The 57,671-nt window shown below is 48.6% G+C and carries 55 protein-coding genes and 1 CRISPR repeat array (1 of these 56 running past the window's edge); of the genes, 22 read left to right on the top strand and 33 right to left on the bottom strand.

Features of this window, described 5'->3' with window-relative positions; genetic code table 11:
* Positions 1-430 (top strand): DUF2721 domain-containing protein (locus V7051_RS13045; protein WP_333875579.1); only part of this gene is annotated, 430 nt, incomplete at its 5' end.
* 148 nt (positions 431-578) lie between these two features.
* Here the strand turns inward: V7051_RS13045 and V7051_RS13050 are convergent.
* Positions 579-803 carry a hypothetical protein gene (locus tag V7051_RS13050; RefSeq protein WP_333875577.1) on the bottom strand — a complete coding sequence of 75 codons (225 nt, stop codon included), beginning with the start codon at positions 801-803 and terminating at the stop codon, positions 579-581.
* 320 nt (positions 804-1,123) lie between these two features.
* On the opposite strand from V7051_RS13050, the gene V7051_RS13055 reads away from it, so the two are divergent.
* Positions 1,124-1,306, top strand: coding sequence for a PLDc N-terminal domain-containing protein (locus V7051_RS13055; RefSeq protein ID WP_333875576.1), 183 nt, complete (start codon positions 1,124-1,126; stop codon positions 1,304-1,306).
* Between the two features lie 336 nt (positions 1,307-1,642).
* Here the strand turns inward: V7051_RS13055 and V7051_RS13060 are convergent, their stop codons facing one another.
* The 11 genes from V7051_RS13060 to rsxA all read right to left on the bottom strand — a co-directional run bounded on the left by V7051_RS13060 (position 1,643) and on the right by rsxA (position 9,030).
* Positions 1,643-2,083, bottom strand: a complete 441-nt coding sequence (locus V7051_RS13060) for a DUF1772 domain-containing protein (RefSeq protein WP_333875574.1) — start codon at positions 2,081-2,083, stop codon at positions 1,643-1,645.
* Between the two features lie 338 nt (positions 2,084-2,421).
* Positions 2,422-2,688 (bottom strand): hypothetical protein, encoded by a 267-nt coding sequence (locus tag V7051_RS13065; protein WP_333875572.1) that lies wholly within the window; start codon positions 2,686-2,688, stop codon positions 2,422-2,424.
* 120 nt (positions 2,689-2,808) lie between these two features.
* A complete protein-coding gene (gene bfr, locus V7051_RS13070; RefSeq protein ID WP_333875570.1) occupies positions 2,809-3,273 on the bottom strand; it encodes a bacterioferritin in 465 nt (154 codons plus the stop codon).
* A gap of 20 nt (positions 3,274-3,293) precedes the next feature.
* Positions 3,294-3,593 carry a (2Fe-2S)-binding protein gene (locus tag V7051_RS13075; RefSeq protein WP_334168746.1) on the bottom strand — a complete coding sequence of 100 codons (300 nt, stop codon included), beginning with the start codon at positions 3,591-3,593 and terminating at the stop codon, positions 3,294-3,296.
* Positions 3,523-3,783: an RnfH family protein gene (locus V7051_RS13080; protein ID WP_333875566.1), complete on the bottom strand. Its 261-nt coding sequence runs from the start codon at positions 3,781-3,783 to the stop codon at positions 3,523-3,525. Before V7051_RS13080 ends, V7051_RS13075 begins: the two co-directional genes overlap by 71 nt.
* A gap of 2 nt (positions 3,784-3,785) precedes the next feature.
* Complete coding sequence (locus V7051_RS13085) at positions 3,786-4,487, bottom strand: electron transport complex subunit E (protein ID WP_333875564.1); 702 nt, start codon at positions 4,485-4,487, stop codon at positions 3,786-3,788.
* Between the two features lie 10 nt (positions 4,488-4,497).
* Positions 4,498-5,208 carry an electron transport complex subunit RsxG gene (gene rsxG / locus V7051_RS13090; RefSeq protein WP_333875562.1) on the bottom strand — a complete coding sequence of 237 codons (711 nt, stop codon included), beginning with the start codon at positions 5,206-5,208 and terminating at the stop codon, positions 4,498-4,500.
* A 99-nt stretch (positions 5,209-5,307) separates the two neighbouring features.
* Positions 5,308-6,381: an RnfABCDGE type electron transport complex subunit D gene (locus tag V7051_RS13095; protein ID WP_333875560.1), complete on the bottom strand. Its 1,074-nt coding sequence runs from the start codon at positions 6,379-6,381 to the stop codon at positions 5,308-5,310.
* Positions 6,378-7,865, bottom strand: a complete 1,488-nt coding sequence (rsxC, locus tag V7051_RS13100; RefSeq protein ID WP_333875558.1) for an electron transport complex subunit RsxC — start codon at positions 7,863-7,865, stop codon at positions 6,378-6,380. Before rsxC ends, V7051_RS13095 begins: the two co-directional genes overlap by 4 nt.
* On the bottom strand, positions 7,859-8,431 hold the full coding sequence (gene rsxB, locus V7051_RS13105) for an electron transport complex subunit RsxB (protein ID WP_333875557.1): 573 nt from the start codon (positions 8,429-8,431) through the stop codon (positions 7,859-7,861). The genes rsxC and rsxB overlap by 7 nt, the downstream gene beginning before the upstream one ends.
* Positions 8,432-8,448: 17 nt before the next feature.
* Positions 8,449-9,030: an electron transport complex subunit RsxA gene (gene rsxA, locus V7051_RS13110; RefSeq protein ID WP_333875555.1), complete on the bottom strand. Its 582-nt coding sequence runs from the start codon at positions 9,028-9,030 to the stop codon at positions 8,449-8,451.
* 363 nt (positions 9,031-9,393) lie between these two features.
* On the opposite strand from rsxA, the gene nifL reads away from it, so the two are divergent.
* From nifL to V7051_RS13125, 3 genes are read left to right on the top strand one after another with little or no spacing between them, the layout of a single operon-like run.
* On the top strand, positions 9,394-11,010 hold the full coding sequence (gene nifL, locus V7051_RS13115; RefSeq protein ID WP_333875553.1) for a nitrogen fixation negative regulator NifL: 1,617 nt from the start codon (positions 9,394-9,396) through the stop codon (positions 11,008-11,010).
* Complete coding sequence (gene nifA, locus V7051_RS13120) at positions 11,003-12,544, top strand: nif-specific transcriptional activator NifA (protein WP_333875551.1); 1,542 nt, start codon at positions 11,003-11,005, stop codon at positions 12,542-12,544. The genes nifL and nifA overlap by 8 nt, the downstream gene beginning before the upstream one ends.
* Before the next feature lie 16 nt (positions 12,545-12,560).
* Positions 12,561-12,821 (top strand): hypothetical protein, encoded by a 261-nt coding sequence (locus tag V7051_RS13125; RefSeq protein ID WP_333875550.1) that lies wholly within the window; start codon positions 12,561-12,563, stop codon positions 12,819-12,821.
* Between the two features lie 27 nt (positions 12,822-12,848).
* Positions 12,849-14,918: a CRISPR direct-repeat array (repeat unit 28 nt; unit sequence TTTCTAAGCTGCCTGTGCGGCAGTGAAC).
* Between the two features lie 131 nt (positions 14,919-15,049).
* On the opposite strand, the gene cas6f is transcribed toward V7051_RS13125, so the two are convergent.
* From cas6f to csy1, 4 genes are read right to left on the bottom strand one after another with little or no spacing between them, the layout of a single operon-like run.
* On the bottom strand, positions 15,050-15,628 hold the full coding sequence (gene cas6f, locus V7051_RS13130) for a type I-F CRISPR-associated endoribonuclease Cas6/Csy4 (RefSeq protein WP_333875548.1): 579 nt from the start codon (positions 15,626-15,628) through the stop codon (positions 15,050-15,052).
* Between the two features lie 2 nt (positions 15,629-15,630).
* Complete coding sequence (gene csy3 / locus V7051_RS13135; protein ID WP_333875545.1) at positions 15,631-16,668, bottom strand: type I-F CRISPR-associated protein Csy3; 1,038 nt, start codon at positions 16,666-16,668, stop codon at positions 15,631-15,633.
* A 1-nt stretch (position 16,669) separates the two neighbouring features.
* Positions 16,670-17,641 carry a type I-F CRISPR-associated protein Csy2 gene (gene csy2, locus V7051_RS13140; protein ID WP_333875543.1) on the bottom strand — a complete coding sequence of 324 codons (972 nt, stop codon included), beginning with the start codon at positions 17,639-17,641 and terminating at the stop codon, positions 16,670-16,672.
* Positions 17,638-18,873, bottom strand: a complete 1,236-nt coding sequence (csy1, locus tag V7051_RS13145; protein ID WP_333875541.1) for a type I-F CRISPR-associated protein Csy1 — start codon at positions 18,871-18,873, stop codon at positions 17,638-17,640. The genes csy2 and csy1 overlap by 4 nt, the downstream gene beginning before the upstream one ends.
* 461 nt (positions 18,874-19,334) lie before the next feature.
* On the opposite strand from csy1, the gene V7051_RS13150 reads away from it, so the two are divergent.
* Positions 19,335-19,505 carry a type II toxin -antitoxin system TacA 1-like antitoxin gene (locus V7051_RS13150; RefSeq protein WP_333875539.1) on the top strand — a complete coding sequence of 57 codons (171 nt, stop codon included), beginning with the start codon at positions 19,335-19,337 and terminating at the stop codon, positions 19,503-19,505.
* Between the two features lie 169 nt (positions 19,506-19,674).
* On the opposite strand, the gene cas3f is transcribed toward V7051_RS13150, so the two are convergent.
* Together cas3f and cas1f are read right to left on the bottom strand one after the other, a co-directional pair.
* The gene (gene cas3f / locus V7051_RS13155; RefSeq protein WP_333875538.1) at positions 19,675-22,953 is read right to left on the bottom strand and encodes a type I-F CRISPR-associated helicase Cas3f; all 3,279 of its coding nucleotides are present in this window, start codon (positions 22,951-22,953) and stop codon (positions 19,675-19,677) included.
* Positions 22,950-23,984, bottom strand: coding sequence for a type I-F CRISPR-associated endonuclease Cas1f (gene cas1f / locus V7051_RS13160; RefSeq protein WP_333875580.1), 1,035 nt, complete (start codon positions 23,982-23,984; stop codon positions 22,950-22,952). The genes cas3f and cas1f overlap by 4 nt, the downstream gene beginning before the upstream one ends.
* 365 nt (positions 23,985-24,349) lie before the next feature.
* Here cas1f and V7051_RS13165 point away from each other — a divergent pair, with 365 nt between their 5' ends.
* The 10 genes from V7051_RS13165 (at position 24,350) to V7051_RS13210 (ending at position 32,940) form a co-directional block, all read left to right on the top strand.
* Positions 24,350-24,583, top strand: a complete 234-nt coding sequence (locus V7051_RS13165; RefSeq protein WP_333875536.1) for a DUF433 domain-containing protein — start codon at positions 24,350-24,352, stop codon at positions 24,581-24,583.
* Positions 24,580-24,912, top strand: coding sequence for a DUF5615 family PIN-like protein (locus V7051_RS13170; protein WP_333875535.1), 333 nt, complete (start codon positions 24,580-24,582; stop codon positions 24,910-24,912). Before V7051_RS13165 ends, V7051_RS13170 begins: the two co-directional genes overlap by 4 nt.
* A gap of 317 nt (positions 24,913-25,229) precedes the next feature.
* Positions 25,230-26,720, top strand: coding sequence for a nitrogenase cofactor biosynthesis protein NifB (gene nifB / locus V7051_RS13175; RefSeq protein WP_333875532.1), 1,491 nt, complete (start codon positions 25,230-25,232; stop codon positions 26,718-26,720).
* A 188-nt stretch (positions 26,721-26,908) separates the two neighbouring features.
* Positions 26,909-27,187 (top strand): 4Fe-4S dicluster domain-containing protein, encoded by a 279-nt coding sequence (locus tag V7051_RS13180; protein ID WP_333875529.1) that lies wholly within the window; start codon positions 26,909-26,911, stop codon positions 27,185-27,187.
* A gap of 14 nt (positions 27,188-27,201) precedes the next feature.
* A complete protein-coding gene (locus V7051_RS13185) occupies positions 27,202-27,624 on the top strand; it encodes an ArsC/Spx/MgsR family protein (protein ID WP_333875528.1) in 423 nt (140 codons plus the stop codon).
* Positions 27,617-28,900 carry an FprA family A-type flavoprotein gene (locus tag V7051_RS13190; protein WP_333875526.1) on the top strand — a complete coding sequence of 428 codons (1,284 nt, stop codon included), beginning with the start codon at positions 27,617-27,619 and terminating at the stop codon, positions 28,898-28,900. Before V7051_RS13185 ends, V7051_RS13190 begins: the two co-directional genes overlap by 8 nt.
* Before the next feature lie 28 nt (positions 28,901-28,928).
* Entirely contained in the window at positions 28,929-29,216 is a 288-nt protein-coding gene (locus V7051_RS13195) for a 2Fe-2S iron-sulfur cluster-binding protein (protein ID WP_333875524.1), read from the top strand.
* Between the two features lie 114 nt (positions 29,217-29,330).
* A complete protein-coding gene (locus V7051_RS13200; RefSeq protein ID WP_333875523.1) occupies positions 29,331-29,681 on the top strand; it encodes a 2Fe-2S iron-sulfur cluster-binding protein in 351 nt (116 codons plus the stop codon).
* Between the two features lie 2 nt (positions 29,682-29,683).
* Positions 29,684-30,268 (top strand): nitrogen fixation protein NifQ, encoded by a 585-nt coding sequence (locus tag V7051_RS13205; protein WP_333875521.1) that lies wholly within the window; start codon positions 29,684-29,686, stop codon positions 30,266-30,268.
* Positions 30,269-30,552: 284 nt separating this feature from the next.
* The gene (locus V7051_RS13210; RefSeq protein WP_333875519.1) at positions 30,553-32,940 is read left to right on the top strand and encodes a methyl-accepting chemotaxis protein; all 2,388 of its coding nucleotides are present in this window, start codon (positions 30,553-30,555) and stop codon (positions 32,938-32,940) included.
* A gap of 137 nt (positions 32,941-33,077) precedes the next feature.
* Here the strand turns inward: V7051_RS13210 and V7051_RS13215 are convergent, their stop codons facing one another.
* Positions 33,078-33,467: a hypothetical protein gene (locus V7051_RS13215; RefSeq protein WP_333875517.1), complete on the bottom strand. Its 390-nt coding sequence runs from the start codon at positions 33,465-33,467 to the stop codon at positions 33,078-33,080.
* A gap of 113 nt (positions 33,468-33,580) precedes the next feature.
* On the opposite strand from V7051_RS13215, the gene V7051_RS13220 reads away from it, so the two are divergent.
* Positions 33,581-34,180, top strand: coding sequence for a TetR/AcrR family transcriptional regulator (locus V7051_RS13220; protein WP_333875516.1), 600 nt, complete (start codon positions 33,581-33,583; stop codon positions 34,178-34,180).
* Positions 34,177-34,809, top strand: a complete 633-nt coding sequence (locus V7051_RS13225; protein ID WP_333875514.1) for a pyridoxamine 5'-phosphate oxidase family protein — start codon at positions 34,177-34,179, stop codon at positions 34,807-34,809. Before V7051_RS13220 ends, V7051_RS13225 begins: the two co-directional genes overlap by 4 nt.
* A 658-nt stretch (positions 34,810-35,467) precedes the next feature.
* Here V7051_RS13225 and V7051_RS13230 read toward each other — a convergent pair.
* From V7051_RS13230 to V7051_RS13295, 14 genes are all read right to left on the bottom strand, one after another.
* Positions 35,468-35,809 carry a hypothetical protein gene (locus V7051_RS13230; protein WP_333875512.1) on the bottom strand — a complete coding sequence of 114 codons (342 nt, stop codon included), beginning with the start codon at positions 35,807-35,809 and terminating at the stop codon, positions 35,468-35,470.
* 150 nt (positions 35,810-35,959) lie between these two features.
* Positions 35,960-36,502: an efflux RND transporter permease subunit gene (locus tag V7051_RS13235; protein WP_334168747.1), complete on the bottom strand. Its 543-nt coding sequence runs from the start codon at positions 36,500-36,502 to the stop codon at positions 35,960-35,962.
* The gene (locus V7051_RS13240; RefSeq protein ID WP_334168748.1) at positions 36,408-36,866 is read right to left on the bottom strand and encodes an efflux RND transporter permease subunit; all 459 of its coding nucleotides are present in this window, start codon (positions 36,864-36,866) and stop codon (positions 36,408-36,410) included. Before V7051_RS13240 ends, V7051_RS13235 begins: the two co-directional genes overlap by 95 nt.
* A 258-nt stretch (positions 36,867-37,124) precedes the next feature.
* Positions 37,125-37,439, bottom strand: a complete 315-nt coding sequence (locus V7051_RS13245) for a cation-transporting P-type ATPase (RefSeq protein ID WP_333875508.1) — start codon at positions 37,437-37,439, stop codon at positions 37,125-37,127.
* 73 nt (positions 37,440-37,512) lie between these two features.
* The gene (locus V7051_RS13250; protein ID WP_333875506.1) at positions 37,513-38,814 is read right to left on the bottom strand and encodes an HD-GYP domain-containing protein; all 1,302 of its coding nucleotides are present in this window, start codon (positions 38,812-38,814) and stop codon (positions 37,513-37,515) included.
* The gene (locus V7051_RS13255) at positions 38,811-39,383 is read right to left on the bottom strand and encodes a carboxymuconolactone decarboxylase family protein (protein WP_333875505.1); all 573 of its coding nucleotides are present in this window, start codon (positions 39,381-39,383) and stop codon (positions 38,811-38,813) included. Before V7051_RS13255 ends, V7051_RS13250 begins: the two co-directional genes overlap by 4 nt.
* 25 nt (positions 39,384-39,408) lie before the next feature.
* Positions 39,409-40,653 carry a hypothetical protein gene (locus V7051_RS13260; protein ID WP_333875503.1) on the bottom strand — a complete coding sequence of 415 codons (1,245 nt, stop codon included), beginning with the start codon at positions 40,651-40,653 and terminating at the stop codon, positions 39,409-39,411.
* Between the two features lie 174 nt (positions 40,654-40,827).
* A complete protein-coding gene (locus V7051_RS13265) occupies positions 40,828-41,166 on the bottom strand; it encodes a hypothetical protein (protein WP_333875501.1) in 339 nt (112 codons plus the stop codon).
* Positions 41,167-41,479: 313 nt separating this feature from the next.
* Positions 41,480-44,668 (bottom strand): efflux RND transporter permease subunit, encoded by a 3,189-nt coding sequence (locus tag V7051_RS13270; protein WP_333875499.1) that lies wholly within the window; start codon positions 44,666-44,668, stop codon positions 41,480-41,482.
* On the bottom strand, positions 44,665-46,155 hold the full coding sequence (locus V7051_RS13275; RefSeq protein ID WP_333875497.1) for an efflux RND transporter periplasmic adaptor subunit: 1,491 nt from the start codon (positions 46,153-46,155) through the stop codon (positions 44,665-44,667). The genes V7051_RS13270 and V7051_RS13275 overlap by 4 nt, the downstream gene beginning before the upstream one ends.
* The gene (locus tag V7051_RS13280; RefSeq protein ID WP_333875496.1) at positions 46,148-47,443 is read right to left on the bottom strand and encodes a TolC family protein; all 1,296 of its coding nucleotides are present in this window, start codon (positions 47,441-47,443) and stop codon (positions 46,148-46,150) included. Before V7051_RS13280 ends, V7051_RS13275 begins: the two co-directional genes overlap by 8 nt.
* 602 nt (positions 47,444-48,045) lie before the next feature.
* Entirely contained in the window at positions 48,046-48,495 is a 450-nt protein-coding gene (locus V7051_RS13285) for a GNAT family N-acetyltransferase (RefSeq protein WP_333875494.1), read from the bottom strand.
* Between the two features lie 49 nt (positions 48,496-48,544).
* Positions 48,545-49,483, bottom strand: a complete 939-nt coding sequence (locus tag V7051_RS13290) for an alpha-E domain-containing protein (RefSeq protein WP_333875492.1) — start codon at positions 49,481-49,483, stop codon at positions 48,545-48,547.
* Positions 49,483-50,934, bottom strand: coding sequence for a circularly permuted type 2 ATP-grasp protein (locus V7051_RS13295; protein WP_333875491.1), 1,452 nt, complete (start codon positions 50,932-50,934; stop codon positions 49,483-49,485). Before V7051_RS13295 ends, V7051_RS13290 begins: the two co-directional genes overlap by 1 nt.
* A gap of 379 nt (positions 50,935-51,313) precedes the next feature.
* On the opposite strand from V7051_RS13295, the gene V7051_RS13300 reads away from it, so the two are divergent.
* From V7051_RS13300 to V7051_RS13315, 4 genes are all read left to right on the top strand, one after another.
* On the top strand, positions 51,314-52,570 hold the full coding sequence (locus V7051_RS13300) for a hypothetical protein (RefSeq protein ID WP_333875490.1): 1,257 nt from the start codon (positions 51,314-51,316) through the stop codon (positions 52,568-52,570).
* A gap of 58 nt (positions 52,571-52,628) precedes the next feature.
* Positions 52,629-56,027 carry a transglutaminase family protein gene (locus V7051_RS13305; RefSeq protein ID WP_333875489.1) on the top strand — a complete coding sequence of 1,133 codons (3,399 nt, stop codon included), beginning with the start codon at positions 52,629-52,631 and terminating at the stop codon, positions 56,025-56,027.
* A 139-nt stretch (positions 56,028-56,166) separates the two neighbouring features.
* The gene (locus V7051_RS13310) at positions 56,167-57,471 is read left to right on the top strand and encodes a citrate synthase (RefSeq protein WP_333875488.1); all 1,305 of its coding nucleotides are present in this window, start codon (positions 56,167-56,169) and stop codon (positions 57,469-57,471) included.
* A gap of 32 nt (positions 57,472-57,503) precedes the next feature.
* On the top strand, positions 57,504-57,671 hold the 5' portion of the coding sequence (locus V7051_RS13315; RefSeq protein WP_333875487.1) for a circularly permuted type 2 ATP-grasp protein. 2,394 nt of this gene lie beyond the right edge of the window; 168 of the gene's 2,562 nt are visible here — the first part of the coding sequence; it begins with the start codon at positions 57,504-57,506; its stop codon lies off the right edge, out of view.

Consider the following 57,671-nt stretch of genomic DNA (forward strand, 5'->3'; position numbering starts at 1 on the left):
GAGATTGATTCAGAGAAAAACAGTTCTGACTATGTGGTTGGGGCGTGCGCTTACCGTGTTTTTGCTGACCGGTGTTGCCGCTATCTTGTCAGTGCTGACCAACCGTTTAGGTCGCATTATCGATCGGTCGAGATTTTTGAATAGCGGATCGTTGCCGACTGTTAAAGCAAACCAAGCTATTCAAGCGGAGCTAAAATCCTTAAGACTGCGCGCTCGCCTTATTCATTGGGCGATTGGTCTGTGCACAACCTGCTTGCTGCTGATTTGCTCGGTCGTTGCGGTATTGTTTCTGGGGTCGTTCTTCGCTCTCGACATGGAGGCAGTTATAGCCTCGTTATTCGTTGCAGCGATGTTCTGTTTGATTATGGCGCTGCTCAATTTCATCTGTGAGATTTATCTGGCGACGGCGCATATTCGAGGCGTCCCGTAATCGGCAAATATAATTATATTTAAGGCTACATCTAACGCTGTAAGCCGCAATCCGTAGATGCAATGATTTAAGCCGGTTCGAGCGGTAGCGAGAACTGGCGTTTCCGGTAAACATCCTGATTCCCAACAAGAAGCTGTTGCCCGATGGTCTAGGATCGGATCTCTTTTTCCATTTTTTTACATTGCCCGGCATCCAGCCATCGCTCGCACCATACATTCAAAGCGGTTGCACTGTCTTTCATTAAATCAAACTCCCGCTTTGCCTCGCCCGGTTGTTCGGATGGCCACCAGCTATGTGCTGCAAACTGTTTGGCAATGTAGTTACAGGCTTTAGGTAAATCGGATTCTGTTATCACTATTTTTTTTGAATTCATAAAGTTCACCATTGCAATCAAAAAGTGGACGAAGGCAAAAATCAACATCATACCCCGATCTTATTTTTCGTCGATAACTAAACCAACCATTGCTAGATAAAATATCGATCAAAACAGTTGATGACGCTATAGAATTTAACATCGAAAAATTGCTTGAACCACTCTGCATTGTTAATGCGTCGGTAATCACGGGTGCTTAAAAACGATGCAAGCTGAGCAATGTCCGTTACCGTACAGAACTCATCTATTTTTAAGCGTAGAGTCTAAAACTGATGAGGCGAAATAGTTTATGTAGTAAACACAACCTGTTAGGAGGACGTATGGATATTCAAGTCGGCGGTTTTCTTGGTTTTATCGTGCTTGTCCTGGACATCTGGGCCATTATTAGCATCGTAAAGAGTGGCGCTACAACTGGAACACAAGTTTTATGGGTGCTTTTAATTATACTGCTGCCCGTTCTCGGGCTGATAATTTGGTGGTTTGCAGGTCCGAAAGGTGCTTAATCGACTTGCCAAATGAAGAGAGTCAACGGGGATTTGCCCCTGCATAGCTCATAGGGATGCGGGGGTGCAGTTGTAGAGCAATTTTGCGCTACAACTGCACCCTTTTTTTTAAAGATATCTTTTTACATTTGCGACTGCTCCTGCGTCGCCTAAAGCGTCTACTGTTGGTGCTCTACCTCCTGCATAACCCACAGGGATATGGGGAATGCAGAGAAATGGCGGGATCATTTCCTAATCATGCAGTCATAGCTTCGCGAAACAGGAAGCTAAAGCATCTAATACCGAACTTCCAAGTTGCGCTGGTTCCCAGGGAGCCAAAACCCACAAGTCCCAAATTTACCCGTTGAGTAACTGAACAATATAAACTACGGACGCTGTCAAACTGAGTGCGCTACGAACAGCATGAAGCCGCCCCCACTGCTCCAACAACACCCGCGTTTGATCAGATGACAGGTCTCGTCCCGGTTCCAACAGCTTATGGTTGATAGGCATGATGACAATGAATGTGAACGGAACGACCGAACCAATAAGCGTCGCTCCAACTAGCCATGAAATGCCCCCACCAAGCAACCAGGTTGAACTGCCGACAAGAAAGCTCACAATTGCCAGAGAAGCCTGCATAACCGTCGCACGCTTATAACTTGGAGCCCAAACCATTGCCGCAATTTTTGTTCCACAGCCCATGCGTGCCGGGTGCTCGACGAGATTGATGTAGATTGCGGCTCCAGTGAAAAGTGTGCCGCTTATAACAGCGATGAACTGAAGGATGGTGATCATATAGGCTCCTTTACCGAGTTCCCAAGCTTGAGTTTGGGAACTCGCGAAACAAAAATAAAGCGAAATATTCCGGACCAATCACATCAAATAAAAAATCGGGTAACGGAAAGCTATTACCCGATTTACCTGACCTTACATTTGCGATTGCAAATAATCTTGCGCTGGTTCCCAATCTGGAGATTGGGAACCCAGAAGGCGAAGCTCTCGGCAACCGTTCCTGCGTTGCTCTACCTCCTGCATCCATGTCGTAGCTTCGCGAGACGGGAAGCTAGAGCTTCTAATACCGAACTCCCAAGTTTGGGGCTTGGAAACTAGAGAAAATTCATTGCCTAGATCATTTAATGATCTTTTTCCTGTTTACGTTTCAAACTTTCAAAAATTTTCCTATTTTTGGCTAATTGATCCACCTCTGTAATTTCTGGTTCGTTATCTATATCTTCAAAATCCATCAGTAACTTACCTATTTTTTGCCATTTCTCAAAAAGGCATGTCTTCTTATGTTTACTAAACAATTCTGGATGATCGCTATCTGTCTTACTATCTTCCTGCAATTGTGTAAGTTTAATCTGAAATTCATCTACGATTGATTTATATTCATTATTCATTATTTTATTCTCTTTAAGTTGATCCTAAGGGTTGTCAATGCTGTAATGAGTATTCGCGCCCACGCCTGGACTCCCTACAACTGATCAAATCCCGCCCAGCTTCGTTACCTGTATCTATCTCTACATTTGCGACTGCAAATAATTTTCCAAACCTACTTTTTCAATCAATTCCAGCTGCGTTTCCAGCCAGTCGATATGCTCTTCTTCCGACTCCAGAATATGAGCAAAAATATCGCGCGAAACAAAATCACTTTCCTTTTCGCAATAAGCTATCGCTTCTCTCAGTAAAGGGACTGCAATTTGCTCAAGTTTTAAATCGCAGCCGAGCATTTCTTTTGTATTCTCACCGATCATCACTTTGCCAATATTTTGCACATTAGGCAGGCCTTCAAGAAAAAGAATACGCTCGATAATCTGATCGGCGTGTTTCATTTCATCAATGGATTCGTGATATTCCTTTTCGTTAAGCTTTTGAAAGCCCCAATTTTTGTACATTCTGGCATGGAGAAAATACTGGTTGATCGCTGTCAGTTCATTTTCCAGTGCTTTATTGAGGTATTCAATGACTTTGGTGTCGCCTTTCATAGTGATTTCTCTAGATTGAGTTACAGGATAGGTTGATTCATTGCTGGAGGTAAGGGTTGAACGGGCGCCATGCTTTGCTCAAGCAAAGCATTGACTTCTTCATTGCATTTCCCACAATCTTTGCCTATTCCGAAACAATGGGTTAGCTTTTTTCGCGTACACACACCGTTTTCAATAGCCGTTAAAATCTGCGAGTCGGTCACAGCTTTACAAACACATATATACATTGCTGCTCCTTTAAAAAATGACCTAACGTCTTCGCCGTTGCACTGTCTGCGGATCGACAGTGATTTGACGATAAATTTCCACCCTGTCGCCATCCTTTACCGGGGTATCCAGCGCGGCAATTTTGCCGAATATGCCCACTTTCTGGCTGGTCAGGTTTATCTCAGGATAGAGCGTCAAGACTCCGGACAAATTAATGGTTTCTTCTATGGTGCTGTTATCAGGCACTTCCAAGCGCATCCATAGTTGCCTATCGACTTCAGCGTAACAAACTCCGACGTTCATGATTACTCCTCAGCGGTCGCTGCGGTTAATACGGTTACTGATACTTTTCTTTCTTTTCTTTCTGCAATTTTTTGGTCTATCAGGCGCTTACCGACAATCAAAAAGGCCAGCATAATGAATCCGCCAGGCGGCAGCGCCATCAATAAAAAGCCTTTGTAGTTAGGAATGACGGTGACTTCCAGAAATCTGAACGATTCGCCCAGTAACACGGATGCATTGGCGAACAATGTACCCGATGCGCTTATTTCTCTTGCCGCACCGAGAGCAACCAGAACGAGAAGGAAACCCAAGCCCATCATCAAGCCGTCCCACAGCGCATGTTTTACCGGCTGCTTGGAAGCAAAAGCTTCGGCGCGGCCTAATAAGGCGCAATTGGTAACGATTAACGCAATGAACAAACCCAGCACTTTATAAAGCTCGTGCGCCCAGGCATTCATTAAAATATCGACTAAAGTCACCAGGGCTGCGATCAATAACACAAAAATCGGGATGCGGATTTCGCTGGGGATTAAATGCCGGGTCACTGAAATAAGGCCGTTAGACGCGATGATAACCACCAGCGTAGCGAGCCCCATGCCTAAGCCGTTGGTGGCTGTTCCGGTTACTGCCAGTAATGGGCAGAGCGCCAGGTTTTGCCCGAACACGATGTTATTGTTCCAAATGCCGTCCGTGGCGATTTTACGATAGGTCTCAGATAAAAACATGGCAATGCCCTCAAGGATTGATCAGTTGTTCTTGATGCGCTTTGAATAACTGCAAGCCGCGATAAATGGCCTGTACTGATTTACGCGGGGTAATCGTCGCCCCGGCAAATTGGTCGAATTCTCCGCCGTCTTTTTTAACCGCCCATTTTGCAGGCGCTAAGTTGTCCAGCGAGCGACCGACGAACTTCAATATCCAGTCCGACTTTGCAACTTCGATTTTATCGCCGAGGCCCGGAGTTTCTTTGTGGCTGAGTACGCGTACGCCCAAAATATTGCCGTCGCGGTCTATGCCCATAATCATATTGATAGCGCCGGAATAGCCGTCCGGCGCGGTAAACTTAAAACATACGGCGCTAACATTGCCGGACTTTTTGGCGATATAAACCGTGGTCTCGTTGGTGCCGATATTGTATTCGGCAGACGGAATGGTCAGCGTGTCTTGTAGCATGTCGTTGTCATAAAGAGCCGCGGGTACCACTTCTTCAAGGGATTTTTTTAAATCCTCATCAAGCCTGCGTTGAATAGTGCCCTCGGTACTGCAATTGGTGACACCCAGCAGCACACTGGCGATCAAAGCGAATCCTGCTAAAACGCCTGTTTGAAATTCCAGCTTGGGTCTAAGCTGCGCCAGGTTCGACGGTTCCAGCCAATTTTTCAGGAATTCCCGGTAAACGGCTATTTTCTCTTTCAGGCGTTCGATGGTGGCTGGGTCAATTTTCATGGCTTACGCTTCAGTTCACATACATGATAAAACTTTGTGGGAGCGGCTTTAGCCGCGCTTATCGCGGCTAAAGCCGCTCCCACAACTACACTTCCACAATTACGATTTCGGTATTTCAAGCGGCTTGCCTTTACGGTCACGTCCGTAGATCCGGGGATGAATATAATGGTCGATCAGCGGTGTCGCCGAGTTCATTAACAGCACCGCAAAACCCGCGCCCTCGGGATACGCGCCCCAAGTTCGGATAACGAAAATCAGCAGCCCGCAACCCGCGCCGAACACCATCTGACCTGGCGGCGTATTCGGCGAGGTGACATAGTCGGTGGCAATGAAAAAGGCCACACACATCATCGCGCCGGAATTCAAATGCAGCAGCGGGCTAATATAATGCTCACTATCCACGACATGAAAAACGCCGGCTAACAACGCAACCGTCAGCAATAAAGACACCGGGATCTGCCATTGAATCACGTTTTGGCGAATTAACCAGATGCCGCCCAAGCCCATCAATAGTGTCGATGTTTCGCCCAAACTGCCGCGAGACCAACCGATAAAACTAAGAAAACCGGAATAATCTTTCAGGATATCCGTTAATAAACGGTTCTGGGAAAACTCGGTTTTGATGAAGCCCAGCGTAGTCGCACCGGTATTAGCATCTATATCTTCCAAACCTGAAAAAGTAATGTGCCAACTTTCGATCAGACCCGGCGAATGCGAAAAGAACAACGGCGACACATTCGCCCATGTCGTCATTTCGATAGGGAAAGAAATCAGCAGCGCAACACGCGCCAACATAGCCGGATTGAACAGGTTTTGCCCCAATCCGCCATAAACCTGTTTGCCTAAAATAATCGCCAGTCCGGAACCGACAACGCCTATCCACCACGGAGCCCAAGGCGGCAGCGTAATGGCCAGCAGCCAGCCGGTCAGCACGGCGGAACCGTCCATAATGACGGGTTTAGCCACCCTGCCCCGAAGACGCACACATAAGGCTTCAAACACAACCGCCGATAACACGGTAATAATAAACAGGTTCAACGCGGGCCAACCAAAGCACAACAGCCCGAACGCCGTCGCAGGCGATAGCGCCAGCATGACTTGCCACATAATATGGCTGACGCTGTTATTAGCGCCTACATGTGCGCCACTGCTCGGCTTCATATGCGAAATCATACCAACGCCTCCTTCTCGGCTTTTAATCGTTCCCGCTCGGCCTTAGCCGCTATGCGAGCCAACTCCTCTTCGCGTTGTTGCTGAGCGATGCGCTCCATGCGGGCATTACGGGCATCCATCAAGCGTTTGGTTTGCTCGGATTTATGTTGTGCTTGCTGTCTGGCGACTACTTCGCCGGAAGCATATTTAAAATATTGCACCAATGGGATATTCGACGGACAGATATAAGAGCAGCAACCGCAACTGATACAGTCTTTCAAGCCTAAATCCACCGCCGTATCCAGCTGGTTAATACGGATGTTGTTCGCCATATCCAAAGGCCGCAATCCCGCAGGGCAAACGCTGACACAACTGGCGCAACGGATACAGGGCTGTTCCTCGGTGTTTTTAAGTTCGCTTTGGTTCAATGCCAGGATGCCGCTGGTGGCTTTAACGGTAGGCAAACTGACATGCGGTAACGAATCGCCCATCATCGGGCCGCCCATAACGATGCGAGCGATTTCATCCGATTTCACCTCGCAAAAGTCGAACAGCTCAGAGATCAAGGTGCCGAACGGGACTTCTACATTCATCGGGCGTTTCACTGCGCCGCCCGCTACAGTGACAACACGGCCAAGCAAAGGTTGTCCAAGGCGGATCGCTTTATGGACCGCATAAGCGGTACCGACATTATGGATGGTCACGCCGATTTCCGATGAGCGGCAGCCGACCGGGACTTCTTTACCGGTGACATAACGGATCAACTGCCGGTCCCATCCCATCGGGTAGCGGGTAGGGATTTGCATGACCTTAATCTGCGCATAGGGTTCGGCTGCGGCAAGCATCGCCTGATAAGCCTGCGGTTTGTTGTCTTCAATCGCCACCACCGCATTATCAGTTTCCATGCCGTGCAGCATCAGGCGCACACCGTCGATAATCTGCTCGGCGCGCTCCTGCATCAATCTGTCATCGCAGCATAAATAAGGCTCACATTCCGAGCCGTTTATAATCAGCGTATCGACATGGTTTTCGCGCCCCATGTTGAGTTTGACCGCCGTTGGAAAAGTTGCGCCGCCTAAGCCGACAATACCCGCAGCACCGACACGAAAACTGATTTCTTCAGGATTTAACGCAAACGGGTCGTCTACAATTTGTGTTGCTATCCATTCGTCTTTGCCATCCGTTTCCAGCACAATAGTTCGAATAGGCAACGCTGACGGGTGCGGTGCAGGATAATCGTTCACATCAATGATAATGCCTGAACTGGGAGCATGCACCGGTGCGGAAATCAGGCCTTGGCTGTAGGCTAATAACTGCCCTTTCAGCACTTTTTCACCGACCTTGATCACCGGCTCTGCGGGCTTGCCGACGTGTTGTTGCAGCGGAATATACAGTTTTTTCGGCAGCGGAAAATTGTTGGCTATCGGCAATGCGACAGTCGCGGTTTTATGCTCCTCTGTATGAACGCCGCCACGAATACGCGGTTTTTTAAAAAGACTTAACATACAGCATTACTCCCTGTTCCTATGCCTTGCACCGGAACATTCAGAGGTTTGGCCCAGCGCCAGTTACGCAAAGTAACCTCAATCGGGTGCATTTGCAGGCATTCGGTCGGACAGACATCGACACATTTCTTGCAGGCTATGCAAGCATCGGCAACGACCGCGTGAATTTGCTTGGGCGCACCGACAATGGCATCGGTAGGACAGACTTTAAAACAGCGGGTACAACCTGTGCAGGTCGCTTCACTGACCCTGGCAACCAGCAGTTCGGGCTCTTTTACATCACTTAAGTCCAGATCCAAACCCAATAAAGCGGCGATTTGTTCGGCCAGAGCGCTACCGCCCGGAGGACACATCGTTGCAGGCGCCTTACCTTCGGCCAATGCTTCGGCGGCAGGCCGGCAACCCGGAAAGCCGCACTGGCCGCATTGGGAACCGGGCAACAAGGCTTCCAATTCATCGACAATCGGGCTGCTTTCAACCTTTAAATACCGGGCTGCAATGCCCAGCAGCAAGCCTAGAAACAATCCTAATAAGGTTAAACTTACAATGGCGGATAAAACATACATAGCTTATTTCCTGTAAATTATTTACTGTAAAGCCCTGCAAAACCCATAAATGCAAGCGATAAAATACCGGCGGTAATAAACGCAATCGGCGTACCTGCAAAGAGCGGAGGAACAGTCATTAACGCCAAGCGCTCGCGCAAACCCGCAAAAAGCACCATAACCAGGGTAAACCCGAGTGCAGAACCGAAACCGAAAATCATACTTTGCATAAAACCGTATTGCTCTTGCACATTGAGCAAGGCCACGCCCAAAACCGCGCAATTAGTCGTAATCAGCGGCAGGAAAATACCCAATATCTGATACAGCACCGGACTGGTCTTATGCACAACCATTTCGGTGAACTGCACCACGGCCGCAATGACTAGGATAAAAGCGAGTATCCGTAAAAACTGGATATTGAAAGGCGCTAAAATAAAGTGTTCCAGCATCCAGCTGGTCATCGCGGCCAAGGTCAATACAAAGGTTGTCGCCAACCCCATACTCAATGCCGAGTCCAGTTTTTTCGAGACGCCCATAAACGGACACAAGCCAAGAAATTTAACCAGAACCACGTTGTTGACCAGAGCCGTGCCTAATAAAAGAAGAAGATATTCACTCACTGTTTTTTCCAGGCTGTTTGAAGGGCTATTCTGTTTATCAGACTCAAAGCATCAATTATGCCAATTCGAAAAATGTGCTGACGCAGCAAGTTTGTGGCCCGGATACCCTGTAAAAAACCGCCCAAATCAGTGCATCAAAACTGTTACAAGTGATACATATCTACATCGATAGAAATGTTTTGTCGTAAACCTTACAAAGTCTTATCATTCATCAACCCGCTTGCTTTAAGACATGGCGTTACAAACAAGGTTGAGCCATGACAGCTTGAGATATAAGCAAGACAAAGCATTAATGTTGGCGCTATATTTGCTAGATAAACTCAATAAAGCCATCATAAAGTACTCTCACCCCGGCCATAACCTATGAAAAAAACTTCATTGCGATTTTTACAAACGCATACCAACATGGCGAACGTCATCGGCGAACTTGCACCTGATTTATTTGGTGAAGGCTATGGTGACAAGATGCTGTACAGCTTGTTTGCCGAAACCGTTGAACAAGTGCCGATAGCCATTTCCATTACCGACAAAAAAGCCAAAATTCTTTATGTTAATCAAGAGTTTTGCAGAGTGACAGGTTATCGGCCTGAAGATATTCTGGGTGAAAACGAATCCCTATTATCGGACAAACGCACACCCAAAGAGGTCTATCATAATTTATGGCGTACCATCAGCAGCAAGAAAATATGGCGCGGAACCTTATGCAACCGGCATAAATCCGGTCAGCGTTATCTCTCTGATTTGACCATTGCCCCGATGTTGAACGAAACCGGTGCAATCACTCATTACATTGGTATGCATAGGGATATTACCCAGCCTTATGAATCGGAAAAAAAGGTCATCAACCAAAAGCTATTGATTGAATCGGTCATTAATTCATCGCCTATCGCGATGGTGGTACTGGATGATCAGGACAAGGTTATTTTGGATAACCATAACTATAAAGCCCTGGTCAGCGACCTAGACAAAGGCGAACCTGCAACTTATTTCTTAACATTGCTGCGCGAGGAAATGGGCGATTTATGGTCTGAGTTGCAAAGCAAGGAGCAAGGTTTTAATAACCGTGAATTTAAAGTAGAAAGCAAAGACAACTTGAGAACCCGCTGGTTTTCTTGCGCCGGAAACTGGTTCGTAGAAAATGAAGTTAATGTCGATGCCTTTTTCGAGAATGTATCGAAACAGTATCTGATACTGACATTAACAGACATAACCCGGCAACGCAGGCAAATGGAAGAGCTACATATCCAGACATTAAAAACCGTGATGTCTGAGGATGAGCGGGTGCGCGGCATAAGAGAAACATTGCTGGGCGCAATGCACCAAATACAAATGCCGATGAACCAAATCAGGGCGGCCGAGCAAATCTTAAAGCATAGACGGGATGATCAACATGCCGGCCTATTACAAATCCTGCAACAAATTCAGCAGTCCGGCGAAGAAGCGGTTGCGACCATGCAAAAATGCATTCCCGAGATTCTGCAAGCCGCCGTTATTCCTGTAAACATCAATCAGCTTCTGCATGAAGTGCTGTTACTCAGCAACCAACGGATTTGTAGTAACGACATAGAAGTGCATTGGCAACCCAAGTCAAAACTGCCAACCATGCTCGGTTCCGAAAACCGCCTGCGTATATTATTCAAGCAATTGATAGACAATGCGATTGACGCTATTTGCGAACCGGGCGGCACGGAACAGCGGCTTAAGATTACGACCGATACCGATGCCGATTTGATTTATGTCAGCATTGAAGACAGCGGCGCCGGTATTCCGGTTGAAAAACGCGCAAAAGTATTCGAACCTTTTTATACCACGCGCACCATGGGCGGCAATCAAGCCGGAATGGGACTGGTGATGGCAAAGGAAATTGTCAACCAGCATCACGGCTTTATTGAAATAGACCCGGATTATGACCAAGGATGCCGGTTTAAGATCAGTTTTCCTCTGCATAGACAGATATTTAAAGGGGTAGGTAATGACTGAGCGTATACAACTGATCGAAGCTGAACTTGATACTTTGTATATCATCAGCCAAGTGCTCAACAGCACTCACGATTTGCACGCTAAATTACAAGCGGTATTGGAGATACTGCACAAACGGTCCGGCATGCGGTCCGGCATGATAACGCTGCGGGAAATCGAAAGTAACAGCATGATTGTCAGCGTTGTCCACACCAACGGCGGCGGTAAATTTACCGAGCCGGTCCGGTACAATCCCGGCGAAGGCCTGATGGGAGCCATACTGGACGAAGGCAGCACCATCGTCATTGAAAAAGTATCCGAAGAACCGCGTTTTTTAGGCCGTTTGGGTTTGTACGATCCCGAACTGCCTTTTATCGGCTCGCCTATCTATATAGAAGAAGGCGACACCATCGGCGTACTCGCCGCCCAGCCGGATAACAGCCAATTTCTGGGCGAGCGCGCCCGCTTCATGGAGATGATCGCCAACCTGATTGCGCAAAGCGTCAAAATGTTGCGGGTCATCGAACGCAAACAGCGCCATCTGCTCAGCGAACGCGATCAACTTAAACAAGCATTGATCAAGAACTACAGCTTTGAAAACATCATCGGCCACTCGCCGCCGATGTTGAAAGTGTTCGACCTGATACGCCAAGTTGCAAAATGGAACACCACGGTATTAATCCGGGGCGAATCAGGCACCGGTAAAGAAGTGGTCGCCAATGCGATTCACTTTAACTCCGGCTGTGCCAGCGGACCTTTTTTAAAACTGAATTGCGCCGCCCTGCCCGACACCTTATTGGAGTCCGAACTGTTCGGCCACGAAAAAGGCGCGTTCAGCGGCGCGGTCAGCCAGCGCAAAGGCCGTTTTGAACTGGCCGATAACGGCACCCTGTTTCTCGATGAAATCGGCGAAATTTCCGCCTCGTTCCAGGCCAAACTGCTGCGCGTATTGCAGGAAGGCGAATTCGAACGGGTCGGCGGAACCCAGACCATCAAAGTCAATGTCCGCATCATTGCCGCAACCAATCGCGATCTTGAAGAAGAAGTGACTAAAGGCGAGTTCAGGGAAGATTTGTATTACCGTCTTAATGTCATGCCGGTCCAGATGCCGGCCTTACGCGACAGGACTGAGGATATTCCGGAGTTATCCGAATTCCTGCTCGGCAGGATTTCGCAGCAACAAGGCGGACGACCGCTGGAAATCAAGGAAAGCGCGATACGCATATTGATGAAGCACAGCTGGCCCGGCAACGTCCGCGAACTGGCAAACCGGCTGGAGCGCGCCGCCATCATGAGCCCAAACGGCATCATCGATCGCGACGTGATGGTCAGCACCGGCCTTGAAGACGAAATAGGCACCGCTATCAGTCATAAACCGCAAAAAGCGCCTGCGATTGATTTTAACGATGAAAACATGGATGACCGTGAGCGGGTCATTGCCGCGTTGGAGCAAAGCGGCTGGGTACAAGCCAAAGCCGCCCGCCTGCTGAATATGACGCCAAGGCAAATCGCTTACCGGATTTTGACTTTGGATATTACTATGAAGCAAATTTAACTAATTTGGAGCCGCAATGACTATTTTATATGTGCAACACGATTATGCCGTCTTTGGCTTTGGTGAAACCCGGCAAGAAGCCATCGCAATGGCAACGCAATGGTTAAAAGATGAAAACGGCAAACAAGGCTGCTCGGTTGAATATGCAGAAAGCTTATTGGTCACATCGCCCAAACCCGGACAAATGACGCTCTACCAAACCGATGAACACATCCCCGGCGATGCGGAAAACTGGGGCGGTGAAGAGCTTTTGGATTGGTATCATGATGTGGCTTGATGTGGCTTGATGGGGTTGTTTTAATGTCTTGTAAGCTGCCTGTGCGGCAGTGAACACCGAATTCAATCCGGTTTAACTCACCTCCTTTTTCTAAGCTGCCTGTGCGGCAGTGAACCACGACCGGAACTGGCCGCATCCTGAAAGGTATTTCTAAGCTGCCTGTGCGGCAGTGAACATTTACGACGCAGTTTCTGGCGGAAACTTGCTTTTCTAAGCTGCCTGTGCGGCAGTGAACGAAAAGTTCCGATGGTAGCGTTGATAAATGCTTTTCTAAGCTGCCTGTGCGGCAGTGAACGTCTCTATGGCTCAGTAAAGCCCGTCATTACATTTCTAAGCTGCCTGTGCGGCAGTGAACGCTACCCAAGACCAGGGCGCAGAAATACAACATTTCTAAGCTGCCTGTGCGGCAGTGAACTAACTTTGGCAGGTAAGTTTCCCCGGCCTCATTTTCTAAGCTGCCTGTGCGGCAGTGAACAAATCCATATCCTGACAGTGCATCTGGAATAGTTTCTAAGCTGCCTGTGCGGCAGTGAACGTTAGTCAAACTGGTCTATTGGGATCTGTTCATTTCTAAGCTGCCTGTGCGGCAGTGAACGCTGGGACGGGTAAAACTTTTATCCTCAGTGATTTCTAAGCTGCCTGTGCGGCAGTGAACAAATCGGCAGCTGATGCGGCCAACACGGCGCTTTTCTAAGCTGCCTGTGCGGCAGTGAACCAGTTCGTTTTGAATCAATAATATTTCCGTCTTTTCTAAGCTGCCTGTGCGGCAGTGAACTGGCCCTGCATTAGGTGGAACTGTATTAACAGTTTCTAAGCTGCCTGTGCGGCAGTGAACACCGGCTCCCTACATTACGACCACATAATTATTTTCTAAGCTGCCTGTGCGGCAGTGAACAATGGCCGTGCCGCTTTATTGTTCTCGCGGTCTTTCTAAGCTGCCTGTGCGGCAGTGAACTTATTTGCAAATAACGCATATAGATAATGATTTTTCTAAGCTGCCTGTGCGGCAGTGAACTTTGTTTAACGGTGGATTTCCTAATCCATTTGTTTCTAAGCTGCCTGTGCGGCAGTGAACATTGAGATTCAGCATAAACACGAATGCCGTCGTTTCTAAGCTGCCTGTGCGGCAGTGAACGATTAGAATTCGCTGGCCTTTGCTGTCCTGCTTTTCTAAGCTGCCTGTGCGGCAGTGAACTTAAGCGCATCATCAATTTTTTTCTGATTGGCTTTCTAAGCTGCCTGTGCGGCAGTGAACCAAAATGCCGGTCATGCCGCCAATGCGCCAACTTTCTAAGCTGCCTGTGCGGCAGTGAACATCAACATCACTTTATTGAGCATATTTTAATCTTTCTAAGCTGCCTGTGCGGCAGTGAACAGACGTGGGGAAATGCGTCATTATTTGATTTCTTTCTAAGCTGCCTGTGCGGCAGTGAACGAATATTTGCATACCACGCGGCTGTTGCGGTTTTTCTAAGCTGCCTGTGCGGCAGTGAACTGCGCGATGCGATTAATTCCGCTGTTATTCAATTTCTAAGCTGCCTGTGCGGCAGTGAACTCAACAAATAGCCTGGCTCTACATCCCGGACATTTCTAAGCTGCCTGTGCGGCAGTGAACCTGCAGCGGATTATTTAAACGCCGTGATTTCTTTTCTAAGCTGCCTGTGCGGCAGTGAACGTCCTACCAAGCGATGCCGTCATTCTTAAAGTTTTCTAAGCTGCCTGTGCGGCAGTGAACGGAATCAGAATATCCCAGGCCGACGAGGTGACTTTCTAAGCTGCCTGTGCGGCAGTGAACTATGTCGGCGACCTTAACCGCGACATCCTGGATTTCTAAGCTGCCTGTGCGGCAGTGAACGCTACTGGTGTGGATTTTTGCAACTGAATCATTTTCTAAGCTGCCTGTGCGGCAGTGAACATGGTGGTCGGGCCTACGGTATCCGATTTAATTTTTCTAAGCTGCCTGTGCGGCAGTGAACCAGCACCCGCCAACTCACATTCAAAGCTGAGTTTTCTAAGCTGCCTGTGCGGCAGTGAACCTCCTCAGCACCGGTAAGTTCATTTTTACACCATTTCTAAGCTGCCTGTGCGGCAGTGAACTGTAAATATGCTCGGGAATTAACTAACACATCAATAGCTTAGGTAAGTTTAGCGGTTTTTACCAAGCAAAAACCCGCTAACTCCAAGATATTGATTCTTCTAAGTTTTTAAAAAGCGCAACCAAGCAATGGTTAAAAAACGGGAACGCTGCTTTGCCGGCTCAATCCATACGCGTTAAAGCCCTCGCTGACGGGTTCCGAAACTTCAACATAGCCTATAAACAATCGAAAGCGCTCGCCGCTGCTTTGGCTTTTAACCCAGATATAAGGAGCGTCGCTGCGTTGCTCCGGCGTGTTTTCAAGTGCGGCAAGGGCTTGTTCAATGCCGGTGTTTTCCCGCTTGGCTTTACGCCTTGCCAATCTTGCGTTACTGCTTTTAGGTTGAATCCGGTAGTAACAGGCGTGGTTTTGGATACGCTCGGGAACATTGCGGATGCCGGTTATATGCGCATAATCGCTCAGGCGGTTCAGCCATTGTTGGGCATTAAAGCGCTGAAGCAGGTCTTCGGTTTCGGCCAGCAGCCGCAACTTGTTACCGAGCTGGTGCTTGTCTGCGCTGTAGGCGGGCAAGGCGATACCGATAGGCAAATTGCCGTTATCGTCCTGCATTTCAACCAAGCCCAAATGAATCTGCCGGTAGACTTTTTCCCAAACAAAATGCAAACCGATTTCGGTATCCGGCAGCAACGTGATGTCCTGATAATGGTTCATGGTTAATCCTTGCCGCTTTCGCCGAATACGCCGCCGCGCACCAACACGGCCATGACGTAATGCTCGTCGTTTTTGCCGGACAGGGTTTCGCCCCTGGCAAAACGGTCGAACAAAGTGTAAAAATCGGCTTTGTCTTTAGGCGTGCGGTAAGCTTTACCCAGGTTGGTGACTGCGCCGTAAGGTTCGATTGCAATCGGGCCGATGTCGGCCTCGCCGTGCTCCGGATACCAGGTATCGATGGTGCGCAGCGCGTTGCCGATTTTTTGCGAGTGCATGCCTGCAATGCCGTCGATGTGGTACAGAATTTTGCTTTTTTTCGATTTACTGTTGCCTTTGTCCAGCACCAGTTCTTCGCTGGGGTAGACGTCCTGGGCCAGACCGGCTTGGGCGTAGGCGTTGATTTCCAGCAATAAGAATTCGCTGTTACCGGCCAGTGCGGCGGCAATTTTGGCGGCCAGCGCGGCGATGTCGGCTTGGTTATGGTCGAAATGTTTAATGCTGACGGCCTTCGCGTCGAATGTCCAACTTTGCTGTTCGCCCTGGTTTTTCACGGTAACGACAACTTCAATGCGCTCAGCACCGACCCGGTTGCGCCATAAGAAGCGGGCGTTGGCGATATTGACGGCATAGCGTTTGGCCAGTTCGTTAAAACCTTCCGAATCGATATAAGTTTTGGCCGCATTTGCATAACCGGCATTGAATTCGGCGCTGTTACAGGCCGAAGGCTTTTCCACGCCGCTGAGGATTTTCAGGGTGAAACTGAGTTTCAAGGTATCCTGATCGCTGCCCAATGCGCAGCTATCGACGGTTTGCAAATTGGGCTTTTCGACTTCGGCGTCCAGCTTCATCGGGTCGTCTTGCAGGGCTTTTTTCAGGCGATTGGAAATGGTGCCGCGCACCGATTTTTCCAGCAGTTTAAGCGGTATGGCCTGCTCGGTCCGTTTGTCCCAGGTTGTGCCGTAAAAACGGCCGTCGGAGGGGACGAGTTTTTTCTCGAATGCGAGTACTGAGGCGGTTGCGATGGTGTCTTTCTTAGCCATGTTATTTTTCCTTGCGGTTGTTTTGTTCAATCAGGTAAAGGTTGTTTTCGGCATCGTAGCGGCTGTGCCAAAGCAGGTCGTCCAAGCGCTTGATGCGGTAAGGCATCACAAACTCGCCCAGCGTGACCAAGCTTTCCGCGAAGCGGTGCGGAGTGTCCGGGTCGCGCTGGTTTTCGGCTTTGCCCAATGCACTGATGCCGTGAAAGCCGGTCGCAATCGGTACGATCCAGCCTGCGGTTTTGCGTTTGGCTGTCCATTCGGTTTGTCTTACTTTATCGGCCTTTTGATTTCCCCTCACCCAACCCTCTCCCTTTGGAGAGGGCTCTTCGCTGCTTAATTCAACAGCATTGGCTTCGTCGGCTTCGCTACGGTGCTGTACAGTTAAGTAATCAAGCAATGCGTCAATCGCGTCTATGTTGTCGCCTTGGTTTTGCATGGCTTCGATCATTAAATCGCGGCGCTCTTTGAGAACATAGCTTGGCATCAGTTTACGGGTGAGTTTGGCTAAGTCGGCGTTAGCGCCCACTTTCAGCAACTCCGGCTTGTTAAAGCCCAGAATGTCGCCGCCGGCCAGTTTGAGCGTATTCAGCTGGGTTTCGATTGCAGCTAAAAACGTATCGTAGTCATCCGCGTCAACGCCTTGATATTCGATAACTAACGATACGGTCAGATGGCAACGGGCTTCTTCAATGAACGACGGACGCTCGCCGTTTTTATCCAGCGGATTGCCGGTGCCGATAATCGAATGCACATAATCGCCCCGACCTTTATGGGTTTGCAGGTCAATGCTGTGACAGGCAACGGCGGCGCGGGTAAAGACCAGTTCATCAAATTGTCCGCCGTTGAGTTTGCGCTGCAAGGCATGAACGCCGCCCAGCCAGGCCGTCATCGCAGGAAAGCCGATGGTGTAAGGGCTGGACAATGCGTTGGCGTTATGGATTTGTAAGCGCGGGATGATTAAGAAGCGGTTCACCGTAAATCCTCCCGCATCGCTGTCAGTACTGCCCGGATATGAGCCAGTTCAACATCGCCGAAGAAAATCGCTTTGTCTTTGCCGACTGTTTTTTCGTAGGCGATGCGAAACCAGTCGGTCAGGCTGCGGATAATGTGGTCCAGCCAATCGTCTTGGTTTTCGCGTTGCTCAAGATAAGCCGCATCCAGCCAGATTTTTTCCGCCGTCGGCAAATTGGTTATTTCTGACCAACCTGCATCGAGTTGTCTCAATTGCCAGACTTTTTCGATGACTTGTTCGGCAATAGACTCTATCCAATAGTCTCGGCCGTCGCGGATATCGACGTTGTTATGATTGACTGCAAGCAGGCGGTGCAAGGCCTTGAAGCTGTCTTGATAATGCTTGTAATACAGGCTGTCGCTAAAAAAGCTGTTTTTAGGCGGCTGAATCGCGCGTACTTCCAATTGCGGTGGCAGGGATGGCAGCAAGTAGGCTGTGCCGCCGTTCTGGCTGTTGAGAACGCTGATATTCTGCGGTTTGGTGCCGCCAAAGCCGATCACCACAAGGTTATACAGTTCGTCAAAACCGTGTTCGTTATGAACTTGATGGCGGCGGTCTTCGCGGGCTTGTTTGGCTTGATCGGAAAAACGCATGACGTTAATGCGTTCCTTGAGTTTAAACATCAAACCCGACGGGCTGAGTAGAGATAGCAAGTGGTAGCCGCCATCAACCGGAAAATACACTTGCTTGATTTTTTCCGAGGTTTTGGCGATGCCCGAAGTTTGCTTGATAGCTAACAAGTCTTGTTGCAACTCGGCAAAAGGCAGTTCGGGCAGCTTAAACTGCGCTTGAATGGCTGCGCTGTTTTGTTCTAAATGCGCCAATACCGTTTGTCCGTCGGCTAATGATAAAGATAGAAATTTATAAACATCCAACGCGGCGGCATTGCCTAACACATCAAGGTCGGCATCCGCATTACCGGTGCGTAAAAAGCCGTCGGGTTTTGCTTCGGCGTTAGCGATTATTGCATTGGCTTTAGCGCTTGGATGAGTGAATTTGCCGGGATGGGTCAGCATCGATAACCACCCTGCCCGCTTGGCGGCATCGGGCAACCAGTTGCTCAAGCGGAAAAACTCAGCCGCTTCAAGCTCAACGGAGTGTTTTTCATCATTGCTGCTGCCGGGTTTTAGATTCTTCTTAATCTTGGAAGCTCTACGCTCGGACAAAAAATTTTCGATTGCGGGGTCTAACATATCACTGTCCCTCTAAATTAATGGCGAACGAGAGTGTAATGTAGGGAAAGTTATAAGTCGATCTACGTATTTATATTCTGTAACCGCTTAAACTATGGCCGATCAAAGCCAACTGTCCAAATATGTCTCGTTCCCACGCGTTGCCCCACGGCCATTAAGTTAAGCTTTACGCCGGTTCTCAAGCTTCAGCTCAATGTTAATCAAGTAGGGAGCACCCTACAGCAGCGAGAACTTTGTTCAATAGACATAAGTTTTCAATGGCGTTTCCTTAACTTAATAGCAGCGGCACAGCGCCTGGGAACAAAGATAAAACTATGTTATCGTTAAACACGAAAACTTACTCAGACACTATCGGAGTGCAGTCTTCGACTGCCAAGTACAAGCTAAGCTTGTACTCCAATAATCCCAACTGCGGTTTTAACGTTTAATAATTTCATCAAAAAAATCAACGAGCTGAATTTATGGCAAGCGAAGACAACGTAAAGATAGAACCAACACTTTTTAGTCCAGATGATTGGCAAATGTTTTTTGCTCTGCGGGACAATCCACCCGAACCTACTGAACGCATGAAAAATGCCGCATTGAGCTATAAGAGAATCATCGATAACAACGACGAAGATTGTCGGGTGTAGACCTGTAGGCCGGAATAAGCCGGTTCGAGTGATAGCGAGAACTGGTGTTTCCGGCAAATACCCGCCGAACTCGCCGGAAACGCCACCTCGCGCTACGCGCTTGCCGGCCTTATTCCGGCCTACGCCTGTGCAATAGCCTATTTTTAATGAGCCCTGTTGCGAGTTACTCTTATTTCCACAACCCCAATTGATCGCAATAACTCAATCTATTGCGACTATTACCGCCCAAAATATCCCTGTCATCAATCCGCACATTGATTTCACCATACCACAATGCAGTTTCACGTAACGACCAGCTCTTTTGTTCCGCAACTTCTTCAATCAAAGCTTGATAATCACGATACAACCACCATCTGGCTTGCGCCTGACGGCTGAGTTCAATAGCGGAATCAATTTTGTAACGGTCTTCAACCGGGTTGATCTGGCCTTTGGGCGATTTTTCGACAAATACCCACTCCTCTCTTTCGTCCGGTATTCGATATAAAGTCTGCTGCTGATCCTGTTTTCTAAAAGGGCTGAAATGTTGCGGCAATGCAGTCAACCACCAGCAACCGCTCAGCCAGCCTTGCAGTTGTTCGGGGCCTTGTTTCTGATAAGCGGTCAGCAACTCTTGAATGCAGTCATGCTCCAAATCCGCCAAGCGCTCGGTCGGCTGTAGCTCGGCATTGCGCTGAATACGCGGCAAGGCATTGATTGCGCTCAATTGCCCGGAGGGAATCAGTGCGTTTAAATCATGGCTGTCCAAGCGGTGATTCTCGCTTTCATAACCGGGACGGCAATAAGCGAGGCAATCGTCGGCCTGGGTAAACGCTTTCAGGTTATATTGCAACAACGCGATATTGGCGGTGTCCGGGGTTTCGTCCCGATGTCGCAGCACCCGGCCTGCCAGCTGGATAATCGAACGATACGACGAGGGTTCTACCACCGCCCAATCGAAATCGTGATCGCGCCCGACTTCTTCAATCGGCGTAGCGACCAGGATGAACAGCATATTGGCGGCAGTGCTGTTATCAAGGTGTTGCCGAATCAACGGATCGTTGAAAACCCGATCTTTGTCGTCGCGTTTTAAAACGGCGTCCAGATGCTGTTCTTGGGCCTGGCGCAGCAACAGTATTTGTTGGCTGTGATAAGCCATTACTCGAATATCCAGGTCATCAGGCCATTGCGCATCCGCTAAATACAGGCTCAGGCCGATACAGGGGGAAATATTCGCGACACGAACGACGCCGAACGAAACCCGCTTGCCGCTATGCGGATCAAGTCCGGCATGGCGATGATGGAGCATGACGGCTGCTTGTTGTATCGCGGTATAGAAGCGCTGTTCCAATGAGTCATCCGTTTCGGTTTTATCCAATGCGATAATCTCAGCTTTCCGCCGAATAGCCAGTTTGTTGATCTTAAGCCGTTTTTTGTCGGTATAGGCTTGATGGGCCGAACGGTAAGCCGGGATCTCGCTATCGATTAAGGTCTCGATTTGAGTGGAAAACTCGTCGATCCAGGCGCAACCGATACGGCTGCCGACATCGCGGGTTTTGGCGAACAAGTCCCAGCCTTCCTGGTAAGCATTGAAATAGCCTTCGGCCAAATCGGGCGGAATTGTCGCCGATGAAATCATCACTTTGCGGCCCAGCATCCCCGCCAAATGAATCAGGCGGCCTATTGCAATCAAGTCGGTGCCGTCAAAATCGTCTATTTCGTCAATCACCAAGTCCGAAGACATCAGCCGTAAACAAGGCAATATGTAGCGGCCGCCGCGTGTAGTTTCAGTGGCGGCCATCAGGTGGTCGATGGTGCAGGCCAGCACCGGCGCATAGAGGAACTTTTGTTTACGTTGGTCGATATTGCCGCTTCTATCCGTCCACACCGTGCTTAATGCGTTTAAAGTGCTGTCAGGTATATCAAAATCAATGGCGTTGTCTTCCCATAACTCTTCCACAGACTCCGAACCGCCGGGTTGTTCCGCATGCGCATCTTGCGGCTTATGGTTTTGCGTGTGCAGTTCCAGGATTGCCCGTGAACCGATCAGCACCGCCAGTTCCGAATCGTCCAGCCCTATCCGGTGCCGGTATTCGTCGCCGGTTTGCAAAGTCAGGGTGCGCAGGCCCAGTGCCAATGCGTAGCGTAGACTGTCGCCATCCTTGGATAAAGCTTGCATGATTTTGGCGTTGGCTAAGGTTTTACCGCAACCGGTACCGGCCATGTTGACGCTGAAGAAGCCAAAACGTTGTTGCCCGCTTAAACCTTGCTCGGCTTTCCAGGCTTTGATTTTGGCAACCGCACTGTCTTGCCATTGAAAACGTTTATCGGCGCTTTTTTGTTTCAGGCGCTTTACGTCATAAACGGCGGGTGGCTCGTCTTCAAACCTGGGCAAAAGATGGGTGACGGTCAGCGCGTTTTTAGCAACGCCCAATAAATGCTCGTCCAGTTTTTGTTTGAGCTGACCGGTCTTGCTGTCGGTGTTGGCGTAAAGCGCCAACGTGCCGTTCCAGTTCGCGTCGGCAGGTTGCGAGGAATAATGATGATCGCCCAGCATCAAAGAAAGGCGGGCATGATGCAAAACTACGCGCCAACTGCCGTCGGCGACGGCTTGTTCAAGACTTGGCAGGCAGGCGAGCAGTTTGGCGGCCCATTTTTGCAGCTGCTTAAGCCAGGGCTTTGATTGGCTGGGCAAGCCGTTTGGAAATTCAAAACATTTTTCAGTCTCCCCGTCATTTTGGTAACCCCACTCGGCCGTAATTCTCTTAAGCGTTTTTTGTAAATCCTTGGACGCTTCATCTTTCCATCGATTCGTATCGCTCCAATTGATCGGCAGCTTATGGTGTGACACGACTAACCAAGCCACAAAACAAGCGGCATTGGGCAAATCGGTCATCGGCTGTTTGCTTAAGTTTGAGGTTTTAAATGCTGATTGGTTTATATCGCCGTCGGCCAAACGTTTAAGCCATCCGGTATCTGTTTGTTCACCATTGATTAATGTAGACAGCAGGACCATTGATACCCATTCATGGCGTAACGGATCGGCAAGCGGTTTTCGGGAGGTTAACTTTTGCTGAAAGCAAGCGGACGCTTTGCCCCAGTCGTGAAACAGCGCCGCCAATGCAGTCAAGGCTTTAATCAACGGCAGATAATGCCAGTCGTTTTCCCAATGGGTGTTGATAATGGTCTTTTGCGTGGTATTGACCGGCACAATGCCTTGAGCATTGAACTTGCTGCGGTTGCCGACTATCCAGACCAGCTCGCTACGGCTGCGGCTGCGGAGCCAATGACAGGATACGGCGGTGTTTTTGGATGCGGTTTTGCGCAGCAGCTTTTTTACCGCATTCAGGCCCTCATTGGTAATTACGGTTTGCCACGTGCAATCGCCTATGCGGTTGGCAAATGCATCCAATACGCGGCGGGTTTTGTTCAGCGCATTTTTCTCACACTGCGAAACAAAGGTCACCATCATAACCGGCTACCTTCCAAGCTCAGTTCCTTAACGGTATCGAACATAAAATCCAAAGCTTTATGTTCGGCAAAGCTTTGCAGACATTGTTGACGAAACTCCTGCTCGTTCATCTGTTCTTTGGCGCAAATAAAGGCCCAAGGCAGAATCAACGCATCTTTCACCAGATCGGCGACATCGAATATCAATGCGCCGCGCCGGGTTTTGCCGTGCATTACCGCGAAACCGTGCGGTATGCCCAAGACCCACAGTGTGGTTGCGGCCAGTCCATAAGCCAGATAATTGCCGTGATTCAAAAAAGTGTTGGCGTCGTCTTCGCCTATATGGTTGCGGGTAAAACCGCTGTGTTTGGTTCGGGTGGCGGCGATTTTGTAGAGGCTTTTGGTCAACTGGGCTTCAGTTGTCAGCAGATCGGTAACGCTGGGGCTTTGGGCGATTTTAATCTTAAAGTTGTCTAATGCTAGTTCTACATCGGCATCGTCGATGTAGAAGCCGTAGGATTGCAAACCTTTATCCTTACGCCAAACCTGGTGCAAGTAATCGATGCGCATCTGCTGAAAACGCTTGGCCACGGCTAGGCGTTTACTTTCGTCGAACCAGAACTTCATCCAGTTTTGAATATATTCGGTAGGCCGGTATTCGCTCTGCGGCGACAGCCACTCGACTTCGCAGGCGGCAATTAACGGCGTACCGCCGCTGCCGCTAAAGCCGATCAATACTCCGGCGGAAGCCAGCATCCTGACTGCGGACTGTGTAATCGAAGTGCCTATGCCCAGTAGTATGACGGTGGTATTGGCGATCGGGATGTTCCAATATTGCTTTTGGTCGTTGTCTTCGGTCAGGTACACCACCCGGCCGTCCTTTTGCATAACCCGGCATTTTTCCAGGTAATAAATATTGGCGCGCTTGGAATGCAATATGGCTTTTAAATCGGTTAATTGTTCCATTTTTATTTCATTTATGATGAGTATCTTGTTTGGGCTGTTATCTTTTTCGTAGGCCAAGCATAATGCATCTACCACATAGATCAACACAGTACTCAAGTTAATGTCTGCTTCGTTTGAAGGACAACAGCTGGATTACAATGACCTGACTGATACAGATAGCGCTAGGTAGCCACGCAACCACAGGGCCAAATATTACCGGAAGGTTTTCTTAAATCCACGCCCACTACTCCAATGATTCGCAACCCCGAATTCCATCACGATATAAGGCCTCGAAATATTGAGCATAAAGCCATACCCAACTACAAGACTGAAACTGTCCTCGCAATGCTGAAAATTAATTAGGGCCGAGAAATCTTTTTGAATGGCATGATGTGCATGCTTTAGGTTGTATGCCCATTTATTAACCAACGCGATATAATCTGATTTACCTAATCTCAAACGAGTGCAAAGCCATGAGTATCGATTATCGCAACATGATTACCATTGAGCCCGGCAAACGTAGCGGCAAGCCATGCATTAGAGGTTTACGGATTACCGTTTATGATGTGCTTTCCTGGCTAGCCGATGGCATGAGCCGTAATGAAATTATCGAAGACTTCCCTGAATTAACTGATGACGATATTACCGCCTGCCTACAATTTGCAGCCGATAGGGAGCGGCAATCTATAATCATCAAAGCTTTATGAAGCTATTGCTTGATGAAAACCTGTCACGGCGAATCGTGCCGTTTATCCAAGACAGCTACCCCGGATCAACTCAGGTGGCGCTGATCGGTCTGGAACGTGTCAATGATAGTATTATTCGCCAATATGCCATTGAAAACGACTTCGTCATCGCCACGCAGGATGCGGATTTTTATGAAATGGGCTTGATTCATGGACAGCCTCCCAAGATCGTTTGGCTCAAGATGGGCAATCATTCAAAAACAACAACTATCAAAATCTTGCTAGACAATAAGCAAGCCATTGAACAAGCATTAATTATCGACAATAAAGCCTGTATTGAGATTGTATAGCTTTATAGTTCCTGCGTCTGATGACGGCACGGGGTGAGTAAACCCGAATCCAACCTTCATATTGAAGCAATGAAGGAAGGTCATGAATGCACAGGCGGTTTGTAATATGCCGGGATCGCAGTTATTTTCATCATTAAAACCATTGTCCCATTAATTACAAAACCTAAAAATATGACTGTTGCGTTTGCAACAACGGCACTCAATGACAAAATTAACAGCCTTATAAATCAACACTATAAACCATAATATCGCCTTTGGCATGGCCTGTGCATTTACTTTTAGCAAGCAAGTAAACGCAACTTACGAGGTCAGATATTATGGAATTACCAGTCTTAAACGATGCTCCGGCATCAAAGGGCGGCTGTTCAGCCAGTTCATGCGGTACAACCGACAACCAGATGGATTCATTACCTGATTCAATACGAGAAAAGGTACAGAATCATCCGTGCTATTCGGAAGATGCCCATCATTACTTTGCCAGAATGCATGTTGCTGTTGCTCCGGCTTGTAATATCCAGTGCCATTACTGTAATCGTAAATACGATTGCAGTAATGAATCGCGTCCCGGCGTGGTTTCTGAGGTGCTGACGCCGGATCAAGCGGTTAAAAAAACCATGGCGGTGGCGGCTACTATTCCGCAAATGACCGTTCTGGGTATCGCCGGCCCCGGCGATCCGTTAGCCAATCCTGAGCGTACTTTTGAAACGTTCCGCCGTTTAAGCGAAGAAGCGCCGGACATCAAATTATGCGTATCAACGAACGGTCTTGCGCTACCCGATTCGGTAGAGGAATTGTCCAAGCACAATATCGATCATGTCACTATCACGATTAATTGCGTTGACCCTGAAATCGGCGCGAAGATTTATCCGTGGATTTACTGGAACAATAAACGCATTACCGGCGTAAAAGCCGCAAAAATCCTGATCCAACAACAGCAAAAAGGCCTGGAAATGCTGATTGCCAAAGGTATTTTGGTTAAGGTCAATTCGGTCATGATTCCCGGTATAAACGATCAGCATTTAGCAGAAGTCAGCAAGGTCGTTAAATCCAAAGGCGCATTTTTGCACAATGTGATGCCGCTGATTGCCGAAGCCGAACATGGCACTTTCTACGGCGTGATGGGGCAACGCGGCCCTACTCCCGATGAACTGCAAGACCTGCAAGACAGCTGTTCCGGCGATATGAACATGATGCGTCATTGCCGTCAATGCCGCGCCGATGCGGTGGGCTTGTTGGGTGAAGATCGCGGCGACGAGTTTACGCTGGACAAGATTGAAGAGATGGACATCGACTATCAGGCGGCGATGGAAAAACGCAAGGTGATTCATGTCGCTATACAGGCTGAGATGGACAGTAAACGTTTGGAAAAAGCCCAAAAGGCACAGCAACATAAGGAAGAGCCCAAGCTCACTACGCGTCCGGTATTGATGGCCGTAGCCACCAGCGGGCAAGGCGTGATTAACATGCACTTTGGTCATGCCAAAGAATTCCTGATTTATGAAGCATCGCCGGATGGAGTGCGTTTTATCAGTCATCGCAAAGCCGATCAATATTGTGCCGGCGATACTTCTTGCGGCGACGGTGAAAGCGTGTTGCAGCTGACTATCCGTGCTTTGGCAGGATGCGAAGCGGTGTTGTGTTCGAAAGTCGGATATGAACCTTGGGAACAACTTGAAGCGGCCGGAATCGCACCCAACGGCGAACATGCAATGGAACCCATCGAAGAAGCTGTGCTGGCTGTTTACAAAGAGATGGCGGCAGCGGGTAAGTTGGATGAGGCTAAAGATTCAGTTAGGGCCAGTGCGTAGGTTAGTGTAATCCCATAAAACATCGTCTTAAAAACATGTCACCACGAAGGCACGAAGAAAAAACCAAGTTAAAAACTTCGTGTACTTCGTGCCTTCGTGGTGAATTAATCTGTTTTAAGTCGCTGTCCATGGTGTTAACACAGTCCACGGTCCTATATTCCCACACGATAGTATTTTAGGAGCCTGTCATGGCAGTAAAAATTATTGAATCCTGCGTTAATTGCTATGCTTGCGAACCGGTCTGTCCAAGTAAAGCCATTTATGAAGCTAAACCGCATTTTTTGGTTAACAGCAAAAAATGCACCGAATGCGAGGGCGACTACCCCGTTTATCAATGTGCCAGTATTTGCCCTATTGAAGGTGCAATATTAAATTCATTGGGCGAGCCGATTAACTTACCAGGCTCTTTAACAGGCATTCCGCCGGAAAGAATGGCGGAAGCAATGGCCGAGTTACAGGGCCACTGATTGAGGACATCCTGATGGCTACTGTCACTTTCTATGAAAAGCCCGGTTGTATCAACAATACCCGGCAAAAGAAATTATTAGCTGCGGCGGGTCATCAGGTTGTTGCGCTGAATTTATTGACTGAAGCCTGGCAGCCTGATCGCTTACGCCCTTTTTTCGGTAAGTTGGCAGTACGGAATTGGTTCAATTACAGCGCCCCGGCAATCAAATACGGCGAGATTGAACCTGAGAACCTGACAGAACAGGAAGCGCTAGTGCTGATGGTGAAAAATCCGTTGTTAATTCGTCGTCCCTTGATGCAAGTCGGCGATGAATTAATGGCGGGATTCGACCAGTACGCAGTCGATAACTGGATCGGTTTAAAGGAAACCCAGTCCTATCAGGATATTGAAAGCTGCCCTCGCTCACTTGCATCCGCAAGTTGCGGTCATGAGTAAACCTCCGGTCCTGACTCTTGATGGCGTACCGCAAGCTGTCACGCTCTCCGAACGCGTTCATTGGATCGGTGCGCTCGATCCTTCATTGCGCACCTTCGATATTATTCTGAAAACCGCCAACGGCACCAGTTACAACGCTTATGTCGTCCGGGGCAGCGACGGCGTGGCAATCATCGATACGGTCAAAGAAAACTTTGCCGATGATTTTTTTGCCCGTTTTGAGTCGGTAGCCCGTTATGACGAAATCAAAGTCATTGTCTTGAATCATCTTGAACCCGATCATACCGGCGCATTGCCCGAGCTGATGCGCCGCGCGCCGCAAGCTCAACTTTACATTTCCCAAAAAGCGCAATCCATGCTTAAAGCCCTGCTAAAACAGGATGAGTTCGATTACACGCCGGTATCTACCGGTGACAAAGTATCGCTGGGCGACCGCACTTTAACGTTTTTACACACCCCTTATTTGCATTGGCCGGATACGCAATGCACTTATTTAGTGGAAGAAAAAACCCTGTTTTCGGGCGATGTGTTCGGCTGCCATTTTTGCGATGCGCGGCTGTTTAACGATGAAGTCGGCGATTTTCGCTTTTCGTTCGAATATTACTATGCCCACATCATGCGGCCGTTCAAAGAGTATGTAAATCGGGCGCTAAACTTGATTGAGCCCTTGCTGCCGCTGAATAAAATCCTGCCTGCGCATGGCCCGCTGTTACGCGACCAGCCGCAACGCTATGTACAGCGCTATCGTGAATTATCGCGGCCTGCTTTGGAAAGCGAAATCAGTGCAGGCGAAAAAACCCTACTGATCTTTTATATCAGTTCCTACGGCAATACGCGGCGCATGGCCGAAGCCATTTATGAAGGCGCAATGGCTGTGGAGCATGTGCGCGTTTCCTTGTATGACCTGGAAGGCAGTGAAATAACACCGTTTGTCGATTTAATAGAAGGTGCCGACGGCATCCTGTTCGGCACGCCGACCATTAACGGCGATGCGGTTAAACCGGTATGGGATTTACTGTCCTCGCTGGCTGTCATCAATCTCAAATCAAAACTGGGTGGTGTTTTCGGCTCATACGGCTGGTCCGGGGAAGGCGTGAAAATGGTTGAAGATCGCTTACGCGGTCTCAAATTGCGTGTACCCATTCCGGGCATACGCATTAAGTTAATTCCGACGGAAGAAGAAATTAATAGCTGTCGTGAATTCGGGCATGAAATGGCACAGGATCTAATGGGTTTAAGACAACCCAAAACGATCGATATGGCCGATCTTGCCTAATATTTTTTAATTCATCAGGAGAGTAGCAATGGCGAAAGCGTCAATTACCTTTGAAGATATTAATATCACTGTTTCGGCGCCTGCGGGCACCCGGGTGATCGAGATTTCCGAAAAGGTCGGTTCAGGTATTACTTACGGCTGCCGTGAAGGCGATTGCGGTACTTGCATTATGAAAGTAACCGAAGGCTGGAACAATCTGGCCGAACCGTCAGTACTTGAAGATAAAGTCCTGCGCGAAAACATGGCCGGTAAACACAATCGCCTGGCTTGCCAGGCACAAGTATTGGGCGGAACAATCAAGGTTCGGCCGGTTTAACAAACACACGTTTTGCATTCCCACGCCTCGCGTGGGAATGCAGATAAGAATAAAGGTCGGTGGATTCCACGCGGAAACACGCGACAGCACAATCAGACTCATAAGGAGTAAATCATGGCTTTAGTTACTTTTTCAAATCCCGAATACCGGGATAAAACCGTCTATGCCGTAGCAGGCAGTCATACAGAGACGCTTTTAAAACTGGCGCGGGAAAACAAAATCCCGATCAATTATGAATGCGAAGACGGCGAATGCGGCACTTGTCTGGTAAAAGTCAGCAGCATCGATAAAAAGCACCAACGTATGGGCGGCCCTTTAACCGAAAAAGAGAAAGAAGTACTGCGGGTTAGCGGCAAAATCAGCAAAGAAGAAATGGATCAAATGATCGTTGACGATATACCGTCGCCCTGGCGTCTGGCTTGCCAGATGATAGTCAGGGATGAAGATATTCTAGTCGAATATTAATCATGTCTGCCGCCCTCCAACTCCATGACGACCGGGAACAAATTTATTCCCGGCTAAAATCCAATATGCCTGACAGGCTGTCGCCTAATCATGAATGGCTGGCTTGTATGATGGCTAGTTGGTGCGCCGGACAAGGCGTTTTACCCGACTATATGGGCTTGGAGCGCGAGCAGTTTAATGACTTAACAAACCATCTTTTTCCCGGCAGCAGCATTATTCCGGCTCATGCGCCATCGGGTAGCAAGCTGGACTTTAGCCGAATGCTGGAAAAAGATGACCTGGTTAACCTGCTTAAACAGTTCAGTAACCCCGATATTATCGAAATAGACTGGGTCATTGGCGTTATCGTGGCCGGTAGCCTGGGTAGCGATCACTTATGGCAGGATCTAGGTCTTTGGTCGCGCTCGCAATTGAGTGCCATGCTGCTATACAACTTTCCCGAATTAGCCGTAAAAAACGACAAGGACATGAAATGGAAAAAATTCTTGTACAAACAGCTTTGCGAAGCGGAAGGCTTATACCTGTGTCGCGTACCCTCTTGTGAGGTATGCGCAGACTATTCCAAATGTTACGGTTCTGAGGAATAGAGCCTAAAGTTTAATGTCCGAATCAGCGTTCAATATTGATCACTTTAAACAATCGACAGAGTTTGCAGCCGGTTCTGCATTGGGCATATTGAACATTTAATTTAATTGAAGCGGCCGACCAATCCTGACGGTTCTTCTCATCACTTCGATTGGCAAAGAACATATTCTGTTATTAGATATTGCTGAAAGGAAGCGTATATCACTTTGGGGCATCTACATCCTGAAGTTCGCCATAGTCGGCACTTAACAGTCCCAATCATAAAATAGAAAAAGGAAATAGCATCATGTTAAGTAACTTGAAAAATTCCGGTCAGTTAACTATCAAAATGCGCTTTACGATAATTTTAAGCACTTTGATCATCGGTTTTTCACTGTTTGGTTTCGCAACATTCAAAGCCATGAATACGCTTAATGTGAATGGCCCCATATACCAGAGTATCGTTCAAGGTAAAGATATTATTGCCGATGTCCTGCCGCCGCCTGAATACATCATCGAATCCTATCTGGTGACGCTGCAATTAACTCAAACTGCCGATCCGTCTGAAATCAGCGCTTTGATAGCGCGTCTTCAAACGCTAAAAACCGACTACGATTCTCGCCATCGTTATTGGTTAGGCCAGACGTTGGAACAAGAGCTCCATATTCCGTTACTTCAAGCCTCTTACCAGGCAGCACAAGACTTTTATAATGAGGCCGACCATTATTTCCTGCCGGCCATTCAGGCAGGAGACCGCGACGCATCGCAAGCCAGCCTCCAGAAAATGCGCCATGCCTATGAACAACACCGTACCGCTATCGATAAAGTGGTGCAACTTACGACCGCTCGCAATGTAACGGATGAGACACAAGCTCTAAGCACCATCCACCGGTACAGCATTCTCCTGATCGGTATTTTCGCTTTCAGCGTTGCGGTCGCCGTTGCGTTGACGATCATAATCAGCCGCGGCATTATTCGTCAATTGGGCGGTGAGCCAAGCGATGTCGCCGACTTGGCCATAAACATTGCCGCCGGCAAACTGGATAATGCGATAGCGCTTAAGAAAAACGATAACGGCAGTTTACTGGCCACGATGAAAGACATGCAGCAACAATTGCTTGAGCGCATTACAGCGGATCGCCAAATAGCCAACGAAGCCCTGCGCATCAAGACCGCTCTGGATAGCATCAGTGCCAATGTGATGATCGCCGATAACGAACGCAATGTCATTTATATGAACCCGGCCGTGCATAATATGCTGCGACTGGCCGAATCCGACATTCGCAGGTCCATTCCGCATTTTGAGTTCGACAATCTACTGGGATCCAGCATCGATTCTTTTCATAAAAACCCGGCACACCAGAAAGAATTGCTGGCGCAGTTCAGCTCGACTTTACGAAGCGAGATTACTATCGCAGGGCGCACTTTTTACCTGGTTGCGAACCCGATCAATAATGAACGCGGCGAAAAACTCGGCGTCGTGGTGGAATGGAAAGATCGAACCGCCGAAGTCGAAATTGAGCTGGAAGTAGCCAAAATAGTGAATGCCGCCGTACAAGGCGATTTCACCCAACGCTTTGACTTACAGGGCAAGGAAGGCTTCTTCCGTGAACTGAGCGTTGCTATCAACGAACTGATGGAAACCAGTGAAACCGGTCTCAATGAAGTGGTCCGCGTACTTGAAGCATTGTCCCGCGGCGACCTGACCGAAACCATTACCAACAACTATTCCGGTACTTTCGGACAACTCAAGGATGACTCCAATACCACAGTAGAAAAGCTTAAAGCGATTATTAACCAAATCAAAGCGACCACCGACAGCATTAACACAGCGTCTAAAGAAATTGCCGCAGGCAACAATGATTTGTCTCATCGGACCGAGCAGCAAGCCGCCAGTCTGCAACAAACCGCGGCCAGCATGGAAGAATTGACCTCCGCCGTGCAACACAATGCTACCAACGCCCAACAGGCCAACAAGCTTGCGGTTAACGCATCCGACATCGCGGGCAAAGGCGTTGAAGTCGTCAACCAAGTCGTCATGACCATGAATGACATCAACGAATCTTCGCATAAAATCGGGGATATTATTTCGGTCATCGACGACATCGCGTTCCAGACCAACATTCTCGCGCTCAATGCCGCAGTAGAGGCGGCCCGTGCCGGTGACCAAGGCCGTGGTTTCGCCGTTGTCGCCGTGGAAGTGCGCAATCTTGCCCAACGTGCCGCGACGGCTGCCGGAGAAATTAAAGACCTGATTAATGATTCGGTAACCAAAGTCTCAGGAGGCAGTAAGCTGGTTGCTCAAGCGGGGCTGACGATGGAAGAAATTGTCAACTCCATCCGCGGCGTCACCAACATGATGTCCGAAATCACCACCGCCTCCGCCGAACAAAGTTCCGGCATCGAACAGGTTAATATGGCGATCGCTCAAATGGATGACGTAACCCAACAAAATGCCGCTCTGGTGGAACAGGCCTCAGCGGCAGCGGAATCGCTGGAAGAGCAGGCACAAGGCCTGGTCGTCACAATGCGCAGTTTTAAAGTGGACGATAACTTGCTTAACCCGGCCCACTCTTTTTATCTGCCTACTGTACGAAGAGAAATAAAACCCGCACAAACAAATACAGGTAAAAATTCACTGCTCAAGCGACTCCAATTACAGCCTACTAGTAATAACGATTGGGAAGAGTTTTGATGCCATATTCAATCGATGTTAAGCATGTCCAATGGCAGGACTTGCTTAGGCTGAGGCGCGCACGGCTGACGGAATAGTTCAACACAGAACACAGGGTCAAACAGCCCTGTCTTCTCAAATGTCATCAGTAAGCTGAACTATACAGCGTAATCTAACAAACCGATGCCAACCCAGCCAAAGCCTATCGTTGTGACAATAAAACTGATAGCCGAGTAGACTCTCCAGGCTGTTTTTTCCCAAAAAGCCGGATCAAAGGCAGCAACGACAAACACGCAAGGATTAGTGATGCCGCCGATTACTACCAGCCAGCAAGCCGTAACCGATAACGGCACTTTGACCGCATAAAACCCCAGACAGAACAAAGCCATTAACGCAAAATCTATATGCGCCCTGATCAATGTTTTATAGTCGGTAAGGAATTCGCCATCAATGCCTTTGACAGGAAACCATCTTGCAAAAGTCATCAGCCATGCCGAAGCCAAAACGGCAAAAATCATCAGCACAGCGCCAATTAATAATATTTCCATCGCATTATCCCATTTCTTATAGTTATAAAAATATACAGACCGGTCTGTATATTGACAGCGCAGTATACCGACCGGTATAGTGACAATCAACCTGTTTTCTATTACCCTCCCCTATGTCATTAAACCTGCAAGAAAAAATCCTGCAAGCCGCATCAGAGCTGTTTTATAGCCAAGGCATCAGGGCGACCGGCGTCGATGCGATTGCCAAAGCGGCGAACACTACAAAAATGAGTCTGTATAAATACTTCTCTTCCAAGGATGAGTTGGTGCTTGCCTTTCTGCGCAAGCGGGATGAAGACTTTCGAATCTGGTTTGTCGATCAGGTTAACGGCAAGGCCGATACGCCCAAGACCAAGTTACTGGCGGTATTTGACGTGATTGATGAATGGATGGTTATTCCTGAATTTCGCGGTTGCGCCTTTATCAATGCCGCGGCCGAATTTCCGCTTGAAGGCAACCCGGTGCATCAGGTGTCTGCCGAGTTTTATGATCATTTTAGAAACTATATTGCCGGTCTGGCTAAACAGTGCGGTTCGAAATCGCCGGAAAGCCTGGCGTTACAATTAAGCCTGCTGGTCGAAGGAGCTATCGTTTCGGAACAGATGAAGCGTCATTCAGGCTCCGCCGAACAGGCCAAGCAGGCCGCCATGGTGCTTATCGAGAGTAGCTTAAGCCCAGACATCTTTACTAACCCTAATGAGGAGCAACAATGAGTGAGTTTTACCATGAAGGCAGCCGCCAATTGCAAGACCGTTTCGAGACCCGGCCCATGGCCGACCGTCTGGTCGAAGCGATAGTCAGCGACCAAATCAGCCCGGAAGACAAAGCGTTTATCGAAGAACAGAACATGTTTTTTTTCGCCACGGTGGATCGGGACGGACGTCCCAGTTGTTCCTACAAAGGCGGCAGCGTTGGTTTGGTCAAGGTTATCGATGAACAAACCCTGGCTTTTCCCCTCTACGACGGCAGCGGCATGTACCTGTCGGCAGGCAATGTATTGGTTAACGAGCATGTCAGCCTGTTGTTCGTCGACTTTCAGCGCCAAGCCCGTCTTCGTTTCAACGGCGACGCGTTCATACAGGACGATGATCCTTTGCAAAATCACTGGCCCGAAGCGGAGTTGGTATTACGGGTAAAACTGCGGGAAATGTTCCCCAACTGTCCGCGTTATATCCATAAAATGACGTTGGTCGAAGAGTCGGCGTTCGTGCCCAAACAACATTGCGAAACGCCGGTACCGGCCTGGAAGCGGCTGGAAGTGGTCGCCGACGTATTACCGCCGCGCGACGCCCATCTGGCCGGTAATGAGCAGGATGCAGCCGCCGCGTTAAACCGCGACTAGTACTCAGTCAATCTTGTTTTGTCGGGTGGTAATTTAATTGTGGGAGCGGCTTTAGCCGCGATTGTCGCGGCTAAAGCCGCTCCCACATAGCCTTCTTCACTCGACATTATAAATTTGACTGAGTACTAGATCCTATATTGTCTTGCATACGCGGCACACCCTTGTATCTTAATCCATGTTATGGTTAGCTACCTTGACACTGAGACAGAAGCAGCTTGAATCCTTATTATCTGATGTTAAAAATTACCCATTGCCATCGGCATAGTTTCTATCGCCGTCCTAAATTCTAACATTAGACAAGACGATATGATCGTCTGCAATTGGCCGGTAGTCACGTAGGCGGGCATGCTGTTTATGCCCGACACCAACAGGCGCAAAATGGTCCTGCAACGAAAAGATGTTGCCCGATCTACTTGGCTATCTTTTCTGTCATTAAATGTTGAAATTAAACGATGAGGTTGTTATGTCAAAAAAAGATGATGACGAAGCATCAAAAAACATTAAAACGATTTTATTGGTTCTTACTGGTGTGCTGATATGGATAGTGCTTCAATCGTTTACAGGTATTCCATTGAAGATGTAATTACACCACCTAATAATCTTGTTGCTCTAGTCACGTAGGATGCGCTAAACAAAGTAAAGCGCATCCTTGTAGTTCTTACATCATCTGCCGATGCATTTTTGCCATGCTCAAGTTTTCTTCTGCGGCTTTTTCATAAACATCAATCAACCTTTGACAACTCGCTTTTAAATCTTCAGCTTGCCTGCCGTAGAGATAGCTTTTCGACTCATATTGGCTCAGCAGTTTCTTGTCTTGGTCGGCTTTAGTCCGCATTTCTTCCGCCGCTTCCTGATAATGTTCCGCCAACGCCTCATGATCGGCTTTGGTTTCGCTTCGCATAGCCAAGTAGTCCATGTCGGTCGGCTGCGGATTGATATTGGTGCAAGCGCTCAGTAACCCCATAACCAAAAACAGGGGAATCAGTAATTTTGTTTTCATGGTTTTTCTCCGGAGAAATTCAAAACGACATCGTTTTTTCAGGTAGTTAGGCAGAATAGAGAGTTCACCTTCTTCAATCAATAAGCGCTGTTACCTATCGGATGAACCCTCTATTGAGCTGAAATACCCGTCGCAGGTATTTTTCGTGGTTTATAACTCGTGCCTTAATAACCCCGGCTTTGGCTTGCGCGCCTCCTGAAACTGTAACGCCATGCTGTAGATGACCGGGAATATCAACAGACTCAATGTCAGCACAGTCAGCATTCCACCCAACGCCGGGGCGGCGATACGTTGGGTAACATCGGCACCTGCGCCGGTAGCCCACATAATCGGAATCAAACCCACAATATTCGCAAGAGCGGTAATCGCCACAGGCCTCACCCGCATAGCTGTAGCAGCCTCGCTGGCGGCCCTGATTTCGTCGCCGGTCAACGGCGCCTGTTTTTGCTCCCGCAGTTTTTCAATTTCAATATCGATAAAACTTAACACCATAACGCCGGTTTCGGCGGCGGTACCGGCAAGCGCGATAAAGCCGACGTAAACCGCAACCGACAAATTGAATCCCATCCAGTACACCAGCCAAATGCCGCCAACCAAGCTAAACGGAATGGTCAGCATCACAATGGCCGGTTCGGTGATATTGCGGAACGCGCAATACAACAGGACAAAAATCAGTACCAGTATAAGCGGCACGACCAACCGCAATCGTTCTGCGGCCCGTTCCATGTATTCGAACTGGCCTGACCAGGTGACGGTGTAACCTGCGGGTATAGTGACCTGTTCGGCCAGCTTTTGTTTCGCTAGCGTGACGTAGCCGCCGATAGCGGTTGATCGGGTTACGCTGTTCGGGAATGATCTTGCCGCGGACAAAGTAACCCATCAACACCGGCATCAACGTGACCGTCAGTATCGCCGCTGCCGCCATCGCGTAGGATTTGGTAAAAGCCAGCGGACTGAACAATCGGCCTTCCTGCGCCTGCATCGTGATGATCGGCAGGAACGAAACGGTAATGACCAGCAGCGAGAAAAACAGCCCGGAGCCTACTTCCGCAGCCACCAATTCCGATTGAAAACAGTCATCTGTTTCGACGCATTGCCGGCCACTGATTCCGGCACATCCACCACCATTTACGATAGAATTGCTCCAAAGTGACTGCCAGCTTCTGGCCGTCGCGAATAGGTGCTATCGCCCATAACTGCCGGTTGGTTCCCTAAACCGGACGGTCGTGACGTGTTGCAAATGACCAGAAGCAGACGACCATGAATGTATCTAAATTACTAAAATCGCCCGGAACAATTTCAGTCGCATCAACCACTACGCTATGGCCACCACGCGGCAATGGGGAGCTGTCAGACGAGCCAATGCGACCGCCGCCTTCTCGGCACGATATTCCTGAATAAAGCCGATTATCGCGTTCAGGATTACGATGGCAATAATGGCGATGCCGTCTACAGTTTCACCCAGTGCGGCGGAAACCGCCGCCGCACCGATCAGCGACCAGATAACCAGACTTTTGAACTGACGTGCAAAAATGACCAATGCCGAAAATCGTTTGCCCTTGCGTAGTTTATTTTGTCCGTACCGGGTGAGCCGATTTTTCGCTTCATTGACAGAAAGCCCTTGCTCCACATCGGCCGCGAGAAGGCTTGCTACCTCGTTAATCGATAATTTGTGCCATAACGTTCATAGTGCTGTTCTCCCATTAACTAACGGCCAAAAAATAGCGGGCTATGCTGTGTTGTAGCATCGCCTCCAGCCGATGTTCTTCAACATCGCTGATCTTCTGATAAAGATCGGGAGCGAGCCTCACAAAAATTTTCACCAACTGTGGATCGAAATGACTGCCGCTGTCCTGTTCGAGCATAGCGATGGCTTCGGGCATTGTCCACGACTCCTTATACGGGCGCTTGGAAGTCAGGGCGTCGAACACATCCACGATGGCGAATATCCGCGCATTCAAGGGAATCGCTTCAGCCTTGAGTCCCTGCGGATAACCCGTACCATCGTATTTCTCATGATGAAATTTCACGACGTCCATGGCGCCGCTTAGCCAGCTGGATTTACTCAGAATATCCACGCCCAGCGAGACGTGCGTTTTCATGATCTCGAACTCTTCCGGCGTCAATTTTCCCGGTTTCAGTAAGATCGGATCGCGAATGCCTATTTTGCCGACATCATGCAAAAAAGCACCGGTAATCAGATCGTGAATAGCTTCATGGGCGAGCTCAATCGCCTCGCCAAGCCGTAGCGCATAAAACGTTACCCGGTAGTTATGACTATTGGTATCGGAGTCGCGTTCGGCAATCGCGCACCCGAGCACATTCATCAGCTCCAGGTTACCTTTCAGCAAATCGCCGGACAATTTGATCAGTCCCCGGTTGAGCGTCAAGATGATCGGATACATCAACAGGATGGTAAACGTGATACCGATGGTGACAAACAGCTGTGTGCGCAGCAGATCGTCCTTGATCGAGTCGAGGGTCTGCCGATCGACTTGATAGATGCCTTCGAAATAACCGGTCAACGAGTCCTGGACGTCTTTCAGTGGAACCAGGATGACCAGCAACAATTCGCCACGGATAAAATGGAACTCATGGGAAAATTCACCCACCTGTGGAAATCGATGACGATAGTGTTCGATGCCCTGTTCGGCGGCCTCCTTCCCCAGCCTAATGGTTTCGAGCTGGAGTTGTTTATTGCGGTCATACAATTCGACGATCAGGAAATGTTGGTTGACCAGTTGCTGTGACAATTCCACCAGATGTTGTCGAGCTGCGGAATCAAGCCGTTCCAAATTATGAGCGGACTCTCCGCTGAAAGTCTCGGATTCCTTGAGCGCGAGTTCATGCACGGACTGCTGGATACGATTGACCTCCAGCCATAAAACGCCGCCTCCGACCGCTACGCTGAGGAACAACCAACCCAGAAACAGCCGGATCAGGATTTTCCGGTGAATAAACCGGCCCGTAGCAAGCGCTACGCTGAAATCGGTACTACCGTTCATTGATTGTCCACGTTGCGATCTTTACTTTCTTGCAGGCGGCAAAATCCTTGTGCAGGCAAATCCAGGGCGCTGTTAAATTTGCTGGATAAATTCTGAAAGGCAATGAGCCCGGTCAGTTCGATTATTTCATCTTCGGTAAAGCATTCATGCATGCGCTGAGACAAGTCATCATCAACCCGCCGGTCGGTATAAGTCACCGCCTCGGCATACTCCAGGACAAGCCTTTCTTTGTTATCGAACAGCTCGCTTTCTTGCCATCGCTCAAGGGCTTCCACCTTGTTCATGGAGCCTGTTCTTTTCGCCAATACGGCGGAGTTGATATCGATACAAAAACGGCAGCCATTTATTTGCGACACTCTCACCGTAACCAAGGATCGTAGAACCGTATCGATAGGGCTGCTTTTTCTGTCCAGCACCCCATAGAGCAGGGCTATCGCTGCAAATAACCTGGGGACTCTGGCCCAAATCAACGCAGGCTTAAGGATTTGTCCGTATTTTCTTTTTTGATTCCAAAAGAACGGACGAAGGTACCCTGGGTAACTGGAAATAGGTCTTTCTGTCACTCTCATGCGCTTCTCCTATTTGACTTCTACCTTATGCGGTTTTTGCAATTTTTTTCATGATGTGGTGATCATCACCAAATTTACAAAGGGCATCGCAATGCTGCCGAAGCTCAGAAAATAAAATATATTCAATCGGAGCCTTGATTTGCTTGATCGAAGGCCTTAAGAGCTGTAGAACTACGTCCTTCTCTCTACTATCGGGTACCACTAAATAAAAAGTCTCGTTTCCGGTAGCAATGGAATAAGACAGGTCGGTCAGTCGTAAAATTCCAGAATAAATACTGGTGCTTTTTTCAACTTCAAAGGCACAAAGCACATTATTTGTCCCTTTCTCAAACCATAACACATCTATCAATTTGATCGTATTGGCGGTTTCTTTATCACAATTGATAGCGGGAAACTTATCGGGACTCATAAACGAAAAACTACTTCCTGCATAAGACCTTGAGCGGTCATTTGAAGCCACAAAAGCATCGTAACCCAAGCTTTGGCCGATCTTCAAAAGATGAAACTGCATTTCGGAATGGAGGTTTGCTTCCTGTTTTTCGTCTTGAATTTCTTTTTGGCGTTTTACAATGTTTTTTTCTAATTTATTTCGTTCGTCTTCACTTAGATATTCGCCATTGCCGATCAGCATTTTTTGTGTGCCAATTTCAAAACACAAACCTGCAATCGCTCCCAAATCGTTAGAAAGTTGAGCTTTATGTTTGTTGTTGGTTTCAATCAATACTTCTCTGATTTTTAGGTATTCAGTCCAAGAACCTAATTTCTTTTTATCATTAAATAAAGCGTTAAACCCATTAAGGATGGCAGTATTGAAAGGCGGGAACAACGTCGGATGCAAAAAATATAAAATACTCGCTACAGCGGGCCCCAACCCTTTTATTTTTAGAGCATCTAATCGTACTATTTCTTTAATAACTTGTTCTTCGGATTTAGCATTAATACAGTTTTCCAGGAATTGACCCAAGGCAGTTTTATTACTTTGATTTTCATAAATATCGGGTATGCGTAATTTAGGTTTCCAATAAAAAGGATGAGATACCCCGACAAACACCTGTTTTTGTTCGGCAATACAGTTCAAAACAAACTCTAAAGAACTTCCCTTGAAATCGTTGGGAAAAGTTCTGTTTTTAATATCTTCCACCACCTGAAAAACCCCTCTGCGAATGGTGCGAAAGGCTTTAAGGCGTTGGTCATTGTCAATAAACCACGTATTGTAGACACTTTCCGTATCAACTTTATATAGTGTGATTATTTGTAAGAGGTTGTTCATTTTTTATGGTTTTGTGAAAATAACATATTTAAAGAGAATAGCTTACGAAACAGCTAAGCTTTATCCATTGACAAATTAATTACGGAGCTAACCTGACGCTCGTAACGACACAAAAGATCGTAACAGCATAGCCAGCGAGTTTTCCACTCGCTGGCTATGCTGGCTAGTGGAGTATTATATTTGGCGATGCATCTTCGCCATTTCCAGATTTTCCTTGACGGCTTTTTCATAGACATCAATCAGCTTTAGGCAATGCGCTTTTAAATCTTCCGCCTGCCTACCGTAGAGATAGCTTTTTGACTCATATTGGCTAAGAAGTTTTTTGTGCTCATCAACCTTAACCTGCATTTCATTGGCTGCTTCCTCATAGTGTTTCGCCAGTGCTTCATGATCGGCTTTGGATGATGCACTTTGCACAGCTTGGCTCATATCCATTGGATGCGGGTTCATCTCGGCGCAAGCGGACAGCAAACCAAGAGATAAAGCTAAGGTAATCAGTAATTGTGTTTTCATGAGTTTCTCCAAAATAATTTATATAGTTCAAATGATCGTTTTTTCATGTTGTTAGTTAGCCTGTTATCAGTTTTACCTCCTTATATAGTGTGTAGGGTGAACAATGAAATCCAGTTTTTTAGCAAATGCTGAGTTACTAAATCCGGCATGATTGGTATTTAAAACGAACGCCCTTTATCCCAAGGATGCCCCTGTCCACCAGGATGTGATGAGTAGACGTTTTTAATGACTTTAGTATGTGATGCGCACGAAGAAACAGTGAGCAATAAAAGTGCGATTAATAAAACAAGTTTTCGACCTCTAAATAATGTATTCATGTTTTCTTTCCGAGAGTTTTGCCCACCCGAGATTCCGTTTTCGGCAAAAGCAGTTTTAAACCGTCCTGCTTCCCAGCTTTGAGTTCCCATCCCTTCCAGATTGAGTAGATCGCTGGGATCACGAGAAGCGTGAGGATGGCAGAGGTAAGCATCCCGCCGATCATCGGAGCGGCGATACGTTTCATCACATCAGCACCTGTCCCGTGGCTCCACATGATCGGGAATAGTCCGCCCATAATAGCCACGACAGTCATCATTTTGGGTCGTATCCGTTGCACACTTCCCTCGATAATTGCCTCCGCCAAATCCGCTTTGGTCTGCATACGCCCCTGCGCTTTGCGCCTGTGATAGGCCTCATCGAGATAGACGATCATTACAACGCCAGTCTCGGCCGCAACGCCCCCCAGCGCAATGATACCAACCCATACCGCCACGCTGAGGTTGTAATCCAAGAGGTATAGGTACCAGAACCCACCGACGAGCGCGAAAGGAACTGAAATCATAACGATCAGCGACTCTGTCACGGAATGGAAATTGAAATAGAGCAGCAGGAAGATCAGGAATATCGTCAGTGGAAGCACCAATCGCAATTTTTCTGCGGCTCTCTGCATGTACTCGTATTGCCCAGACCAAGTCATGATATATCCGGGCGGTAGTTTCACCTGCTTAGTGACGGTAGCCTTGGCTTCCTCGACAAAACCGCCAAGGTCGCGATCACCGACATCGACATAGATATAGCCAGTCAACATCCCTGCCTCACTGCGGATAGTGGCGGGACCTCGGCTCCGCACGACATCGACAAGCTGTGATAAGGGAATCAGACTGCCTCCGGGCGTCGGAACCAAAATTCGATTCAAACTACTCTCATCGTTTCGCAGATCTGCTGCGTAGCGCATGTTGATTGTGTAGCGCTCACGACCTTCGATGGTGGTGGTAATTGGCTTCCCGCCGATGGCGGATTCGATGACATCCTGCACATTTTCAACCGTGAGACCGTAGCGGGCAATCTCTATCCGCTTGATGTTGAAGTCGAGGAAATATCCTCCATTTACCCGCTCGGCGTAAACATTGCGCGCTCCAGGCACCATCTTCACTACCCCTTCGATCTCTTTTCCCATCTGTTCAATTACCGCCAGATCGGGACCGGATATCTTGATCCCCACGGGCGTTCGGATTCCTGTGCTCAGCATGTCCGTTCTAGCCTTGATGGGCATAGTCCAGGCATTGGAAATCCCGGGTAGTCGCAGCCGTTGATTCATCTCATCAATCAGCTTATCCCAAGTCATTCCTGGCCGCCATTGGTCTTCAGGCTTCAAGGTAATTACCGTCTCAATCATTTCAAGTCCCGCCGGGTCGGTCGCCGTGTCCGCCTTGCCGGCTTTGCCGAAGACATGCTCGACCTCTGGGAATTGTTTTATTATGCGATCTTGCTCCTGTAGCACGCGAGTTGATTCCGTGACAGACTGACCCGGAAACCCCAAAGGCATGTACAAGATCGTGCCTTCATTCAATGGCGGCATAAATTCCGATCCGAGTTTCTCGAAAACCGGTATCGATGCTGCTAGCAGGATCGCGGCGATGAAGACCGTCGCCCAGCGAAAGCGTAGCACCGCTTTTACGATAGGTTCGTAGCCTGCGACCAGAAGCCGATTCAACGGGTTTTTTTCAAGCGGCGTGATTCGTCCCTTGATGAGCAAAACCATCAAGAGTGGCACCACCGTGATTGAGAGAAACGCGGCGAAGAACATTGAGAAGGTCTTGGTGTAGGCGAGTGGCTTGAAGAGGCGTCCTTCCTGCGATTCCAGCGTAAAGACAGGGAGAAACGAGACCGTAATGACAAGAAGTGAAAAGAAGAGAGGTCGGCCAACTTCCTTGGCCGCATCGATAAGTACCCTCTGCCGTGTTTCAGGACTCTGATCCGGGGCTTCTTCCAGCCTTTTATGGGCGTTCTCGATCATGACGATGGCCGCATCCACCATAGCTCCCACGGCAATTGCAATACCGCCGAGGGACATGATGTTCGAGCTAAGCCCTAAGTAATACATCGCCAAGAACGAGAGCAAAATAGCGATCGGCAAGGTTAGAATTGCCACTAGGGCGGAACGGAGGTGAAAAAGGAAGACAAAGCAGACCACGCTCACCACGATTGTCACTTCAATGAGTTTTTCTTTTAAGGTGGCAATCGAGCGTAGAATCAGTTCTGAACGATCATAGACCGGAACAATCTCGACTCCTTCCGGGAGTGCCGTTTTGATCGTGGCGATTTTGTCCTTGATACGTTCGATTACTTTCAGGGCATTTTCACCGAAGCGCATCACCACGATGCCGCTGACCGCGTTCCCTTCGCCGTCAAGATCCGAGATACCCCGCCGCATTTCGGGACCCAGGGCGACATGGGCAATATCGCGCATCAAAATAGGCGTACCCTCCTCGTTGGTGCCGACGGCTATTTGTTCAATATCGTTGATCGAACGAACATAACCGTGACCGCGCACCAAGAATTCCGCTCCGGCAAACTCGATCACGCGCCCACCAACCTCATTGTTGCTTTGTCGAATCCGTTCCATGATGTCACGAGGCGATAGCTTGTAAGCCAACAATTTAGTAGGGTCAAGATGTACTTGGTACTGTTTTTGAAAGCCGCCCAGGCTGGCGACATCGGATACTCCAGGAACCGCCTTGAGCCAATAGCGCATAGACCAATCCTGTAGTGTTCTAAGCTCGGCAAGACTGTGTTTGCCGGTGCGATCGACCAAGGCATATTCATAAACCCAGCCCACCCCGGTTGCATCAGGACCGAGTTCTGGCACTACGCCAGCGGGTAAGCGTTTGACTGCTCCCGCCAAATATTCCAGTACCCGGGAACGTGCCCAGTAAATATCAGTGCCTTCTTCAAAAAGAATGTAAACGAAAGAATAGCCGAAGAACGACAAACCCCGCACCGCAGTAACCTTGGGTGCCGAAAGCATCTGCGTCACGAGAGGATAGGTCACCTGATCTTCGATTAGCGTCGGGTTTCTGCCTTCCCATTCGGTGTATATGATCACCTGAACGTCCGAGAGGTCAGGAATGGCATCAAGCGGAGTGCGTAAGAGAGCCCACACACCCCAAGCTGCGAAAAATGCGACTCCGAGAAATACAAGAAACCGATTCTTCGAACTGTATTCAATAATTTTTTCGATCATTGAACTGTCTCCTGAGGCATGCCTGGCATTTTCATAGCTGGCTTGGTCTCTGAAGGCTTTTGTTCAGGTACTGGAAGAATAGAAGGCATTGAGTCAGTTCTTTTCTTTTCCATTTCCATACCAGGCATCCCCATCATCCCCAGCGCGGATTGAAGCTGGCTCTCTGAATCAATCAGAAAAGCCGCTGAGGTTACCACCCGCTCCCCGGATGTAACTCCCTTCAACACCTCGTAGTAGCCATCGGCGTTGACTCCAATCTGAACATCGCGAGGTTCCAAATGTCCCTGACTATGATCTACGAATAAAATATTTCGCGTCCCGGAATTCAGTATCGCTCCTTCCGGAACGACCAGACGCATTCCCAGCGGGATTTGTAACTCGACGTTGGTGTACATATCGAGCTTAAGCTTTTGACCGGGATTATCCAGCTCGAACCGCACCTTCGCGGTACGGGTTTTTGGATCTAGGTTGGGATAGATAAAGGTTATCCGTGCTGTGAGCACAGTCTTTGGATCATAGGAAAGCGTGACCTTGGCTTCCTGTCCGACGCGAATAAAAGGCAGTTCATATTCGTAGATGTCCGCCAATATCCAGATATGCGAGAGGTCGGCGATCATATACAGTTCTGTCTGCGGCGTCACATAAACGCCTTCCCGCGCTCCAATGTTTACGACGCTGCCATTAAACGGTGAGTGGATGTGCAAATTCTTCTCGGCCTTGCGTGTCGCCTCCAGCGTGCTTATCTGGTGTGCTGGTACATCCAGCCAGGCCAATCGCTCCCGCGTGCTCTTCACTAGGTTATCGGCGCTTTGGCGGACGTCCTTGTATGGGCTGTTCTTCAACTCCTCCAGACCATTGAGCGCCAGCAGGTATTCTTCCTCGGTAGTTACTAACTGCGGCGAATAGATTTCAAGCAGTTCCTGATTGCGCTTGACCTGTTCTCCGGTCTCATCCACATAGAGTTTGGTAATCCAACCTTCGATCTTGGGATGCAGACGGGTGAGAAGCTGCTCGTCGTAAGTAACTCGACCTACAGTCCGAATAGTCCGTGCAAGCGTTCTCTGCTCGGCGAGAGCCGTGCTTATTCCAAGGTTTTGCAAAGTGACCGGATTGATTGTAATCGTACCGGGTGGTCCATTTTTTTGTACATCTTCCGCATACACGGGAAGATAATCCATGCCCATGTTATCTTTTGTCGGCACAGGAGAGGTGACAGAGGGATTCATAGGATTGCGGTAAAATAAAACTTTTGACTTTTCAGGCTTTTCATCTTCCACATAAACAGGAACATAATCCATGCCCATATTATCCTTTGCCGGTACTGGGGAGGTGTCCGATGGATTCATCTGATTACGATAAAACAAGGGCATCTTGGCTTCTGTTGAGACAATCTCGGATTGTTGTTTGTTTTGCATAGCCAGCCAATACCCGCCGCCAGCACCCACCGCCAGCATCAGCACTGCTGTGATTACTATGTGCTTATTCATAAATTTCCTCATTGCCAACAGCCGCATTTAACTGCGCCAGCGATTGATTGGCTTCGGTAAAGGCTTTCCAGTACTGGGTTTCGTATTCGAACAAGGTAAGCTGACTGCGCAGCAAATTCAGGAAATCGACCTTGTTTACTTGGTAGCCAGACAGCATCGATGCAACGGTTTGTCTTGCTTGCGGAACGATGCCGGTTTCAAACAACACCACTTGATCTTTGGCACGCCGGTAATCGTTATAGCTTTGCGAAATTTGCGAGCGCACCTTGTTCCACTGATCCTGTAACGCGTACTTTTCCTGCATTAACTCGCTGGTGCGTTGGTCTACCGCCTTGGCCTGTTTTTGAGCGGCGAAGATCGGTACATTCATGCTCAGGTTCAAACTTAACAGGTCGGCTCGCCTATCACCAGCCGGTGTGTTGGCTCTAGCGCCGTAAGATGCGCCCAGATTGAAATCAGGCAGATAGTCTTTTTTCGCCAAATCCAAGCGCGATTGTGCGGCGTTAATGCCTTGCCGGTTACCCTCCAGTACGGCTCTTGATGTTTCCGCCTGTCGATAGAGCAAGTTTTCCTGCTTGATGGTCGGCAATTGCGAGTCAATCTTGTCCGGCAAACGGATTTCTTCGTTGGCCGGTTTGTCCAACAGTGCATTCAGGCTGGCAGCGGCATTGCGCCTCGATGCCTTCAGCATCAATTGCTGATCGAGCAGTTTGGATAATTCCAGTTGAGCCAGTAATACATCCTGCTGCAAACCTTCGCCGACTTCATATTTTGTTCTGGCAATCTGAACAAATTGCTGCAACAGCGCATGGTTGCTGTCAACAATTCCAAGCGCTCTGTCCAGGTAAAAAATCAGCCACCAGGTGGTTTTAACCTCACTCAATAACTGCCAGCGTACCTCGGTGATGTTTTGTGTTGCGGCTTCTGCCTCAAAAGCCGCCGCTTGTTCGCGCAAGCTAAGCTTGCCGGGAAAAGGGAAAGCCTGCGAAACGCCCACTCCCAGTTGCGTCATATCTTCCTGCTTGATGTTAAAAGTATTAACCGGCAGGCTCATCGCATTGAAACTGACTTCAGGATCTGGCAGGGTACCCATTTGCGACGGAATAGCCGCCATCGCCTGAGCCCTGGCCTGCATTTGCGCCAGATCGGGATTATCCTGAACGGCCTGCTCGGTCGCGGCTTTTAATGTTAATACTTGCTCGATGACCGGCTGTTCAGCTGCAAATACACAAGCAGAAAACGGCAGTGCAATCAAGCTAAAACACTTGAAAATAATGTGTGGAGACATGCGTCCTCCTATACTCGTTATAAAGTCCGTGAAACGGATAAGTTATGTTGAGTCGGCGCAAGATAATCACCCGAGGGCACTTAATCCCTGGGTTATAAAGACAAAAAATTGCCTATCCTACGACTGTTGGAGGCTATTAATAGGAGGTCTTATTTCGGGGGAGGATGACAGAGAACGGAGAACGGACTTTTCCCAATGTTCGTAGCGGTACGAACTATAGGCTTGAGGCAATAAAAAAAATGTGGCGATTCCGCCATCACCACAAACATGAAAGGTACAACTCCCGCTGGCATGGCAGGTTATTTTAAATTTATCCTGATGCAGACAGTGATCGGAATTGTGTGATGCGGCATCGGCCAAATCAGGTACAGCGATGCCTTGTTCGAAAGAGGGTTCGAAAGATGATTCAGCAGATAACAAATTGACCATACTCGAATAATAGCCAAGCGCAGACCATACTGGCGTAATGACCATCATGAGTATTAACAATAATAAAAATCGCTGTCTAATCATTATCTGTCTGTGTCGTGTTTGGTTCACAGTCTACTGGTATTCATTGTAATTATCAAAGAGAGAATATAAGTCGGTCATCTGTTTGCAACTTATTCACTCAGTGACAAACGCAAAGGAATCATCGCCGAAAAACCGAAGCCGTGCTTTTGATAAAAGCGTTGCGCCGGCTCATTAGTGCGGTCTGTGAGCAAGGTGATACGTTTGCACCCGTTCAATCGTGCAAATTGAATAGCTTGTTCCAGAAGCCTGGAACCCACACCGGAGCCGCGAGCGGCGGGAGAAACAATCATGTCTTCGAGTAGCGCAACGCGCTCGCCGAGTGCAGTAGATATGGTGTAAAGAAGATTAACCATCCCCACAATGCGGCCGTCCTGGCGGGCAACGACGATAAGCCCGATATTCGGACTGCTGATGATACGCGTCAAACCGCGGCTTTGCGCTTCGTTATTCGGCTTGAAATCCGCTTCTTGAGAAAACAAGATATCCAGCAATTCACAAAGCGCCGGAATATCTGAAGCATTTGCAGGAGTAATTTCCATTGTTGCGCCTTGCAGCTCCCTTTATATTTTTGAATACCTGTAAATCGATTTATTCCGCAATACCTTGCTTAAACCAGTTATTGGATATCTGATCGTGCAGTTCTCCCAACTTGTTTTGCAAATCATCAAGAATTTCCCGTAATTGTGCCTGGGTCGTTTGCCGGGTATTAATAGCTTGCACATAAGTTTCAAGTTTTACGATCTCTTCCGGCAAGGAGTCATGATTAGGCAGGGCATTTATGCAACCGGCAATTTCAGCGATGCAACAGCTAACCGATCGAGGCAGGTTGGCGTTCAATAATAGGAAATTAAGCACGTCGTCGCCGTTAACACTGCTTCTGACCTGTTGCCGATACATTAACTGAGCATTTAGCGCCTTTAAGATATTCACCCACAAAATAGTCTCGTATTGGCGCATTTCGTCGCTACGCGAATCAGCCAGCAGCAAGGAAGCCAAATCCAGAATCCGGCTGGTCATGTCGGCGCGCTCGATGTTTTTGCCCAATCGGATAAATCGATAGGGATTATTGTGGCTCATATAGCCCGACAATAGCCCGGTGAAGCGTTGACAGCCTTTCAGAATTTCGTTCAGAAAAACGACGCGATTACTGCGATTGTAGACCGAGTCTATATTGTTCTTTACAAACAGATACATTTCATTGACCTGCTCCCAAGCTTCATCGGGCAGTAAGTCCCTGGAGGTACGGATATTTTCCCTAGCGGCGCTTAAAGACGAAAACAATGACCCCGGATAACTTCCGTCAACCAAAAGAAACCGGGTGATGTTATGTTCGTTGGCGGCTTTATATTTTTCATAGAATTGCGGTTCCGAGCCGCTAATTCGGATCAGCTGCTGCCAGCCCATCTCAACGCCGTTAGGCAAATCCATCAATAAATTCATGTGCACACTGACCAGTCTGGCGATATTCTCAGTGCGTTCAAGGTAACGTGCCAGCCAATACAGGCGTTCTGCTGAACGGGATAACATTAGTTGCGCTCCATGTTGATGATCCAGGTGTCTTTACTGCCGCCGCCTTGCGAGGAATTAACCACTAGCGACCCTTTTTTCAGCGCTACCCGGGTTAAGCCTCCGGCAGTCACAAAAGTGCTCTCACCCTGCAAAATAAACGGCCGCAAATCGATATGCCTGGGTTCCAGCTTGCCTTTGCACAAAGTTGGTGCGGTAGAAATCGCCAAGGTAGGTTGACCGATGTAGTTTCTCGGGTTTTTTTGGATAATTTTCCTAAACTCTGCTATTTCTTTGTTGGTTGCATGCGGCCCTACCAGCATGCCGTACCCGCCTGATTCATTGGCAGGTTTGACGACCAGTTCCGGCAAATGCGCCAACACATATTCCAGATGTTCAGGGTTATCGCACAGATAAGTTTGCACATTAGGCAAAATAGGTTCTTCATTCAGGTAATAACGGATCATTTCCGGCACATAGGCGTAAACCACTTTGTCATCGGCAACGCCCGCACCCGGTGCATTAGCCAACGACACATTACCGGCTTTCCAGGCACGCATTAAACCCGGAACGCCCAATGAGGAATCTTTTCGGAATACTTCAGGATCGAGAAAATCATCATCGATGCGCCGGTAAATCACATCGACTTTTTCCAGGCCTTCAATAGTCCGCATATAGACGCAATCATCGTCGTCAACCACCAAATCCCCGCCTTCGACCAGCTGCGCACCCATTTGTTGGGCCAGATAAGCGTGCTCGAAATAGGCCGAGTTATAAATGCCGGGCGTTAGTACCACGATTTGCGGCTTGCTGATGTGGTCGGGCGCCAATGACGCCAACATATCCTGCAAGCGGCCGGGATAATCGTCGATAGGCAGAATATCTATATTTTGCAAGAGTTCGGGGAACACACGCTTGGTAATAACGCGGTTTTCCAACATATAGGAAACACCCGAAGGTACCCGCAAATTATCTTCCAACACATACATAATACCGTCTTTATCGCGAACCAGATCGGTGCCGCAAATATTTGCCCAAACGTTATGGCGGGGTTTCATGCCGATGCATTCTTTACGGAAGTTCTTTGAACTATTGATAATTTCGGCAGGCATTTTGCCTGCTTTAATAAATTCCTGTTGATCGTAAACGTCCGATATAAAACAATTCAAGGCGGTCAATCGTTGCTTTAAACCTCTTTCTATAATCCGCCATTCTGTAGAACTAATGATGCGGGGAATGATATCGAACGGCCAGGCGCGGTCTATGTTGCCCTCATCGCTGTAGACCGTGAAGCTGATGCCCATTTCTAAAATAGCCAATTCAGCGGCTATTTTACGTTTATCAATATCGCTTTTGTTGAGCGAATTTAAATACTGACACAAGCGGTAACTAATTTGTCTAGGTTGGAACTCTGAACACATCAGTTCATCGTAAGCACTATCGGTTTTGTAGTTTTCCCAGATTGATTTCATGACATTTCATAAGGCTAGTTGGCTTTATTAAAAACCAGCATGATTTGTGCCATTTGTTATTTGGTTCGATTGTGTACATGATTCAATTTTTGCGTTCTAAAGTACAGCAAACGTTTAGCTAACTTATTTAACTCATCAATAAGCGATTCAACGGCAGTTTTAAGGATGATAACGACAGCCGGCCGGAAATAGCAACCCATTAAAACAGTTTAAACAACCCTATTTTGGGCTTTGTGTGCTTCAATTTGGTGCAACTTGAGTTTTTAAATGACTTATCCGCTCGACTGCCAAGAGTATCACTTATAGAATACTGATTACTCAACCACTTGGTATGGCACTTGCTTTGTTTTTAAGAGTTAAAACTTGTAGAGAGCTCACTATGCCAGACATTAGCCACTCCTTATCGTTTCCTGTCCAAGGTGACAAAGAAAACTCATCATTTTTTAATGATTATCTGGGCAAATTGCTTGAAGAACGCGATAGCTTGAACCTAAGCAATATGATCCATGAAATCGATGCGATGATGCTGACAGTCGAGCCCGGAAAATCGATCGAATACATCGAAGAATTATGCCTGATGTCGCCTTATCATTATCTGGTTACATTGGAAAGCGAGTCGCATTGGACCCACGTCTTGCGTATCGATATGACGGCCCCGGACCTGATTATCCGTGAAGTGAAAAATGATGATACCAAAGGCATTTTTCGCAGCCTGAACGAAGTATTCCCTATTGGTTCAAGCAAACCGCACAGCCGCTACATGGGTGAGATTTTGAGGGTAACCAACCGGCATGAAGTGGTTAAGCTGCAGCAGCGCAGGGGCTTTTTGTTTTTTTCCGAAGATGATGTCCGTAAGCTGGAGCTGCCGGGCAACCTGGCCATCACCAAACCTTCGCCGTACACCCACAACATCGTCGCCTATTTGGAACGTAAACCGGATGAGCCGCGTATTTATGCATTGGGCGTCAGCAGTATCCGCAGTGATGCCCAACAAGCCTGCGAAACTGCCAAGCAACGGCAAACAGCATTAGGCATAGACGGCCTGATCCTACCGGTGGATCATTTGGCGACGCGTATTTACAGTCAAAACAGGGAAGTGGCGATTTTGGAATGGCTGTCATTATCCAGCTATTACTATTGGGGTTCGTTTGATATCGTCGATCAGAATTCATCGACCAACGTCACCAAAAGCATCCACTATACGGATGAGATGCACAGCCCGGCTAAAGTATTTACCGCCAATAACACCCCTTATTTTGTCAATCATTTCAAAATTTTCCCCTCCCCGACTGAAAACTTTGTGCGCAATTATGGACCGCGTCTGCACCATATTGCACTGGCGGTTAAAGACGGCAATCAGCACGGCATAGAAAATATCGACTTTGTCGTCAAGGCGATCAGTGAGCAAGGCAAAAGCTTTTTGCTGGATGTCGTAGGTTCCAAAGACGAAGGTTTAAAGCAGATTTTTTCCAGCGCTTCCGAGCATTCTTCATTGATTATTGAGTATGTGCAGCGCTTTGGCGGCTTTCAAGGCTTCTTCACCAAGGATAATGTCGCGGAACTGACTCATGCGGCGGGTATCGAGGAGGAATTATTGCGGATGCAAACCGAAGCCCAAAAACCCGCCCGGGTTTAATGATCCACCTTAATAGACTTTTGTAACGCTAATACTTCGGCAATAGGAAAAAATCATCATGACCATTCGAGTAGCTGTCCGTCACAAAACTGTATACAGCTTTGATAGATCGGTATCCCTGTCGCCCCATGTTTTCAGGTTGCGTCCGGCCGTACATAGCCGAACACCGATTAAAGGCTATAGCTTGCGCATTGAGCCTGAAAACCATTTTATCAACTGGCAACAAGACCCGTTCGGTAACATTCTGGCGCGGGTAGTGTTTCCGGAAAAATGCTCAAAACTCAGCGTTGAAGTTGAAGTCATTGCCGATATGACGGTAATCAATCCGTTTGATTTCTTTGTCGAAGAGTATGCGGAGCATTATCCGTTTAAATACGATGCGCTATTGCTGAAAGAATTGCAGCCTTACCTGGAAACGGCTGAACAAGGTCCCTTGCTGAAGCAATGGCTGGCCGACTTTAGTCTTGATAAACGTAATATCAACGACTTTCTGGTTGACGTTAATCGCAAGGTTTTTCAAACGGTCGGCTATAACATCCGCATGGAAGTCGGCATCCAAAGCTGTGAGGAGACGCTGACCAAACTCAGCGGTTCGTGCCGGGATTCAGCGTGGTTGCTGGTGCAAATACTCCGTCATTTAGGACTGGCGGCGCGATTTGTATCCGGTTATCTGGTGCAACTGACTGCCGACGTCAAATCGCTGGACGGTCCATCCGGGCCGGAGCATGATTTCACCGACTTACATGCCTGGACTGAAGTTTATATCCCCGGAGCCGGTTGGATAGGGCTTGATCCGACCTCCGGTTTATTGGCCGGAGAAGGACACATCCCTCTGGCTTGCACACCCGATCCAGCCAGCGCCGCTCCGGTCACCGGCGGCACCGATAAATGCGAAGTGGAATTTGAATTTAGCAACACGGTCTTGCGTTTGCATGAAGACCCGCGCGTCACCAAACCTTATACCGATGAGCAATGGTATCGCATCGACGCACTGGGTCAGCAGGTCGACCGGCAATTGCTGGTTGATGATGTGCGCTTGACCATGGGCGGCGAGCCGACCTTTGTATCCGTCGACGACATGGAAGGTGCGGAATGGAATGTCGATGCCGACGGCCCGCACAAACGCGAGCGGGCCAATGCGCTGACCAAGCGTTTGCGCGATGAATTTGCCAAAGGCGCAATGCTGCATTACGGACAGGGCAAATGGTATCCCGGCGAAGCGTTGCCGCGCTGGCAATACGGTATCTTCTGGCGTAAAGACAATGTACCGGTTTGGCGCAATCCGGCGCTGCTGGCCGACATTAACAAAGATTACGGTCATACCGTTGAACAAGCCGAGTCTGTTATCAAGCAACTTACCTTACGATTAGGCTTGCAACCGCGCTATATCAAGACGGCTTTTGAAGACAGTTTTTATTATCTCTGGCAGGAAGGTTCGCTGCCGGAAAATATCGATCCGTTAAAAGCCAACCTGAAAGAGTCGATTGAACGTAAAACCTTGGCTCAGTTGCTGGATGCCGATTTAGGCAAAGCCGTAGGATTTACGCTGCCCATTAAATGGGACTGGACGAATGAAAAATGGCAAAGCGGCCCGTGGGATTTTCGCCGTGGGCAGATGTTCTTGATTCCCGGCAATTCGCCGATGGGCATGCGCTTGCCATTAGCCAGTTTACCCTGGGTTGCCCCGGACAAACGCGATACCCAGGAAGAGCAGAGCCTGTTTGAGACGCTACCTGAACTCGGCGATTATTACGGCGAAGTCACGCGCCGTTACAGCCGTATCGAGAAAAAACTCAAGGCTCATCCCGAACTTACCGAGCAAGACGCAGGCGATGATCAAGCCATTGAGGTGGAAGTGCCTCATACCGCAGTTTGCGTCGAAGCCCGCGATGGCCGCGTGCATATATTCCTGCCGCCGCTGACTTCGCTGGAACATTACTTGGAACTGATCGCCGCTATTGAAGCCACCGCGGAAAACCTGTCGATTCCGGTGGTGTTGGAAGGTTATGAACCGCCGCGGGACTACCGCATAGAGCGATTGATGGTAACGCCCGATCCCGGCGTGATTGAAGTTAACATTCATCCATCGAAAAGCTGGCAAGAGCTGGTCGACAAAACCACCGTTCTTTACGAACACGCTCACCAAGTCAGGTTGGGCACGGAAAAATTCATGCTCGATGGCCGCCATACCGGAACCGGCGGCGGTAACCATATCACTATGGGTGCCGAGACGCCGACCGACAGTCCGCTATTGCGCCGTCCGGATTTATTGCGCAGTCTGGTCACTTACTGGCAGCATCATCCAGGCTTGTCGTATTTGTTTTCCGGCATGTTTATCGGCCCGACCAGCCAAGCGCCACGGGTTGATGAAGGCCGGGACGAAAAGCTTTATGAACTGGAAATCGCCTTCCAGCAAATGCCGGAAGGCGAGGCGCCGGCCCCATGGCTGGTGGATCGTTTGTTGCGGCATTTGCTGACCGACATTACCGGCAACACCCATCGGTCCGAGTTTTGCATAGATAAACTGTATTCGCCGGATAGTTCGACCGGGCGCTTGGGTATTCTGGAATTGCGCGCCTTTGAAATGCCGCCGCATGCCCGGATGTCATTGGTACAAACCTTACTATTGCGTTCGCTGATTGCCTGGTTTTGGCGTAAGCCTTACAAACACGATTTAATCCGTTGGGGTACGGAGTTACATGACCGTTTCATGCTGCCGCACTATGTCCGCGAAGATATGAAACAGGTCGCTAAAGATTTGCAACGGGCCGGATACGGCTTTGAACTGGAATGGCTGGAACCGTTTTTTGAATTCCGCTTTCCGCGATACGGCAATACGCTGATAGACGGTATCGACCTGGAAATGCGTTTTGCGATCGAACCTTGGCATGTATTGGGCGAAGAAGTCAGCAGCACCGGCACCGCGCGTTATGTGGACTCCTCGGTAGAACGCGTCCAAATCAAAGTGACCGGCTTTACCGAGGGCCGTTATGTGTTGACCTGTAACGGCAGGCGCTTGCCGTTACGCAACACCGGCCGCAAAGGCGAATATGTTGCCGGCGTGCGTTATCGCGCCTGGCAGCCGCCATCAGCGTTGCATCCGACTATCAGCCCGCATGTGCCGTTGGTGATTGATGTGATCGATACCTGGAACGGGCATTCGGTCGGCGGATGTACTTATCATGTCGCTCATCCCGGCGGCCGCAGCTACGACGCATTCCCGGTCAATAGCTACGAAGCCGAGGCACGGCGGGTCACCCGTTTTTGGGATTTCGGCCACACGCCCGACATTATTGCGCGGCCGCCGATGATAATGCCGACTGCTGCTGCATCCGATCAACAAGTATTGGGAAAATTCAGCGTCAATGAAACCATGCCAAGACCGATGGCACCGCCTGTAGAGGAGCTAAATCACGAATATCCGTTTACAATGGACTTGCGGCACAAAGGCGGGTAAAGCCGGAGTGCGCTGATTTTCTAAAACATGAGCGACAACAAAATCAAGTTCTGATCATGCCATCAGCCGCGTAAAGTACCTTATGCGGCTAAATAAAATTAAATGATGGTCGAGCCATCAGCTTTGGAGATTGATTCAAATGACCGATAAATTAAAACAACTACCCCCGGCCATCTTGACACTGGAGGATAAAAGTTACTCATTACCCACATTAATAGGGATTGAAGGTGAAAAAGCCATCGACATTTCCAAGTTGCGTAGTCAAAGCAGTTATGTGACCCTGGATGAAGGCTATGGCAATACCGCCAGCTGTGAAAGCGCAATTACTTACATTGACGGTGATAAAGGCATACTCCGTTATCGCGGTTATCCTATTGAAGAATTAGCCGAACATTCACGCTTCGTTGAAGTAGCCTATCTATTGCTGAACGGCGAACTGCCTAACAGTCGGCAATTATTGGACTTTTCAACCAGTCTTAATGAGTCTTCGATTATCCATGAAGACATGCATCATTTTTTCAACGGTTTTCCGCGCGGCTCACACCCGATGGGCATTTTGGCGACCATGGTGGCGTCATTATCCACGTTCTACCCGATTCCCGACCGGCTCGATGCTGCGACAGAACAGCAAATCGTGATCAATCTGATCTCCCAGGTACGTACTATCGCGGCCTTCTCTTATAAAAAATCGATTGGCGAACCGCTGATTTATCCGTCCTACAAGCTTAAGTATGTGCGTAACTTCCTGAACATGATGTTTTCATCGCCGGTGCGCGATTACCAATTGGATGAAGATATCGTCAGAGCCATCGATATGTTCCTGATCCTGCATGCCGACCATGAGCAAAATTGCAGCACCTCTTCGGTGCGCACCGCAGGCTCCAGTATGGCGAACGTATATGCGGTCGCTTCGGCAGGCATTTCCGCGCTTTGGGGACCGCGTCATGGCGGAGCCAACCAGCAAGTGATACAGATGCTTGAACAAATACATGCCGACGGCGGTGACGGTACCGAATTTATCAATCAGGCAAAAGACAAAAACTCGTCAAGCAGACTGATGGGCTTCGGCCACCGTGTGTATAAGAATTTCGACCCGCGCGCGATGGTATTAAAAAGACAATGCGATAAATTATTCGCCAAAGCCGGAGTGAGCGATCCTTTATTCGATATTGCCCGTAAACTGGAAGAAATTGCGTTAAAAGACGACTATTTCATTTCCCGTAAACTGTATCCCAATGTCGATTTTTATTCCGGGTTGATTCTCCGCGCCGCGGGCATACCCACCAACATGTATACCGTGTTATTTGCTATCGGCCGGATGCCCGGCTGGATGGCGCACTGGCGGGAAATGCTGCACGGTGAGCAAGTGATTATTACCCGCCCTCGCCAAATCTATGTCGGTGAGCCATTGCGCCACTATCAAGAAATTGATCAACGGCCTTGATGCTGTCGATAGTTGAAGAATAAGGTCGCAATTTGAACGAATCAACCGGCAATATTGGCGCGCAGTTTTACGCTACCAAACTTGGCGTTTACGATGAAATGGTCGCCAAAGAACATAAAGTGCTGCCTTACTGGAAGCGCTTTATGGACTCCATTTCAACGCTGGGCAGCGAACAACTTGAGTTGCGGCGTCGCGAAGCC

The organism is Methylobacter sp. (genome assembly GCF_036845245.1).
Taxonomy (GTDB): Bacteria; Pseudomonadota; Gammaproteobacteria; order Methylococcales; family Methylomonadaceae; genus Methylobacter_A.

Excerpts from the sequence above, each read along its gene's own strand:
- V7051_RS13050 (WP_333875577.1), bottom strand. The coding sequence starts at position 803 with ATGAATTCAAAAAAAATAGTGATAACAGAATCCGATTTACCTAAAGCC.
- V7051_RS13055 (WP_333875576.1), top strand. The coding sequence starts at position 1,124 with ATGGATATTCAAGTCGGCGGTTTTCTTGGTTTTATCGTGCTTGTCCTG.
- V7051_RS13060 (WP_333875574.1), bottom strand. The coding sequence starts at position 2,083 with ATGATCACCATCCTTCAGTTCATCGCTGTTATAAGCGGCACACTTTTC.
- V7051_RS13065 (WP_333875572.1), bottom strand. The coding sequence starts at position 2,688 with ATGAATAATGAATATAAATCAATCGTAGATGAATTTCAGATTAAACTT.
- bfr (WP_333875570.1), bottom strand. The coding sequence starts at position 3,273 with ATGAAAGGCGACACCAAAGTCATTGAATACCTCAATAAAGCACTGGAA.
- V7051_RS13075 (WP_334168746.1), bottom strand. The coding sequence starts at position 3,593 with ATGGCGACAGGGTGGAAATTTATCGTCAAATCACTGTCGATCCGCAGA.
- V7051_RS13080 (WP_333875566.1), bottom strand. The coding sequence starts at position 3,783 with ATGAACGTCGGAGTTTGTTACGCTGAAGTCGATAGGCAACTATGGATG.
- V7051_RS13085 (WP_333875564.1), bottom strand. The coding sequence starts at position 4,487 with ATGTTTTTATCTGAGACCTATCGTAAAATCGCCACGGACGGCATTTGG.
- rsxG (WP_333875562.1), bottom strand. The coding sequence starts at position 5,208 with ATGAAAATTGACCCAGCCACCATCGAACGCCTGAAAGAGAAAATAGCC.
- V7051_RS13095 (WP_333875560.1), bottom strand. The coding sequence starts at position 6,381 with ATGATTTCGCATATGAAGCCGAGCAGTGGCGCACATGTAGGCGCTAAT.
- rsxC (WP_333875558.1), bottom strand. The coding sequence starts at position 7,865 with ATGTTAAGTCTTTTTAAAAAACCGCGTATTCGTGGCGGCGTTCATACA.
- rsxB (WP_333875557.1), bottom strand. The coding sequence starts at position 8,431 with ATGTATGTTTTATCCGCCATTGTAAGTTTAACCTTATTAGGATTGTTT.
- nifL (WP_333875553.1), top strand. The coding sequence starts at position 9,394 with ATGAAAAAAACTTCATTGCGATTTTTACAAACGCATACCAACATGGCG.
- nifA (WP_333875551.1), top strand. The coding sequence starts at position 11,003 with ATGACTGAGCGTATACAACTGATCGAAGCTGAACTTGATACTTTGTAT.
- V7051_RS13125 (WP_333875550.1), top strand. The coding sequence starts at position 12,561 with ATGACTATTTTATATGTGCAACACGATTATGCCGTCTTTGGCTTTGGT.
- cas6f (WP_333875548.1), bottom strand. The coding sequence starts at position 15,628 with ATGAACCATTATCAGGACATCACGTTGCTGCCGGATACCGAAATCGGT.
- csy3 (WP_333875545.1), bottom strand. The coding sequence starts at position 16,668 with ATGGCTAAGAAAGACACCATCGCAACCGCCTCAGTACTCGCATTCGAG.
- csy1 (WP_333875541.1), bottom strand. The coding sequence starts at position 18,873 with ATGTTAGACCCCGCAATCGAAAATTTTTTGTCCGAGCGTAGAGCTTCC.
- V7051_RS13150 (WP_333875539.1), top strand. The coding sequence starts at position 19,335 with ATGGCAAGCGAAGACAACGTAAAGATAGAACCAACACTTTTTAGTCCA.
- cas3f (WP_333875538.1), bottom strand. The coding sequence starts at position 22,953 with ATGATGGTGACCTTTGTTTCGCAGTGTGAGAAAAATGCGCTGAACAAA.
- V7051_RS13165 (WP_333875536.1), top strand. The coding sequence starts at position 24,350 with ATGAGTATCGATTATCGCAACATGATTACCATTGAGCCCGGCAAACGT.
- V7051_RS13170 (WP_333875535.1), top strand. The coding sequence starts at position 24,580 with ATGAAGCTATTGCTTGATGAAAACCTGTCACGGCGAATCGTGCCGTTT.
- nifB (WP_333875532.1), top strand. The coding sequence starts at position 25,230 with ATGGAATTACCAGTCTTAAACGATGCTCCGGCATCAAAGGGCGGCTGT.
- V7051_RS13180 (WP_333875529.1), top strand. The coding sequence starts at position 26,909 with ATGGCAGTAAAAATTATTGAATCCTGCGTTAATTGCTATGCTTGCGAA.
- V7051_RS13185 (WP_333875528.1), top strand. The coding sequence starts at position 27,202 with ATGGCTACTGTCACTTTCTATGAAAAGCCCGGTTGTATCAACAATACC.
- V7051_RS13190 (WP_333875526.1), top strand. The coding sequence starts at position 27,617 with ATGAGTAAACCTCCGGTCCTGACTCTTGATGGCGTACCGCAAGCTGTC.
- V7051_RS13195 (WP_333875524.1), top strand. The coding sequence starts at position 28,929 with ATGGCGAAAGCGTCAATTACCTTTGAAGATATTAATATCACTGTTTCG.
- V7051_RS13200 (WP_333875523.1), top strand. The coding sequence starts at position 29,331 with ATGGCTTTAGTTACTTTTTCAAATCCCGAATACCGGGATAAAACCGTC.
- V7051_RS13205 (WP_333875521.1), top strand. The coding sequence starts at position 29,684 with ATGTCTGCCGCCCTCCAACTCCATGACGACCGGGAACAAATTTATTCC.
- V7051_RS13210 (WP_333875519.1), top strand. The coding sequence starts at position 30,553 with ATGTTAAGTAACTTGAAAAATTCCGGTCAGTTAACTATCAAAATGCGC.
- V7051_RS13215 (WP_333875517.1), bottom strand. The coding sequence starts at position 33,467 with ATGGAAATATTATTAATTGGCGCTGTGCTGATGATTTTTGCCGTTTTG.
- V7051_RS13220 (WP_333875516.1), top strand. The coding sequence starts at position 33,581 with ATGTCATTAAACCTGCAAGAAAAAATCCTGCAAGCCGCATCAGAGCTG.
- V7051_RS13225 (WP_333875514.1), top strand. The coding sequence starts at position 34,177 with ATGAGTGAGTTTTACCATGAAGGCAGCCGCCAATTGCAAGACCGTTTC.
- V7051_RS13230 (WP_333875512.1), bottom strand. The coding sequence starts at position 35,809 with ATGAAAACAAAATTACTGATTCCCCTGTTTTTGGTTATGGGGTTACTG.
- V7051_RS13250 (WP_333875506.1), bottom strand. The coding sequence starts at position 38,814 with ATGAACGGTAGTACCGATTTCAGCGTAGCGCTTGCTACGGGCCGGTTT.
- V7051_RS13255 (WP_333875505.1), bottom strand. The coding sequence starts at position 39,383 with ATGAGAGTGACAGAAAGACCTATTTCCAGTTACCCAGGGTACCTTCGT.
- V7051_RS13260 (WP_333875503.1), bottom strand. The coding sequence starts at position 40,653 with ATGAACAACCTCTTACAAATAATCACACTATATAAAGTTGATACGGAA.
- V7051_RS13265 (WP_333875501.1), bottom strand. The coding sequence starts at position 41,166 with ATGAAAACACAATTACTGATTACCTTAGCTTTATCTCTTGGTTTGCTG.
- V7051_RS13270 (WP_333875499.1), bottom strand. The coding sequence starts at position 44,668 with ATGATCGAAAAAATTATTGAATACAGTTCGAAGAATCGGTTTCTTGTA.
- V7051_RS13275 (WP_333875497.1), bottom strand. The coding sequence starts at position 46,155 with ATGAATAAGCACATAGTAATCACAGCAGTGCTGATGCTGGCGGTGGGT.
- V7051_RS13280 (WP_333875496.1), bottom strand. The coding sequence starts at position 47,443 with ATGTCTCCACACATTATTTTCAAGTGTTTTAGCTTGATTGCACTGCCG.
- V7051_RS13285 (WP_333875494.1), bottom strand. The coding sequence starts at position 48,495 with ATGGAAATTACTCCTGCAAATGCTTCAGATATTCCGGCGCTTTGTGAA.
- V7051_RS13290 (WP_333875492.1), bottom strand. The coding sequence starts at position 49,483 with ATGTTATCCCGTTCAGCAGAACGCCTGTATTGGCTGGCACGTTACCTT.
- V7051_RS13295 (WP_333875491.1), bottom strand. The coding sequence starts at position 50,934 with ATGAAATCAATCTGGGAAAACTACAAAACCGATAGTGCTTACGATGAA.
- V7051_RS13300 (WP_333875490.1), top strand. The coding sequence starts at position 51,314 with ATGCCAGACATTAGCCACTCCTTATCGTTTCCTGTCCAAGGTGACAAA.
- V7051_RS13305 (WP_333875489.1), top strand. The coding sequence starts at position 52,629 with ATGACCATTCGAGTAGCTGTCCGTCACAAAACTGTATACAGCTTTGAT.
- V7051_RS13310 (WP_333875488.1), top strand. The coding sequence starts at position 56,167 with ATGACCGATAAATTAAAACAACTACCCCCGGCCATCTTGACACTGGAG.